Below are 57,671 nucleotides of genomic sequence, written 5' to 3'. Positions count from 1 at the left end.
CTTCATAAGCAGGGTTAGAAGTAGTGCCTGTATTTTGATAGTATTTAAGGGTGCCATAAAACTCACCCACCACCAAATCTAGGTCGCCATCGCCGTCAATATCAGCCAAGTTTGGCGTGGAATAATCTCCCACATCAATGCCATTAAAAGGATTATTGCCTCCAGTTTCTGCTTCATAAGCAGGGCTAGAAGTAGTGCCTGTATTTTGATAGTATTTAAGGGTGCCATTAATCTCACCCACCACCAAATCTAGGTCGCCATCGCCGTCAATATCGGCTAGGGTTGGTTTGGAAAAATCCCCCACATCAATGCTATTAAAAGGATTGTCATCTCCAGTTTTTACTTCATAAGCAGGGTTAGAAGTAGTGCCTGTATTTTGATAGTATTTAAGGGTGCCATCACTCTCACCCACCACCAAATCTAGGTCGCCATCGCCGTCAATATCGGCTAGGGTTGGTCCGGAATAAATCCCCACATTAATGCTATTAAAAGGATTGTCATCTCCAGTTTTTGCTTCATAAGCAGGGTTAGAAGTAGCGCCTGTATTTTGATAGTATTTAAGGGTGCCGTCATCCTTACCCACTACCAAATCTAGGTCGCCATCGCCATCAATATCAGCCAAGGTTGGCACAGAAACAAACCCCTTAACATCAACACCCTCAAAAGGATTATTGCCCAAACCCGTTTTTTCAATATACTTAATCTTAGTCAACATTACTCTATCAGCGGTAAATACTGGTGCATTACCTGCGACATCTGTTATATTATTTAGCGTAATATCGCTTGTTGGATTGTCAATATCAAAGTCTGTAGCGGCAATGCTATCTCCAGCTTGAACACTATATTTAAACACCAGTTTCTTATCACCTGCAGTTGTAGAGGCGGTTTTATCCAAAACAAAGTCTTTGCCTGCAATGACCACTTTAGAGCCTGTGGTGTTATTAAGTTTCAAGGTCTCGCTCATTGTCAGTGTTAGGCTGATAACATCGCCTGTCTTAAAAGCAGATTGTCCTGCTGGAATATCGCTTAAAGTCCATGGATTGGTCGTGATTGGGGTTGGGTTAATGATGTCATAAGTTACTGCTGTGCTAGTGCTAATTGCTGAATTGGTGCCATCACTAAGCGTTACTACAGCCGTGTAGGTTTTTCCATCGGCTAATTCAGATGGCATAGCAGAATGTGCGAGTGTCCAAGTGCCGTCAGCTGCAACAGCTGGTAATCCTGAAGTTATTGCTGTGCCTACTGTATTACTACCTTCAAAAAACTCAATTTTGGTAATCGTTAAAGTACCTATTCCAGTTACTTTGCCTGAGAGTGCGGTTGCGTCTTTTTCACTATCATTAATGTAGTTATCATCGGCACCTATCCAAGCGATTGTGGTAGAAAGTGCTTTGGTTGCAAATACCCATTGGTTAGTATCTTTAGTAATGGCAGCAGCATCGTTACCCGCTATGTCAGTTACTGTGCCTGCATCCATGGTGATATAGTAACTGCCTTGGGTTAATTTATTATCAGTTAAACCTAATGCTGACACATCAATGGTGAGTTTATCGCCAGCAATGCTGAATTTAGTTGTCTCAGTAATATTAATGGTTGCTATTACTCCATCATCACTACCTTTAATAACAATACTACCTGTACTACCTGCTTGAATGTCTTCATTAAAATCAAGCATCAGGTCTGAGGTTTCACCCAATTCGGCCGAAGCTTGTGTTGTTAGAGTTGGGGCTTGTCCATCTACAAAAAAAGATTGTTGATTGTAATAATATTTAAGAGTGCCATTATTCTCACCCACCACCAAATCTAGGTCGCTATCGCCGTCAATATCGGCTAGGGTTGGTTTGGAAAAATTCCCCACATCAATGCCATTAAAAGGATTACTATCTCCAGTTTTTACTTCATAAGCAGGGTTAGAAGTAGTGCCTGTATTTTGATAGTATTTAAGGGTGCCATCACTCCCACCCACCACCAAATCTAGGTCGCCATCGCCGTCAATATCGACTAGGGTTGGTGCGGAAAAATTCCCCACATCAATGCCATTAAAAGGATTACTATCTCCAGTTTTTACTTCATAAGCAGGGTTAGAAGTAGTGCCTGTATTTTGATAGTATTTAAGGGTGCCATCATTCTCACCCACCACCAAATCTAGGTCGCCATCGCCGTCAATATCGACTAGGATTGGTGAGGAATAATTTACCACATCAATGCCATTAAAAGGATTGCTATCTCCAGTTTTTGCTTCATAAGTAGGGTTAGAAGTAGTGCCTGTATTTTGATAGTATTTAAGGGTGCCATCATCCTTACCCACCACCAAATCTAGATCACCATCGCCATCAATATCAGCCAAGTTTGGCGTGGAATAACCTCCCACATCAATGCCATTAAAAGGATTATTGCCTCCAGTTTTTGCTTCATAAGCAGGGCTAGAAGTAGTGCCTGTATTTTGATAGTATTTAAGGGTGCCATCATTCTCACCCACCACCAAATCTAGGTCGCCATCGCCGTCAATATCGGCCAGGGTTGGCGCAGAAGCTTTCCCCACATCAATACCCTCAAAAGGATTATTACCCAAACCTATTTTTTCAATATACTCAAGCTTAGTCTTAGCCAACACTACTCTATCAGCGGTAAATACTGGTGCATTACCTGCGACATTTGTTATATTATTTAGCGTAATATCGCTTGTTGGATTGTCAATATCAAAGTCTGTAGCGGCAATGCTATCTCCAGCTTGAACGCTATATTTAAACACCAGTTTCTTATCACCTGCAGTTGTAGAGGCAGTTTTATCCAAAACAAAGTCTTTGCCTGCAATGACCACTTTAGAGCCTGTGGTGTTATTAAGTTTCAAGGTCTCACTCATTGTCAAAGTTAGGCTGATAACATCCCCTACCTTAAAAGCAGATTGTCCTGCTGGAATATTGCTTAGAGTCCATGAGTTAGTAGCCGTTGGAGTTGGGGCTTGCCCATCTACAGAAGAAGGTTGTTGATTGTAGTAATATTTAAGGGTGCCACCAACCTCACCCACCACCAAATCTAGGTCGCCATCACCGTCAATATCGGCTAGGTTTGGTGCGGAATAACTCCCCACATCAATGCCATTAAAAGGATTGCTATCTCCAGTTTTTACTTCATAAGCAGGGTTAGAAGTAGTGCCTGTATTTTGATAGTATTTAAGGGTGCCATTATCCTTACCCATCACCAAATCTAGGTCGCCATCGCCGTCAATATCGACTAGGATTGGTGAGGAATAATTTACCACATCAATGCCATTAAAAGGATTGCTATCTCCAGTTTTTGCTTCATAAGCAGGGTTAGAAGTAGTACCTGTATTTTGATAGTATTCAAGGGTGCCATAAGTCTCACCCACCACCAAATCTAGGTCGCCATCGCCGTCAATATCGGCTAGGGTTGGTGAGGAAAAATACCCCACATCAATGCCATTAAAAGGATTGTCATCTCCAGTTTTTGCTTCATAAGCAGGGTTAGAAGTAGTACCTGTATTTTGATAGTATTTAAGGGTGCCATAAGCCTCACCCACCACCAAATCCAGGTCGCCATCGCCATCAATATCGGCTAGGATTGGTGCGGAATAATACCCCACATCAATGCCATTAAAAGGATTGTCATCTCCAGTTTTTGCTTCATAAGCAGGGTTAGAAGTAGTACCTGTATTTTGATAGTATTTAAGGGTGCCATTCTCCTCACCCATCACCAAATCCAGGTCGCCATCGCCGTCAATATCGGCTAGGGTTGGTTTGGAATAATCTCCCACATCAATGCCATTAAAAGGATTATTGCCCAAACCTGTTTTTTCAATATACTCAAGCTTAGTCTTGGTCAACACCACTCTATCAGCGGTAAATACTGGTGCATTACCTGCGACATCTGTTATATTATTTAGCGTAATATCGCTTGTTGGATTGTCAATATCAAAGTCTGTGGCGGCAATGCTATCTCCAGCTTGAACACTATATTTAAACACCAGTTTCTTATCACCTGCAGTTGTAGAGGCGGTTTTATCCAAAACAAAGTCTTTGCCTGCAATGACCACTTTAGAGCCTGTGGTGTTATTAAGTTTCAAGGTCTCGCTCATTGTCAGTGTTAGGCTGATAACACCCCCTACCTTAAAAGCAGATTGTCCTGCTGGAATATCGCTTAAAGTCCATGGATTGGTCGTGATTGGGATTGGGTTAATGATGTCATAAGTTACTGCTGTGCTAGTGCTAATTGCTGAATTGGTGCCATCACTAATCGTTACTACAGCCGTGTAGGTTTTTCCATCGGCTAATTCAGATGGCATAGCAGAATGTGCGAGTGCCCAAGTGCCGTCAGCTGCAACAGCTGGTAATCCTGAAGTTATTGCTGTGCCTACTGTATTACTACCTTCAAAAAACTCAATCTTAGTAATAGATAAGGTACCTGCTCCCGCTACTGTGCCTGAGAGTGCGGTTGCGTCTTTTTCACTATCATTAATGTAGTTATCATCGGCACCTATCCAAGCGATTGTGGTAGAAAGTGCTTCGGCTGTAGCGTCTTCATTGTCAGTAATGGTTACAGTTGGTGCAACCGTATCAACTTTAAAATCACCTATTTTCTCTATCGCTGGGTTACCAGCAGTATCTTTTATATTGACTTTATAGCTGTAAGTTTGTCCATGGGTTAATGCTTGTAAATCTGTGGCTGCAACAGTAATGGTTGCACTATTGTTGGTAACAGTACCTGTATAAGTTTTTTGGTTAATAACTAGCGAGACTTCTTGATTATTTTCTACACCAGTTGTAGCAACTGTTACAGTGCCATTGCTGTTGTCTTCAATAGCGTTTAAAATATCTCCCCAGTTTAGTGTAATGTCTCCAATAGTTGGCACTACACCATCAACATTACGGTCTAATTCAACAGGATAAGTGCCTGTGGTGGCAACTATATTGCCTACTGCATCGGTTACCCCTGTCAAGGCAATTGCACTTGCACTGGTAATCTCAAAATCTGCTTTACTAACGCTATCATCGACTTTGACAGTGTAGGTAAAGAATAATTGTTTTAACTCATCTGCTGATGCCCCTGCTTTGGCGGCACCTTTGCCGGTATCTAGTGTAAATTCCTTATTACCAATGGTCACTTTGCTACTGGTAGCATTGCTTAACGAGAGTGCTTCATTGGTTGTCATGGTTAACTCAATAACATCATCCACTTTAAAGCCTGATTGCCCATCTGTTGGTGAGTTGACTGCCCAGCCTGTTATGATTGGGGCAGCAGTGTCAATTAAAACAGGGGTGGTATTGCCACCTGTGCTTGTGCCACCACCTGCTGAAGATAAATTTATCTCAATTGTGTAGGTCTCGCCACTGACTAAAGCCGGTATTTTACTATTGGCTAATGTCCATTCGGTACCATTGGCAGATGCAAAAGTGGGTAGGTTACTGGTATCTACAACTTTGTCATTGGCTGTTCCACTGGCTGCTTTAAATGTAATAGCACTGATAACAACGCCTGCTGCACCGCCAGAATTTGTTAATGTGCCTTGAATGGCAAGTGTGCTAAATTCACTGGCATTGATACCATTGTCGCTAACAGAGTTGCCACTTGCATCTACCCATTGTGCTGTGGTGGTGAATGAAGAAACCAGAAAGCCCCAACCACTATCGCTGTCAATACCCTCGTAATCATTACCTGCAGTATCTTTAAAAGTGCCTGCATCAATTTTGACATAGTAATTCTTGTTGACTGTTAAATCACTACCTGGATTAATAGTGATAATTTTTTTGGTGCTATCAAGACTAACTTGGTTAGCTATATCAATCGTAATAAGAGTGTCAGAGTTGGCTTTATCATAAATGACAATACTGCCTGCTGTGTTTATTGTAACTGCCTCTAAAAAGGTCATCGTTAAGTTTGCATTAGGTGCCATATTGCCACTGAGTGCTGCTACTGGGGCTTTGGTGTCAATTGCTTGCTCGTTATTTGCTGCTGTTGTGCTGTAAGCATTGCCCGCACTGTCTGTAATTGCAGGATTAGCAGACACTGACACTGTTAAGTTAGAACCTACATCTAGGTCACTGCTAGGTACAACGGTCAAGGTATAGACTTTACCTGCATCAGCAGGTGTTGTGCTGGCAATTAAATCAGTACCTGTCTTAATAGCACCATTGCTGATGTTGATAACGCTTTTATCAAAACCTGTTACTGCTTCACTAAAGGTAAAGGTATAGGTGATTGTATCGCCAGTTTTAAGGGTTAAAGCATCAGCCTTGTCATCGCTGATAATCAAAGTTGGGGCTTGAGTATCAAAACTTTGATTATTGCTGGCAGCAACTGATTTTAGTGCTGTGTTAACTTTAGAAGTAGCAGCATCAACGGCTACTGTAAGGCTTATTATGCCTTTGCTGTTTGCAGGAGGGGTTAGTTCTAAAGTATAGACACTTTCACTACCATTAACAGAGGCAAAAGTACCTTTTGTACCGCCTGTAACTGTAATATCATTTATATCAAAATCTGTAACTGCTTCATCAAAAGTAAAGGTATAGGTAATAACTTCACCAACTTTAGCGGTGTCGGACTTGTCATCAGTAATACTTAAACCAATCCCCAAACCTGGAGTTGACTCACTGTTGTCAATATCAGTGGATTCAATTCTCTTAAAAGCGCCTGTATTTAAATTTAATAGCCCGTCATTGCCGGTTATATCAATCTTAACAAAACCATCTGCAAAATAAACCCTATCGCCATTAGAGGCTGTGAAGGAGACTTCTTCTTGGTATTCAGTACCGTTAATATTAACAGTTCTTTTGAAGGTGTAGGTATTGCCATCTAGTGTTTGTTCGTAGTTGTTAAAAGTGCCGGTTAAATAAATTGAATCATTGCCACCTGTTGAAGTAAGCCCTGTTGCATCGACTTTGGTGCCTTGTCCTACATAGACGGCATCGTCTCCACTATTGCCAGATGCTTTTAATGCTTGTCCGTGAGATTCAAGTCCGGTGATATCGGAATACCAGTTGACGAAGAAGCCGTTGGTGTTGCTGATGAAGTATTTTGTTTGTCCTGGCATGGGGTTGTCCTTTGTGTTGTTATAACTGATTATTAATTATACATATTTACTTATTCCTTCAAGTTTAAGTTTTTTATTAGTTTACCTTATACAAGAATAAGATTATCAGTTATAAAGTGCCCTAATGCAACTGTGTCGGGAGTAGAGGAGCCACCAATACCAGAAACCCCTTGTAGATTGATAACCAAATCAGCAACATCATCTGTAACCGTGCCATCAGCATCAATCGTTAGTTTGGCACTACCTGCAGTGCCAGTATCTGACACTGTAATATATTTATCAATATTAGCAAAAAGTGTCGCTTGGTTACCACTAGCGGTAATAAAATCTTTTAAATCTAATTTATCACCACCAGCACCAAATATGAAGCCAGTTATGGTGTCTTCGCCATTATCTGTATTTGCATAAACAAAAATATCACTGCCTGAACCGCCATTTATAGTGTCGTTGCCTGCACCACCATTTATAGTATCGTCACCTGCACTGCCCGTTATAGTATCGGCGTTATCGGTGCCGATATAAAAATTATATGCAAATGCCCAAGTTTTACCTGAGGTATTATCAATACCTGCAAAGTCATTACCCGAGGTGTCAGTTATAACGCCTGATGCCATTTTGATGTAATAAACACCTGAAGTTAAACTATTTGGGTTAAGAGTGAGTGTTGTGTCGCTAATATTAGCATTAGTAATGCTAATAGTTGCAACTTTTTCTGCGCTATTCCAGATTTCAACAATGCCACCATTTGTTTTGATGTTTTCAGAAAACTCAATTACTAGATTTGAAGGCTCGCCTAAGACATTGGTATCGCTGGTTTTTTCTGTAAAGGTTGGAACTTGTCCATCTACAGAAGAAGGTTGTTGATTGTAGTAATATTTAAGTTTACCACTCTGCCCACCCACCACCAAGTCTAGGTCGCCATCACCATCAATATCAGCTAGGACTGGTGCGGAATAACGCCCCACATCAATGCTATTAAAAGGATTGCTACCTCCAGTTTTTACTTCATAAGCAGGGTTAGAAGTAGTGCCTGTATTTTGATAGTGTTTAAGGGTGCCATTAAACTCACCCACCACCAAATCTAGGTCGCCATCGCCGTCAATATCGGCTAGGATTGGTGAGGAAGAATATCCCGCATCAATGCCATTAAAAGGATTACTATCTCCAGTTTTTGCTTCATAAGCAGGGTTAGAAGTAGTGCCTTTGTTTTGATAGTATTTAAGGGTGCCATTATTCTCACCCACCACCAAATCTAGGTCACCATCGCCGTCAATATCGACTAGGATTGGTGAGGAAGAATATCCCGCATCAATGCCATTAAAAGGATTACTATCTCCAGTTTTTGCTTCATAAGCAGGGTTAGAAGTAGTGCCTGTGTTTTGATAGTATTTAAGGGTGCCATCATTCTCACCCACTACCAAATCTAGGTCACCATCGCCGTCAATATCAGCTAGGGTTGGTTTGGGGAAAAACACCACATCAATGCCATTAAAAGGATTGCTACCTACAGTTTTTGCTTCATAAGCAGGGCTAGAAGTAGTGCCTGTATTTTGATAGTATTTAAGGGTGCCATTACCCTCACCCACCACCAAATCTAGGTCGCCATCGCCGTCAATATCAGCCAAGATTGGCACAGAAACATTTCCCACATCAATACCCTCAAAAGGATTATTGCCCGAACCTATTTTTTCAATATACTCAAGCTTAGTCTTAGCCAACACTACTCTATCAGCGGTAAATACTGGTGCATTACCTGCGACATCTGTTATATTATTTAGCGTAATATCGCTTGTTGGATTGTCAATATCAAAGTCTGTAGCGGCAATGCTATCTCCAGCTTGAACACTATATTTAAACACCAGTTTCTTATCACCTGCAGTTGTAGAGGCAGTTTTATCCAAAACAAAGTCTTTGCCTGCAATGACCACTTTAGAGTCTGTGGTGTTATTAAGTTTCAAGGTCTCACTCATTGTCAGTGTTAGGCTGATAACATCGCCTGTCTTAAAAGCAGATTGTCCTGCTGGAATATCGCTTAGAGTCCATGGATTGGTCGTGATTGGGGTTGGGGCTTGAGTATCTACAGAAGAAGGTTGTTGATTGTAGTAATATTTAAGGGTGCCATTCTGCTCACCCACCACCAAGTCTAGGTCGCCATCACCATCAATATCAGCTAGGACTGGTGAGGAATAATCCCCCACTGGTGAGGAATAATCCCCCACATCAATGCCATTAAAAGGATTGTCATCTCCAATTTTTGCTTCATAAGCAGGGTTAGAAGTAGTGCCTGTATTTTGATAGTATTTAAGGGTGCCATAAGCCTCACCCATCACCAAATCTAGGTCGCCATCGCCGTCAATATCGGCTAGGGTTGGTTTGGAAGAATATCCCACATCAATGCCATTAAAAGGATTGTCATCTCCAGTTTTTGCTTCATAAGCAGGGTTAGAAGTAGAGCTTGTATTTTGATAATATTTAAGGGTGCCATAAACCTCACCCACTACCAAATCTAGATCACCATCGCCATCAATATCAGCCAAGTTTGGCGTGGAATAATGTCCCACATCAATGCCATTAAAAGGATTGTCATCTCCAGTTTTTGCTTCATAAGCAGGGTTAGAAGTAGTGCCTGTATTTTGATAGTATTTAAGGGTGCCATCACGCTCACCCACCACCAAATCTAGGTTGCCATCGCCGTCAATATCGGCTAGGGTTGGTGAGGAATAACCTCCCACATCAATGCCATTAAAAGGATTATTGCCTCCAGTTTTTGCTTCATAAGCAGGGCTAGAAGTAGTGCCTGTATTTTGATAGTATTTAAGGGTGCCATTCTTCTCACCCACCACCAAATCTAGGTCGCCATCGCCGTCAATATCAGCCAGGGTTGGCGCAGAAGCATTCCCCACATCAATACCCTCAAAAGGATTATTGCCCGAACCTGTTTTTTCAATATACTCAAGCTTAGTCTTAGCCAACACTACTCTATCAGCGGTAAATACTGGTGCATTACCTGCGACATCTGTTATATTATTTAGCGTAATATCGCTTGTTGGATTGTCAATATCAAAGTCTGTAGCGGCAATGCTATCTCCAGCTTGAACACTATATTTAAACACCAGTTTCTTATCACCTGCAGTTGTAGAGGCGGTTTTATCCAAAACAAAGTCTTTGCCTGCAATGACCACTTTAGAGCCTGTGGTGTTATTAAGTTTCAAGGTCTCGCTCATTGTCAGTGTTAGGCTGATAACATCGCCTGTCTTAAAAGCAGATTGTCCTGCTGGAATATCGCTTAGAGTCCATGGATTGGTCGTGATTGGGGTTGGGGCTTGAGTATCTACAAAGAAAGATTGTTGATTGTAATAATATTTAAGGGTGCCATCATCCTTACCCACCACCAAATCTAGGTCGCCATCGCCATCAATATCAGCCAAGGTTGGTGAGGAAGAATATCCCATTTTAATGCCATTAAAAGGATTATCACCTCCAGTTTTTGCTTCATAAGCAGGGTTAGAAGTAGTGCCTGTGTTTTGATAGTATTTAAGGGTGCCATCATTCTTACCCACCATCAAATCTAGGTCGCCATCGCCATCAATATCGGCTAGGGTTGGTTTGGAATAATCCCCCACATCAATGCCATTAAAAGGATTGTCATCTCCAGTTTTTACTTCATAAGCAGGGCTAGAAGTAGTGCCTGTATTTTGAAAGTATTTAAGGGTGCCATCATTCTCACCCACCACCAAATCTAGGTCGCCATCGCCATCAATATCAGCCAAGTTTGGCACAGAAACATACCCCACATCAATGCCATTAAAAGGATTGTCATCTCCAGTTTTTGCTTCATAAGCAGGGTTAGAAGTAGTGCCTGTATTTTGATAGTATTTAAGGGTGCCATAATTCTCACCCACCACCAAATCTAGGTCGCCATCGCCGTCAATATCGGCTAGGGTTGGTGAGGCAGCATTTCCCACATCAATGCCATTAAAAGGATTGCTGTCTCCAGTTTTTGCTTCATAAGCAGGGTTAGAAGTAGTGCCTGTGTTTTGATAGTATTTAAGGGTGCCATTATTCTCACCCACCACCAAATCCAGGTCGCCATCGCCGTCAATATCGGCTAGGGTTGGTTTGGAGCGATCCCCCACATCAATACCCTCAAAAGGATTATTACCCAAACCTGTTTTTTCAATATACTCAAACTTAGCCAACACTACTCTATCAGCGGTAAATACTGGTGCATTACCTGCGACATCTGTTATATTATTTAGCGTAATATCGCTTGTTGGGTTGTCAATATCAAAGTCTGTAGCGGCAATGCTATCTCCGGCTTGAACGCTATATTTAAACACCAGTTTCTTATCACCTGCAGTTGTAGAGGCAGTTTTATCCAAAACAAAGTCTTTACCTGCAATGACCACTTTAGAGCCTGTGGTGTTATTAAGTTTCAAGGTCTCGCTCATTGTCAGTGTTAGGCTGATAACATCCCCTACCTTAAAAGCAGATTGTCCTGCTGGAATATTGCTTAGAGTCCATGGATTGGTCGTGATTGGGGTTGGGTTAATGATGTCATAAGTTACTGCTGTGCTAGTGCTAATTGTTGAATTGGTGCCATCACTAAGCGTTACTACAGCCGTGTAGGTTTTTCCATCGGCTAATTCAGATGGCATATTGGCATGTGCCAGTGTCCAAGTTTTATCATCCGCAATGGTTGGCAAACTTGAAACTGTGGCTACTGAATTACTGCCTTCAAAAAATTCAATCTTAGTAATAGATAAGGTACCTGCTCCCGCTACTGTGCCTGAGAGTGTGGTTGCATCTTTCTCGTTATTATTAATGTAATTATCATCGGCACCTGCCCAAACAATGTCGGTAGTAAGGACGATGGTTTTAAATGCCCATTGGTTGCTGTTTTTAGCAATACCCAGTGCATCGTTGCCTGACATATCCGTTATAGCACCAGAGTTCATTTCTAAATAGTAACTGCCTACGGTAAGTTTATTATTGGTTAAACCTAATGCTGATACATCAATAGTAAGTTTATCATTGGTAATGCTAAATTTATTTGTATCACTAGCGATATTAATCGTTGCTACTGTTACATCGCTACTATTCTTGATGAGAATACTGCCCGTGCCTGCTTTAATATTTTCACTAAAGTCAAGCACTAGATCTGAGGTTTCACCTAAGGTAACACTGGCTTGTGTTGTTAGAGTTGGAGCTTGTCCATCTACAGAAGAAGGTTGTTGATTGTAATAATATTTAAGGGTGCCATTCTGCTCACCCACCACCAAATCTAGGTCGCCATCGCCGTCAATATCGGCTAGGACTGGTGCGGAATAACGCCCCACATCAATGCCATTAAAAGGATTGTCATCTCCAATTTTTGCTTCATAAGCAGGGTTAGAAGTGGTGCCTGTATTTTGATAGTATTTAAGGGTGCCATCACTCTCACCCACCACCAAATCTAGGTCGCCATCGCCATCAATATCGGCTAGGGTTGGTTTGGAAGAATCCCCCACATCAATACTATTAAAAGGATTGCTACCTCCAGTTTTTACTTCATAAGCAGGGTTAGAAGTAGTGCCTGTATTTTGATAGTATTTAAGGGTGCCATAAGCCTCACCCATCACCAAATCTAGGTCGCCATCGCCGTCAATATCGACTAGGATTGGTGAGGAAGAATATCCCGCATAAATGCCATTAAAAGGATTGTCATCTCCAGTTTTTGCTTCATAGGCAGGGTTAGAGGTAGTGCCTGTATTTTGATAGTATTTAAGGGTGCCATCATTCTCACCCACTACCAAATCTAGGTCACCATCGCCGTCAATATCAGCTAGGGTTGGTTTGGGGAAAAACCCCGCATTAATGCCATTAAAAGGATTGCTACCTCCAGTTTTTGCTTCATAAGCAGGGTTAGAAGTAGTGCCTGTATTTTGATAGTATTTAAGGGTGTGATTCTCCTCACCCACCACTAAATCTAGGTCGCCATCGCCGTCAATATCAGCCAGGGTTGGCGCAGAAGCATTCCCCACATCAATACCATTAAAAGGATTATTACCCAAACCTATTTTTTCAATATACCCAAGCTTAGCCAACACTACTCTATCAGCGGTAAATACTGGTGCATTACCTGCGACATCTGTTATATTATTTAGCGTAATATCTCTTGTTGGGTTGTCAATATCAAAGTCTGTAGCGGCAATGCTATCTCCAGCTTGAACACTATATTTAAACACCAGTTTCTTATCACCTGCAGTTGTAGAGGCAGTTTTATCCAAAACAAAGTCTTTGCCTACAATGACCACTTTAGAGCCTGTGGTGTTATTAAGTTTCAAGGTCTCACTCATTGTCAGTGTTAGGCTGATAACATCGCCTGTCTTAAAAGCAGATTGTCCCGCTGGAATATCGCTTAGAGTCCATGGATTGGTCGTGATTGGGGTTGGGTTAATGGTGTCATAAGTTACTGCTGTGCTAGTGCTAATTGCTGAATTGGTGCCATCACTAAGCGTTACTACAGCCGTGTAGGTTTTTCCATCGGCTAATTCAGATGGCATATTGGCATGTGCCAGTGTCCAAGTTTTATCATCCGCAATGGTTGGCAAACTTGAAACTGTGGCTACTGAATTACTGCCTTCAAAAAATTCAATCTTAGTAATAGATAAGGTACCTGCTCCCGCTACTGTGCCTGAGAGTGTGGTTGCATCTTTCTCGTTATTATTAATGTAATTATCATCGGCACCTGCCCAAACAATGTCGGTAGTAAGGACGATGATTTCAAATGCCCATTGGTTAGTGTCTTTAGCAATACCCAGTGCATCGTTGCCTGACATATCCGTTACAGCACCAGGGTTCATTTCTAAATAGTAACTGCCTACGGTAAGTTTATTATTGGTTAAACCTAATGCTGATACATCAATAGTAAGTTTATCATTGGTAATGCTAAATTTATTTGTATCACTAGCGATATTAATGGTTGCTACTGTTACATCGCTATTATTCTTGATGAGAATACTGCCCGTACCTGCTTTAATATTTTCACTAAAGTCAAGCACTAAATCTGAGGTTTCCTCTAAGATAACGCTGGCTTGTGTTGTTAGAGTTGGCGCTTGTCCATCTACAAAAAAAGATTGTTGATTGTAATAATATTTAAGGGTGCCATTATTCTCACCCACCACCAAATCTAGGTCGCCATCGCCGTCAATATCGGCTAGGGTTGGTTTGGAAAAATCCCCCACATCAATGCTATTAAAAGGATTGCTACCTCCAGTTTTTACTTCATAAGCAGGGTTAGAAGTAGTGCCTGTATTTTGATAGTATTTAAGGGTGCCATAATACTCACCCACCACCAAATCTAGGTCGCCATCGCCGTCAATATCGGCTAGGGTTGGTGTAGCAAAATCCCCCACATCAATGCTATTAAAAGGATTGCTACCTCCAGTTTTTGCTTCATAAGCAGGGTTAGAAGTAGTGCCTGTATTTTGATAGTATTTAAGGGTGCCATACTTCTCACCCACCACCAAATCTAGGTCGCCATCGCCGTCAATATCGGCTAGGGTTGGTTTGGAAAAATCCCCCACATCAATGCTATTAAAAGGATTGCTACCTCCAGTTTTTACTTCATAAGCAGGGTTAGAAGTAGTGCCTGTATTTTGATAGTATTTAAGGGTGCCATAAGCCTCACCCATCACCAAATCTAGGTCGCCATCGCCGTCAATATCGGCTAGGGTTGGTCCGGAATAAATCCCCACATTAATGCTATTAAAAGGATTGTCATCTCCAGTTTTTGCTTCATAAGCAGGGTTAGAAGTAGTGCCTGTATTTTGATAGTATTTAAGGGTGCCATCATTCTCACCCACCACCAAATCTAGGTCGCCATCGCCGTCAATATCAGCCAAGATTGGCACAGAAACATACCCCACATCAATACCCTCAAAAGGATTATTGCCCGAACCTGTTTTTTCAATATACTCAAGCTTAGCCTTAGCCAACACTACTCTATCAGCGGTAAATACTGGTGCATTACCTGCGACATCTGTTATATTATTTAGCGTAATATCGCTTGTTGGGTTGTCAATATCAAAGTCTGTAGCGGCAATGCTATCTCCGGCTTGAACGCTATATTTAAACACCAGTTTCTTATCACCTGCAGTTGTAGAGGCGGTTTTATCCAAAACAAAGTCTTTGCCTGCAATGACCACTTTAGAGCCTGTGGTGTTATTAAGTTTCAAGGTCTCGCTCATTGTCAGTGTTAGGCTGATAACATCGCCTACCTTAAAAGCAGATTGTCCTGCTGGAATATCGCTTAAAGTCCATGGATTGGTCGTGATTGGGGTTGGGTTAATGGTGTCATAAGTTACTGCTGTGCTAGTGCTAATTGCTGAATTGGTGCCATCACTAAGCGTTACTACAGCCGTGTAGGTTTTTCCATCGGCTAATTCAGATGGCATAGCAGAATGTGCGAGTGCCCAAGTGCCGTCAGCTGCAACAACTGGTAATCCTGAAGTTATTGCTGTGCCTACTGTATTACTACCTTCAAAAAACTCAATTTTGGTAATCGTTAAAGTACCTATTCCAGTTGCTTTGCCTGAGAGTGTGGTTGCATCTTTCTCGTTATTATTAATGTAATTATCATCGGCACCTGCCCAAACAATGTCGGTAGTAAGGACGGTGGTTTTAAATGCCCATTGGTTGCTGTTTTTAGCAATACCCAGTGCATCGTTGCCTGACATATCCGTTATAGCACCAGAGTTCATTTCTAAATAGTAACTGCCTACGGTAAGTTTATTATTGGTTAAACCTAATGCTGATACATCAATAGTAAGTTTATCATTGGTAATGCTAAATTTATTTGTATCACTAGCGATATTAATAGTTGCTACTGTTACATCGCTACTATTCTTGATGAGAATACTGCCCGTACCTGCTTTAATATTTTCACTAAAGTCAAGCACTAAATCTGAGGTTTCCTCTAAGATAACGCTGGCTTGTGTTGTTAGAGTTGGCGCTTGTCCATCTACAGAAGAAGGTTGTTGATTGTAATAATATTTAAGGGTGCCATCATTCTTACCCACCACCAAATCCAGGTCGCCATCGCCGTCAATATCGGCTAGGGTTGGTGCGAAAAATTCCCCCACATCAATGCCATTAAAAGGATTACTATCTCCAGTTTTTGCTTCATAAGCAGGGTTAGAAGTAGTACCTGTATTTTGATAGTATTTAAGGGTGCCATAAACCTCACCCACTACCAAATCTAGATCACCATCGCCATCAATATCAGCCAAGGTTGGTGTGGAATAAAGCCCCACATCAATGCCATTAAAAGGATTGTCATCTCCAGTTTTTGCTTCATAAGCAGGGTTAGAAGTAGTGCCTGTATTTTGATAGTATTTAAGGGTGCCATAAACCTCACCCATCACCAAATCTAGGTCACCATCGCCGTCAATATCAGCCAAGGTTGGTGTGGAATAATACCCCACATCAATGCCATTAAAAGGATTGTCATCTCCAGTTTTTGCTTCATAAGCAGGGTTAGAAGTAGTGCCTGTATTTTGATAGTATTTAAGGGTGCCATTCCTCTCACCCACCACCAAATCTAGGTCGCCATCGCCGTCAATATCGACTAGGATTGGTGAGGCAGCATTTCCCACATCAATGCCATTAAAAGGATTGCTACCTCCAGTTTTTACTTCATAAGCAGGGTTAGAAGTAGTGCCTGTATTTTGATAGTATTTAAGGGTGCCATTACCCTCACCCACCACCAAATCTAGGTCGCCATCGCCGTCAATATCAGCCAGGGTTGGCGCAGAAGCATTCCCCACATCAATACCCTCAAAAGGATTATTGCCCGAACCTGTTTTTTCAATATACTCAAGCTTAGTCAACACTACTCTATCAGCGGTAAATACTGGTGCATTACCTGCGACATCTGTTATATTATTTAGCGTAATATCGCTTGTTGGATTGTCAATATCAAAGTCTGTGGCGGCAATGCTATCTCCAGCTTGAACACTATATTTAAACACCAGTTTCTTATCACCTGCAGTTGTAGAGGCGGTTTTATCCAAAACAAAGTCTTTGCCTGCAATGACCACTTTAGAGCCTGTGGTGTTATTAAGTTTCAAGGTCTCGCTCATTGTCAGTGTTAGGCTGATAACATCGCCTACCTTAAAAGCAGATTGTCCTGCTGGAATATCGCTTAAAGTCCATGGATTGGTCGTGATTGGGGTTGGGTTAATGGTGTCATAAGTTACTGCTGTGCTAGTGCTAATTGCTGAATTGGTGCCATCACTAAGCGTTACTACAGCCGTGTAGGTTTTTCCATCGACTAATTCAGATGGCATAGCAGAATGTGCGAGTGCCCAAGTGCCGTCAGCTGCAACAACTGGTAATCCTGAAGTTATTGCTGTGCCTACTGTATTACTACCTTCAAAAAACTCAATTTTGGTAATCGTTAAAGTACCTATTCCAGTTGCTTTGCCTGAGAGTGTGGTTGCATCTTTCTCGTTATTATTAATGTAATTATCATCGGCACCTGCCCAAACAATGTCGGTAGTAAGGACGGTGGTTTTAAATGCCCATTGGTTGCTGTTTTTAGCAATACCCAGTGCATCGTTGCCTGACATATCCGTTATAGCACCAGAGTTCATTTCTAAATAGTAACTGCCTACGGTAAGTTTATTATTGGTTAAACCTAATGCTGATACATCAATAGTAAGTTTATCATTGGTAATGCTAAATTTATTTGTATCACTAGCGATATTAATAGTTGCTACTGTTACATCGCTACTATTCTTGATGAGAATACTGCCCGTACCTGCTTTAATATTTTCACTAAAGTCAAGCACTAAATCTGAGGTTTCCTCTAAGATAACGCTGGCTTGTGTTGTTAGAGTTGGCGCTTGTCCATCTACAGAAGAAGGTTGTTGATTGTAGTAATATTTAAGGGTGCCATCATTCTTACCCACCACCAAATCCAGGTCGCCATCGCCGTCAATATCGGCTAGGGTTGGTGCGAAAAATTCCCCCACATCAATGCCATTAAAAGGATTGCTACCTCCAGTTTTTGCTTCATAAGCAGGGTTAGAAGTAGTACCTGTATTTTGATAGTATTTAAGGGTGCCATAAACCTCACCCACTACCAAATCTAGATCACCATCGCCATCAATATCAGCCAAGGTTGGTGTGGAGTAAAGCCCCACATCAATGCCATTAAAAGGATTGTCATCTCCAGTTTTTGCTTCATAAGCAGGGTTAGAAGTAGTGCCTGTATTTTGATAGTATTTAAGGGTGCCATAAACCTCACCCATCACCAAATCTAGATCACCATCGCCATCAATATCAGCCAAGGTTGGTGTGGAATAATACCCCACATCAATGCCATTAAAAGGATTGTCATCTCCAGTTTTTGCTTCATAAGCAGGGTTAGAAGTAGTGCCTGTATTTTGATAGTATTTAAGGGTGCCATTCTTCTCACCCACCACCAAATCTAGGTCGCCATCGCCGTCAATATCGACTAGGATTGGTGAGGCAGCATTTCCCACATCAATGCCATTAAAAGGATTGCTACCTCCAGTTTTTACTTCATAAGCAGGGTTAGAAGTAGTGCCTGTATTTTGATAGTATTTAAGGGTGCCATTACCCTCACCCACCACCAAATCTAGGTCGCCATCGCCGTCAATATCAGCCAGGGTTGGCACAGAAACATTCCCCACATCAATACCCTCAAAAGGATTATTGCCCGAACCTATTTTTTCAATATACTCAAGCTTAGCCAACACTACTCTATCAGCGGTAAATACTGGTGCATTACCTGCGACATCTGTTATATTATTTAGCGTAATATCGCTTGTTGGATTGTCAATATCAAAGTCTGTAGCGGCAATGCTATCTCCAGCTTGAACACTATATTTAAACACCAGTTTCTTATCACCTGCAGTTGTAGAGGCAGTTTTATCCAAAACAAAGTCTTTGCCTGCAATGACCACTTTAGAGCCTGTGGTGTTATTAAGTTTCAAGGTCTCGCTCATTGTCAGTGTTAGGCTGATAACATCGCCTGCCTTAAAAGCAGATTGTCCTGCTGGAATATCGCTTAAAGTCCATGGATTGGTCGTGATTGGGATTGGGTTAATGGTGTCATAAGTTACTGCTGTGCTAGTGCTAATTGCTGAATTGGTGCCATCACTAAGCGTTACTACAGCCGTGTAGGTTTTTCCATCGGCTAATTCAGATGGCATAGCAGAATGTGCGAGTGCCCAAGTGCCGTCAGCTGCAACAGCTGGTAATCCTGAAGTTATTGCTGTGCCTACTGTATTACTACCTTCAAAAAACTCAATTTTGGTAATCGTTAAAGTACCTATTCCAGTTGCTTTGCCTGAGAGTGTGGTTGCATCTTTCTCGTTATTATTAATGTAATTATCATCGGCACCTGCCCAAACAATGTCGGTAGTAAGGACGGTGGTTTCAAATGCCCATTGGTTGCTGTTTTTAGCAATACCCAGTGCATCGTTGCCTGACATATCCGTTATAGCACCAGAGTTCATTTCTAAATAGTAACTGCCTACGGTAAGTTTATTATTGGTTAAACCTAATGCTGATACATCAATAGTAAGTTTATCATTGGCAATGCTAAATTTATTTGTATCACTAGCGATATTAATAGTTGCTACTGTTACATCGCTATTATTCTTGATGAGAATACTGCCCGTACCTGCTTTAATATTTTCACTAAAGTCAAGCACTAAATCTGAGGTTTCCTCTAAGATAACGCTGGCTTGTGTTGTTAGAGTTGGCGCTTGTCCATCTACAGAAGAAGGTTGTTGATTGTAATAATATTTAAGGGTGCCATTCTGCTCACCCACCACCAAATCTAGGTCGCCATCGCCATCAATATCGGCTAGGACTGGTGCGGAATAACGCCCCACATCAATGCCATTAAAAGGATTGCCATCTCCAATTTTTGCTTCATAAGCAGGGTTAGAAGTGGTGCCTGTATTTTGATAGTATTTAAGGGTGCCATCACTCTCACCCACCACCAAATCTAGGTCGCCATCGCCATCAATATCGGCTAGGGTTGGTTTGGAAGAATCCCCCACATCAATGCCATTAAAAGGATTGTCATCTCCAGTTTTTGCTTCATAAGCAGGGTTAGAAGTAGTGCCTGTATTTTGATAGTATTTAAGGGTGCCATAAGCCTCACCCATCACCAAATCTAGGTCACCATCGCCGTCAATATCAGCCAAGGTTGGTGTGGAATAATACCCCACATCAATGCCATTAAAAGGATTGTCATCTCCAGTTTTTGCTTCATAAGCAGGGTTAGAAGTAGTGCCTGTATTTTGATAGTATTTAAGGGTGCCATCATTCTCACCCACTACCAAATCTAGGTCACCATCGCCGTCAATATCAGCTAGGGTTGGTTTGGGGAAAAACCCCGCATTAATGCCATTAAAAGGATTGCTACCTCCAGTTTTTGCTTCATAAGCAGGGTTAGAAGTAGTGCCTGTATTTTGATAGTATTTAAGGGTGCGATTCTCCTCACCCACCACTAAATCTAGGTCGCCATCGCCGTCAATATCAGCCAGGGTTGGCGCAGAAGCATTCCCCACATCAATACCCTCAAAAGGATTATTGCCCGAACCTATTTTTTCAATATACTCAAGCTTAGTCAACACTACTCTATCAGCGGTAAATACTGGTGCATTACCTGCGACATCTGTTATATTATTTAGCGTAATATCGCTTGTTGGATTGTCAATATCAAAGTCTGTAGCGGCAATGCTATCTCCAGCTTGAACACTATATTTAAACACCAGTTTCTTATCACCTGCAGTTGTAGAGGCAGTTTTATCCAAAACAAAGTCTTTGCCTGCAATGACCACTTTAGAGCCTGTGGTGTTATTAAGTTTCAAGGTCTCACTCATTGTCAAAGTTAGGCTGATAACATCCCCTGCCTTAAAAGCAGATTGTCCTGCTGGAATATTGCTTAGAGTCCATGAGTTAGTAGCCGTTGGAGTTGGGGCTTGTCCATCTACAGAAGAAGGTTGTTGATTGTAGTAGTATTTAAGGGTGCCATCATACTTACCCACCACCAAATCTAGGTCGCCATCGCCATCAATATCGGCTAGGGTTGGTTTGGCAGAATATCCCACATCAATGCCATTAAAAGGATTGCTATCTCCAGTTTTTGCTTCATAAGCAGGGTTAGAAGTAGTACCTGTATTTTGATAGTATTTAAGGGTGCCAGCACTCTCACCCACCACCAAATCTAGGTCGCCATCGCCGTCAATATCGGCCAGGGTTGGTGTGGAATAATACCCCACATCAATGCCATTAAAAGGATTACTATCTCCAGTTTTTACTTCATAAGCAGGGTTAGAAGTAGTGCCTGTATTTTGATAGTATTTAAGGGTGCCATAAAACTCACCCACCACCAAATCTAGGTCGCCATCGCCGTCAATATCAGCCAAGCTTGGTGAGGAAAAATCCCTCACATCAATGCCATCAAAAGGATTGCTATCTCCAGTTTTTGCTTCATAAGTAGGGTTAGAAGTAGTGCCTGTGTTTTGATAGTATTTAAGGGTGCCATCATTCTCACCCACTACCAAATCTAGGTCACCATCGCCGTCAATATCAGCTAGGGTTGGTTTGGGGAAAAACCCCGCATTAATGCCATTAAAAGGATTATTGCCTCCAGTTTTTGCTTCATAAGCAGGGCTAGAAGTAGTGCCTGTATTTTGATAGTATTTAAGGGTGCCATCATTCTCACCCACCACCAAATCTAGGTCGCCATCGCCGTCAATATCGGCCAGGGTTGGCGCAGAAGCTTTCCCCACATCAATACCCTCAAAAGGATTATTACCCAAACCTATTTTTTCAATATACTCAAGCTTAGTCTTAGCCAACACTACTCTATCAGCGGTAAATACTGGTGCATTACCTGCGACATCTGTTATATTATTTAGCGTAATATCGCTTGTTGGATTGTCAATATCAAAGTCTGTGGCGGCAATGCTATCTCCAGCTTGAACGCTATATTTAAACACCAGTTTCTTATCACCTGCAGTTGTAGAGGCAGTTTTATCCAAAACAAAGTCTTTGCCTGCAATGACCACTTTAGAGCCCGTGGTGTTATTAAGTTTCAAGGTCTCACTCATTGTCAGTGTTAGGCTGATAACATCGCCTGTCTTAAAAGCAGATTGTCCTGCTGGAATATCGCTTAAAGTCCATGGATTGGTCGTGATTGGGGTTGGGTTAATGGTGTCATAAGTTACTGCTGTGCTAGTGCTAATTGCTGAATTGGTGCCATCACTAAGCGTTACTACAGCCGTGTAGGTTTTTCCATCGGCTAATTCAGATGGCATAGCAGAATGTGCGAGTGCCCAAGTGCCGTCAGCTGCAACAGCTGGTAATCCTGAAGTTATTGCTGTGCCTACTGTATTACTACCTTCAAAAAACTCAATTTTGGTAATCGTTAAAGTACCTATTCCAGTTACTTTGCCTGAGAGTGCGGTTGCGTCTTTTTCACTATCATTAATGTAGTTATCATCGGCACCTATCCAAGCGATTGTGGTAAAAAGTGCTTTGGTTTCAAATGCCCATTGGTTAGTATCTTTAGTAATGGCAGCAGCATCGTTACCCGCTATGTCAGTTACTGTGCCTGCATCCATGGTGATATAGTAACTGCCTTGGGTTAATTTATTATCAGTTAAACCTAATGCTGACACATCAATGGTGAGTTTATCGCCAGCAATGCTGAATTTAGTTGTCTCAGTAATATTAATGGTTGCTATTACTCCATCATCACTACCTTTAATAACAATACTACCTGTACTACCTGCTTGAATGTCTTCATTAAAATCAAGTATCAGGTCTGAGGTTTCACCCAATTCGGCCGAAGCTTGTGTTGTTAGGATTGGGGCAGTGTTGTCCACTACCACATCATTAGATTCAGCTGAAATAAGTGCTGTTGCAGTGAGTGCATTTGGCGCAAGGGTATCAATAACCTGAATATCATTTGCTGCAACCATATTTCTATTACCAGCAATATCTACAAATTTATCAGCAGCAACGCTAACTTCTAGATTGCCTTGAGTATCTGTATTAGGCACAACAACTAAGGTATAGGCTTTATTGGCATTAACACCTGTGGTAACCAATACTAAATCAGCACCACCTTTAATAGTGCCATTGGTAATAACAATGTCCTCTTTGGTAAACTCTGTTACTACCTCGTTAAAGGTAAAGGTAAAGATGATTTCTTCACCTGCTTTGGCTGTAGCGTCTTCATTATCGGTAATGGTCAAGGTTGGTGCAACCGTATCAACTTTAAAATCACCTATTTTCTCTATCGCTGGGTTACCAGCAGTATCTTTTATATTGACTTTATAGCTGTAAGTTTGTCCATGGGTTAATGCTTGTAAATCTGTGGCTGCAACAGTAATGGTTGCACTATTGCTGGTAACAGTACCTGTATAAGTTTTTTGGTTAATAACTAGTGAGACTTCTTGATTGTTTTCTACACCAGTTGTGGCAACTGTTACAGTGCCATTGCTGTTGTCTTCAATAGCGTTTAAAATATCTCCCCAGTTTAGTGTAATGTCTCCAATAGTTGGCACAACACCATCAACATTACGGTCTAATTCAACAGGATAAGTACCTGTGGTGGCAACTATATTACCTGCTACATCGGTTACCCCTGTCAAGGTAATTGCACTTTCATTGGTAATCTCAAAATCTGCTTTATTGATACTATCATCGACTTTGACAGTGTAAGTAAAGAATAATTGTTTTAACTCATCTACTGATGCCCCTGCTTTGGCGGCACCTTTGCCGGTATCTAGTGTAAATTCCTTATTACCAATGGTCACTTTGCTACTGGTAGCATTGCTTAACGAGAGTGCTTCATTGGTTGTCATGGTTAACTCAATAACATCATCCACTTTAAAGCCTGATTGCCCATCTGTTGGTGAGTTGACTGCCCAGCTTGTTATGATTGGGGCAGCAGTGTCAATTAAAACAGGGGTGGTGTTGCCACCTGTGCTTGTGCCACCACCTGTTGAAGATAAATTTATCTCAATCGTATAGGTCTCACCACTGACTAAAGCCGGTATTTTACTATTGGCTAATGTCCATTCGGTACCATCGGCAGATGCAAAAGTGGGTAGATTACTGGTCTCTACAACTCTGTCATTGGCTGTTGTTCCACTGGCTGCTTTAAATGTAATAGCACTGATAACAACGCCTGCTGCACCGCCAGAATTTGTTAATGTGCCTTGAATGGCAAGTGTGCTAGATTCACTGGCATTGATGCCATTGTCGCTAACAGAGTTACCACTTGCATCTACCCATTGTGCTGTGGTGGTGAATGAATAGACCAGAAAGCCCCAACCACTATTGCTGTCAATACCCTCATAATTATTACCTGCAGTATCTTTAAAGGTGCCTGCATCAATTTTGACATAGTAATTCTTATTGACTATTAAATCACTACCTGGATTAATAGTGATAATTTTGTTAGTGCTATCAAGACTAACTTGGTTAGCTATATCAATCGTAATAAGAGTGTCAGAGTTGGCTTTATCATAAATGACAATACTGCCTGCTGTGTTTATTGTAACTGCCTCTAAAAAGGTCATCGTTAAGTTTTCATTAGGTGCCATATTGCCACTGAGTTCTGCTACTGGGGCTTTGGTGTCAATTGCTTGCTCGTTATTTGCTGCTGTTGTGCTGTAAGCATTGCCCGCACTGTCTGTAATTGCAGGATTAGCAGACACTGACACTGTTAAGTTAGAACCTACATCTAGGTCACTGCTAGGTACAACAGTTAAGGTATAGACTTTACCTGCATCAGCAGGTGTTGTGCTGGCAATTAAATCAGTACCTGTCTTAATAGCACCATTGCTGATGTTGATAACACTTTTATCAAAACCTGTTACTGCTTCACTAAAGGTAAAGGTATAGGTGATTGTATCGCCAGTTTTAAGGGTTAAAGTATCAGCCTTGTCATCGCTGATAATCAAAGTTGGGGCTTGAGTATCAAAACTTTGATTATTGCTGGCAGCAACTGATTTTAGTGCTGTGTTAACTTTAGAAGTAGCAGCATCAACGGCTACTGTAAGGTTTATTATGCCTTTGCTGTTTGCAGGAGGGGTTAGTTCTAAAGTATAGACACTTTCACTACCATTAACAGAGGTAAAAGTACCTTTTGTACCGCCTGTAACTGTAATATCATTTATATCAAAATCTGTAACTGCTTCATCAAAAGTAAAGGTATAGGTAATAACTTCACCAACTTTAGCGGTGTCGGACTTGTCATCAGTAATTCTTAAACCAATCCCCAAACCTGGAGTTGACTCACTGTTGTCAATATCAGTGGATTCAATTCTCTTAAAAGCGCCTGTATTTAAATTTAATAGCCCGTCATTGCCGGTTATATCAATCTTAACAAAACCATCTGCAAAATAAACCCTATCGCCATTAGAGGCTGTGAAGGAGACTTCTTCTTGGTATTCAGTACCGTTAATATTAACAGTTCTTTTGAAGGTGTAGGTATTGCCATCTAGTGTTTGTTCGTAGTTGTTAAAAGTGCCGGTTAAATAAATTGAATCATTGCCACCTGTTGAAGTAAGCCCTGTTGCATCGACTTTGGTGCCTTGTCCTACATAGACGGCATCGTCTCCACTATTGCCAGATGCTTTTAATGCTTGTCCGTGAGATTCAAGTCCGGTGATATCGGAATACCAGTTGACGAAGAAGCCGTTGGTGTTGCTGATGAAGTATTTTGTTTGTCCTGGCATGGGGTTGTCCTTTGTGTTGTTATAACTGATTATTAATTATACATATTTACTTATTCCTCTAAGAGGCCTTTGCATAAATAGGGATGATTAGCAAAATGACAGATTTTATTAAATTGGAAATTTTTTAAATCCACTCCTAGCAGGGCCAAGGGTGTTTTTAAAAAGTTTGTAATTTGATGAAAGATGGCGTTTTGATGATTATTCATATTTATGCAAAGGTCTCTCTAAGTTCAAGTTTTTAAATTTTTAAATTTTTGGTTGATATTTTTCCATAAAAAAAACCCGCTTTAATAAGGCGGGTTTTTGTTTTTATAGGTGTCTTACTTTATACAAGAATAAGATTATCAGTTATAAAGTGCCCTAATGCAACTGTGTCGGGAGTAGAGGAGCCACCAATACCAGAAACCCCTTGTAGATTGATAACCAAATCAGCAACATCATCTGTAACCGTGCCATCAGCATCAATCGTTAGTTTGGCACTACCTGCAGTGCCAGTATCTGACACTGTAATATATTTATCAATATTAGCAAAAAGTGTCGCTTGGTTACCACTAGCAGTAATAAAATCTTTTAAATCTAATTTATCGCCACCAGCACCAAATATGAAGCCAGTTATGGTGTCTTCGCCATTATCTGTACTTGCATAAACAAAAATATCACTGCCTGCACCGCCATTTATAGTGTCGTTGCCTGCACCACCATTTATAGTATCGTCACCTGCACTGCCCGTTATAGTATCGGCGTTATCGGTGCCGATATAAAAATTATATGCAAATGCCCAAGTTTTACCTGAGGTATTATCAATACCTGCAAAGTCATTACCCGAGGTGTCAGTTATAACGCCTGATGCCATTTTGATGTAATAAACACCTGAAGTTAAACTATTTGGGTTAAGAGTGAGTGTTGTGTCGCTAATATTAGCATTAGTAATGCTAATAGTTGCAACTTTTTCTGCGCTATTCCAGATTTCAACAATGCCACCATTTGTTTTGATGTTTTCAGAAAACTCAATTACTAGATTTGAAGGCTCGCCTAAGACATTGGTATCGCTGGTTTTTTCTGTAAAGGTTGGAACTTGTCCATCTACAGAAGAAGGTTGTTGATTGTAGTAGTATTTAAGGGTGCCATCATACTTACCCACCACCAAATCTAGGTCGCCATCGCCGTCAATATCGGCTAGGGTTGGTGAGGAAGAATATCCCACATCAATGCCATTAAAAGGATTGTCATCTCCAGTTTTTGCTTCATAAGCAGGGTTAGAAGTAGTGCCTGTATTTTGATAGTATTTAAGGGTGCCATCACTCCCACCCACCACCAAATCTAGGTCGCCATCGCCGTCAATATCGGCTAGGGTTGGTGCGGAAAGATTCTCCACATCAATGCCATTAAAAGGATTACTATCTCCAGTTTTTACTTCATAAGCAGGGTTAGAAGTAGTGCCTGTATTTTGATAGTATTTAAGGGTGCCATCACGCTCACCCACCACCAAATCTAGGTCGCCATCGCCGTCAATATCGACTAGGATTGGTGAGGAATAATTTACCACATCAATGCCATTAAAAGGATTGCTATCTCCAGTTTTTGCTTCATAAGTAGGGTTAGAAGTAGTGCCTGTATTTTGATAGTATTTAAGGGTGCCATTACCTTCACCCATCACCAAATCTAGATCACCATCGCCGTCAATATCGGCCAGGGTTGGTGCGGAAAAATTCCCCACATCAATGCCATTAAAAGGATTGCTATCTCCAGTTTTTACTTCATAAGCAGGGTTAGAAGTAGTACCTGTATTTTGATAGTATTTAAGGGTGCCATAATTCTCACCCACCACCAAATCTAGGTCGCCATCGCCGTCAATATCAGCCAAGATTGGCACAGAAACATACCCCACATCAATACCCTCAAAAGGATTATTGCCCAAACCTGTTTTTTCAATATACTCAAGCTTAGTCAACACTACTCTATCAGAGGTAAATACTGGTGCATTACCTGCGACATTTGTTATATTATTTAGCGTAATATCTCTTGTTGGATTGTCAATATAAAAGTCTGTAGCGGCAATGCTATCTCCAGCTTGAACGCTATATTTAAACACCAGTTTCTTATCACCTGCAGTTGTAGAGGCAGTTTTATCCAAAACAAAGTCTTTGCCTGCAATGACCACTTTAGAGCCTGTGGTGTTATTAAGTTTCAAGGTCTCACTCATTGTCAAAGTTAGGCTGATAACATCCCCTACCTTAAAAGCAGATTGTCCTGCTGGAATATTGCTTAGAGTCCATGAGTTAGTAGCCGTTGGAGTTGGGGCTTGTCCATCTACAGAAGAAGGTTGTTGATTGTAGTAATATTTAAGGGTGCCATCAGCCTCACCCACTACCAAATCTAAATCACCATCGCCGTCAATATCGGCTAGGGTTGGTTTGGAAGAATATCCCACATCAATGCCATTAAAAGGATTGCCATCTCCAGTTTTTGCTTCATAAGCAGGGTTAGAAGTAGTACCTGTATTTTGATAGTATTTAAGGGTGCCATAAACCTCACCCATCACCAAATCTAGGTCGCCATCGCCGTCAATATCGGCTAGGGTTGGTGAGGAAAAATACCCCACATCAATGCCATTAAAAGGATTGTCATCTCCAGTTTTTGCTTCATAAGCAGGGTTAGAAGTAGTGCCTGTATTTTGATAGTATTTAAGGGTGCCATAAATCTCACCCACTACCAAATCTAGATCACCATCGCCATCAATATCAGCCAAGGTTGGTGTGGAATAATACTCCACATCAATGCCATTAAAAGGATTGTCATCTCCAGTTTTTGCTTCATAAGCAGGGTTAGAAGTAGTGCCTGTATTTTGATAGTATTTAAGGGTGCCATAAAACTCACCCACCACCAAATCCAGGTCGCCATCGCCGTCAATATCGGCTAGGGTTGGTTTGGAAGAATATCCCACATCAATGCCATTAAAAGGATTGCTATCTCCAGTTTTTGCTTCATAAGCAGGGTTAGAAGTAGTGCCTGTATTTTGATAGTATTTAAGGGTGCCATAATTCTCACCCACCACCAAATCCAGGTCGCCATCGTCGTCAATATCAGCCAAGTTTGGCGTGGAATAACCTCCCACATCAATGCCATTAAAAGGATTATTGCCCGAACCTATTTTTTCAATATACCCAAGCTTAGTCAACACTACTCTATCAGCGGTAAATACTGGTGCATTACCTGCGACATCTGTTATATTATTTAGCGTAATATCGCTTGTTGGGTTGTCAATATCAAAGTCTGTAGCGGCAATGTTATCCCCAGCTTGAACGCTATATTTAAACACCAGTTTCTTATCACCTGCAGTTGTAGAGGCAGTTTTATCCAAAACAAAGTCTTTGCCTGCAATGACCACTTTAGAGCCTGTGGTGTTATTAAGTTTCAAGGTCTCACTCATTGTCAAAGTTAGGCTGATAACATCGCCTGTCTTAAAAGCAGATTGTCCTGCTGGAATATTGCTTAGAGTCCATGAGTTAGTAGCCGTTGGAGTTGGGGCTTGTCCATCTACAAAAAAAGATTGTTGATTGTAGTAATATTTAAGGGTGCCATCATTCTTACCCGCCACCAAATCCAGGTCGCCATCGCCGTCAATATCGGCTAGGGTTGGTGAGGCAGCATTTCCCACATCGATGCCATTAAAAGGATTGTCATCTCCAGTTTTTGCTTCATAAGCAGGGTTAGAAGTAGTGCCTGTATTTTGATAGTATTTAAGGGTGCCAGCAGTCTCACCCACCACCAAATCTAGGTCGCCATCGCCGTCAATATCAGCCAAGGTTGGTGTGGAATAATACCCCACATCAATGCCATTAAAAGGATTACTATCTCCAGTTTTTACTTCATAAGCAGGGTTAGAAGTAGTGCCTGTGTTTTGATAGTATTTAAGGGTGCCATAAAACTCACCCACCACCAAATCTAGGTCGCCATCGCCGTCAATATCGACTAGGGTTGGTGAGGCAGCGTTTCCCACATCAATGCCATTAAAAGGATTGCTATCTCCAGTTTTTACTTCATAAGCAGGGTTAGAAGTAGTGCCTGTATTTTGATAGTATTTAAGGGTGCCATAATTCTCACCCACCACCAAATCTAGGTCGCCATCGCCGTCAATATCGGCCAGGGTTGGTGCGGAAAAATTCCCCACATCAATGCCATTAAAAGGATTGCTATCTCCAGTTTTTACTTCATAAGCAGGGTTAGAAGTAGTACCTGTATTTTGATAGTATTTAAGGGTGCCATAATTCTCACCCACCACCAAATCTAGGTCGCCATCGCCGTCAATATCAGCCAAGATTGGCACAGAAACATACCCCACATCAATACCCTCAAAAGGATTATTGCCCAAACCTGTTTTTTCAATATACTCAAGCTTAGTCAACACTACTCTATCAGAGGTAAATACTGGTGCATTACCTGCGACATTTGTTATATTATTTAGCGTAATATCGCTTGTTGGATTGTCAATATCAAAGTCTGTAGCGGCAATGCTATCTCCAGCTTGAACGCTATATTTAAACACCAGTTTCTTATCACCTGCAGTTGTAGAGGCAGTTTTATCCAAAACAAAGTCTTTGCCTGCAATGACCACTTTAGAGCCTGTGGTGTTATTAAGTTTCAAGGTCTCACTCATTGTCAAAGTTAGGCTGATAACATCCCCTACCTTAAAAGCAGATTGTCCTGCTGGAATATTGCTTAGAGTCCATGAGTTAGTAGCCGTTGGAGTTGGGGCTTGTCCATCTACAGAAGAAGGTTGTTGATTGTAGTAATATTTAAGGGTGCCATCAGCCTCACCCACTACCAAATCTAAATCACCATCGCCGTCAATATCGGCTAGGGTTGGTTTGGAAGAATATCCCACATCAATGCCATTAAAAGGATTGTCATCTCCAGTTTTTGCTTCATAAGCAGGGTTAGAAGTAGTGCCTGTATTTTGATAGTATTTAAGGGTGCCATAAGCCTCACCCATCACCAAATCCAGGTCGCCATCGCCGTCAATATCGGCTAGGGTTGGTGCGGAAAGATTCCCCATATCAATGCCATTAAAAGGATTACTATCTCCAGTTTTTACTTCATAAGTAGGGTTAGAAGTAGTGCCTGTATTTTGATAGTATTTAAGGGTGCCATTCCTCTCACCCATCACCAAATCTAGGTCGCCATCGCCGTCAATATCGGCTAGGGTTGGTGAGGCAGCATTTCCCACATCAATGCCATTAAAAGGATTGCTATCTCCAGTTTTTGCTTCATAAGCAGGGTTAGAAGTAGTGCCTGTGTTTTGATAGTATTTAAGGGTGCCATCATTCTCACCCACTACCAAATCTAGATCACCATCGCCATCAATATCAGCTAGGGTTGGTTTGGGAAAAAACCCCGCATTAATGCCATTAAAAGGATTGCCATCTCCAGTTTTTGCTTCATAAGCAGGGTTAGAAGTAGTGCCTGTATTTTGATAGTATTTAAGGGTGCCATAAGCCTCACCCATCACCAAATCCAGGTCGCCATCGCCGTCAATATCGGCCAAGTTTGGCGTGGAATAACCTCCCACATCAATGCCATTAAAAGGATTATTGCCCGAACCTGTTTTTTCAATATACTCAAGCTTAGTCAACACTACTCTATCAGCGGTAAATACTGGTGCATTACCTGCGACATCTGTTATATTATTTAGCGTAATATCGCCTGTTGGGTTGTCAATATCAAAGTCTGTAGAGGCAATGTTATCCCCAGCTTGAACGCTATATTTAAACACCAGTTTCTTATCACCTGCAGTTGTAGAGGCAGTTTTATCCAAAACAAAGTCTTTGCCTGCAATGACCACTTTAGAGCCTGTGGTGTTATTAAGTTTCAAGGTCTCACTCATTGTCAAAGTTAGGCTGATAACATCGCCTGTCTTAAAAGCAGATTGTCCTGCTGGAATATTGCTTAGAGTCCATGGATTGGTCGTGATTGGGGTTGGGTTAATGATGTCATAAGTTACTGCTGTGCTAGTGCTAATTGCTGAATTGGTGCCATCACTAATCGTTACTACAGCCGTGTAGGTTTTTCCATCGGCTAATTCAGATGGCATAGCAGAATGTGCGAGTGCCCAAGTGCCGTCAGCTGCAACAGCTGGTAATCCTGAAGTTATTGCTGTGCCTACTGTATTACTACCTTCAAAAAACTCAATCTTAGTAATAGATAAGGTACCTGCTCCCGCTACTGTGCCTGAGAGTGCGGTTGCGTCTTTTTCACTATCATTAATGTAGTTATCATCGGCACCTATCCAAGCGATTGTGGTAGAAAGTGCTTCGGCTGTAGCGTCTTCATTGTCAGTAATGGTTACAGTTGGTGCAACCGTATCAACTTTAAAATCACCTATTTTCTCTATCGCTGGGTTACCAGCAGTATCTTTTATATTGACTTTATAGCTGTAAGTTTGTCCATGGGTTAATGCTTGTAAATCTGTGGCTGCAACAGTAATGGTTGCACTATTGTTGGTAACAGTACCTGTATAAGTTTTTTGGTTAATAACTAGCGAGACTTCTTGATTATTTTCTACACCAGTTGTAGCAACTGTTACAGTGCCATTGCTGTTGTCTTCAATAGCGTTTAAAATATCTCCCCAGTTTAGTGTAATGTCTCCAATAGTTGGCACTACACCATCAACATTACGGTCTAATTCAACAGGATAAGTGCCTGTGGTGGCAACTATATTGCCTACTGCATCGGTTACCCCTGTCAAGGCAATTGCACTTGCACTGGTAATCTCAAAATCTGCTTTACTAACGCTATCATCGACTTTGACAGTGTAGGTAAAGAATAATTGTTTTAACTCATCTACTGATGCCCCTGCTTTGGCGGCACCTTTGCCGGTATCTAGTGTAAATTCCTTATTACCAATGGTCACTTTGCTACTGGTAGCATTGCTTAACGAGAGTGCTTCATTGGTTGTCATGGTTAACTCAATAACATCATCCACTTTAAAGCCTGATTGCCCATCTGTTGGTGAGTTGACTGCCCAGCCTGTTATGATTGGGGCAGCAGTGTCAATTAAAACAGGGGTGGTATTGCCACCTGTGCTTGTGCCACCACCTGCTGAAGATAAATTTATCTCAATTGTGTAGGTCTCGCCACTGACTAAAGCCGGTATTTTACTATTGGCTAATGTCCATTCGGTACCATTGGCAGATGCAAAAGTGGGTAGGTTACTGGTATCTACAACTTTGTCATTGGCTGTTCCACTGGCTGCTTTAAATGTAATAGCACTGATAACAACGCCTGCTGCACCGCCAGAATTTGTTAATGTGCCTTGAATGGCAAGTGTGCTAAATTCACTGGCATTGATACCATTGTCGCTAACAGAGTTGCCACTTGCATCTACCCATTGTGCTGTGGTGGTGAATGAAGAAACCAGAAAGCCCCAACCACTATCGCTGTCAATACCCTCGTAATCATTACCTGCAGTATCTTTAAAAGTGCCTGCATCAATTTTGACATAGTAATTCTTGTTGACTGTTAAATCACTACCTGGATTAATAGTGATAATTTTTTTGGTGCTATCAAGACTAACTTGGTTAGCTATATCAATCGTAATAAGAGTGTCAGAGTTGGCTTTATCATAAATGACAATACTGCCTGCTGTGTTTATTGTAACTGCCTCTAAAAAGGTCATCGTTAAGTTTGCATTAGGTGCCATATTGCCACTGAGTGCTGCTACTGGGGCTTTGGTGTCAATTGCTTGCTCGTTATTTGCTGCTGTTGTGCTGTAAGCATTGCCCGCACTGTCTGTAATTGCAGGATTAGCAGACACTGACACTGTTAAGTTAGAACCTACATCTAGGTCACTGCTAGGTACAACGGTCAAGGTATAGACTTTACCTGCATCAGCAGGTGTTGTGCTGGCAATTAAATCAGTACCTGTCTTAATAGCACCATTGCTGATGTTGATAACGCTTTTATCAAAACCTGTTACTGCTTCACTAAAGGTAAAGGTATAGGTGATTGTATCGCCAGTTTTAAGGGTTAAAGCATCAGCCTTGTCATCGCTGATAATCAAAGTTGGGGCTTGAGTATCAAAACTTTGATTATTGCTGGCAGCAACTGATTTTAGTGCTGTGTTAACTTTAGAAGTAGCAGCATCAACGGCTACTGTAAGGCTTATTATGCCTTTGCTGTTTGCAGGAGGGGTTAGTTCTAAAGTATAGACACTTTCACTACCATTAACAGAGGCAAAAGTACCTTTTGTACCGCCTGTAACTGTAATATCATTTATATCAAAATCTGTAACTGCTTCATCAAAAGTAAAGGTATAGGTAATAACTTCACCAACTTTAGCGGTGTCGGACTTGTCATCAGTAATACTTAAACCAATCCCCAAACCTGGAGTTGACTCACTGTTGTCAATATCAGTGGATTCAATTCTCTTAAAAGCGCCTGTATTTAAATTTAATAGCCCGTCATTGCCGGTTATATCAATCTTAACAAAACCATCTGCAAAATAAACCCTATCGCCATTAGAGGCTGTGAAGGAGACTTCTTCTTGGTATTCAGTACCGTTAATATTAACAGTTCTTTTGAAGGTGTAGGTATTGCCATCTAGTGTTTGTTCGTAGTTGTTAAAAGTGCCGGTTAAATAAATTGAATCATTGCCACCTGTTGAAGTAAGCCCTGTTGCATCGACTTTGGTGCCTTGTCCTACATAGACGGCATCGTCTCCACTATTGCCAGATGCTTTTAATGCTTGTCCGTGAGATTCAAGTCCGGTGATATCGGAATACCAGTTGACGAAGAAGCCGTTGGTGTTGCTGATGAAGTATTTTGTTTGTCCTGGCATGGGGTTGTCCTTTGTGTTGTTATAACTGATTATTAATTATACATATTTACTTATTCCTCTAAGAGGCCTTTGCATAAATAGGGATGATTAGCAAAATGACAGATTTTATTAAATTGGAAATTTTTTAAATCCACTCCTAGCAGGGCCAAGGGTGTTTTTAAAAAGTTTGTAATTTGATGAAAGATGGCGTTTTGATGATTATTCATATTTATGCAAAGGTCTCTCTAAGTTCAAGTTTTTAAATTTTTAAATTTTTGGTTGATATTTTTCCATAAAAAAAACCCGCTTTAATAAGGCGGGTTTTTGTTTTTATAGGTGTCTTACTTTATACAAGAATAAGATTATCAGTTATAAAGTGCCCTAATGCAACTGTGTCGGGAGTAGAGGAGCCACCAATACCAGAAACCCCTTGTAGATTGATAACCAAATCAGCAACATCATCTGTAACCGTGCCATCAGCATCAATCGTTAGTTTGGCACTACCTGCAGTGCCAGTATCTGACACTGTAATATATTTATCAATATTAGCAAAAAGTGTCGCTTGGTTACCACTAGCAGTAATAAAATCTTTTAAATCTAATTTATCGCCACCAGCACCAAATATGAAGCCAGTTATGGTGTCTTCGCCATTATCTGTACTTGCATAAACAAAAATATCACTGCCTGCACCGCCATTTATAGTGTCGTTGCCTGCACCACCATTTATAGTATCGTCACCTGCACTGCCCGTTATAGTATCGGCGTTATCGGTGCCGATATAAAAATTATATGCAAATGCCCAAGTTTTACCTGAGGTATTATCAATACCTGCAAAGTCATTACCCGAGGTGTCAGTTATAACGCCTGATGCCATTTTGATGTAATAAACACCTGAAGTTAAACTATTTGGGTTAAGAGTGAGTGTTGTGTCGCTAATATTAGCATTAGTAATGCTAATAGTTGCAACTTTTTCTGCGCTATTCCAGATTTCAACAATGCCACCATTTGTTTTGATGTTTTCAGAAAACTCAATTACTAGATTTGAAGGCTCGCCTAAGACATTGGTATCGCTGGTTTTTTCTGTAAAGGTTGGAACTTGTCCATCTACAGAAGAAGGTTGTTGATTGTAGTAATATTTAAGGATGCCATCATTCTTACCCGCTACCAAATCTAGGTCGCCATCGCCGTCAATATCGGCTAGGGTTGGTCTGGAAGAATCCCCCACATCAATGCCATTAAAAGGATTGTCATCTCCAGTTTTTACTTCATAAGCAGGGTTAGAAGTAGTACCTGTATTTTGATAGTATTTAAGGGTGCCATAAAACTCACCCACCACCAAATCCAGGTCGCCATCGCCGTCAATATCGGCTAGGGTTGGTTTGGAAGAATATCCCACATCAATGCCATTAAAAGGATTACTATCTCCAGTTTTTACTTCATAAGCAGGGTTAGAAGTAGTGCCTGTGTTTTGATAGTATTTAAGGGTGCCATTATTCTCACCCACCACCAAATCTAGGTCGCCATCGCCGTCAATATCGGCTAGGGTTGGTGAGGAAGAATATCCCACATCAATGCCATTAAAAGGATTGCTGCCTCCAGTTTTTGCTTCATAAGCAGGGTTAGAAGTAGAGCTTGTATTTTGATAGTATTTAAGGGTGCCATTATTCTCACCCACCACCAAATCTAGGTCGCCATCGCCGTCAATATCGGCTAGGGTTGGTGAGGAATAACCTCCCACATCAATGCCATTAAAAGGATTATTGCCTCCAGTTTTTGCTTTATAAGCAGGGCTAGAAGTAGTGCCTGTATTTTGATAGTATTTAAGGGTGCCATTCCTCTCACCCACCACCAAATCTAGGTCGCCATCGCCGTCAATATCAGCCAAGATTGGCGTGGAATAACCTCCCACATCAATGCCATTAAAAGGATTATTGCCCGAACCTATTTTTTCAATATACTCAAGCTTAGTCTTGGTCAACACCACTCTATCAGCGGTAAATACTGGTACATTACCTGCGACATCTGTTATATTATTTAGCGTAATATCGCTTGTTGGGTTGTCAATATCAAAGTCTGTAGCGGCAATGCTATTTCCGGCTTGAACGCTATATTTAAACACCAGTTTCTTATCACCTGCAGTTGTAGAGGCAGTTTTATCCAAAACAAAGTCTTTGCCTGCAATGACCACTTTAGAGCCTGTGGTGTTATTAAGTTTCAAGGTCTCACTCATTGTCAAAGTTAGGCTGATAACATCCCCTGCCTTAAAAGCAGATTGTCCTGCTGGAATATCGCTTAAAGTCCATGGATTGGTCGTGATTGGGGTTGGGTTAATGATGTCATAAGTTACTGCTGTGCTAGTGCTAATTGCTGAATTGGTGCCATCACTAAGCGTTACTACAGCCGTGTAGGTTTTTCCATCGGCTAATTCAGATGGCATAGCAGAATGTGCGAGTGCCCAAGTGCCGTCAGCTGCAACAGCTGGTAATCCTGAAGTTATTGCTGTGCCTACTGTATTACTACCTTCAAAAAACTCAATTTTGGTAATCGTTAAAGTACCTATTCCAGTTACTTTGCCTGAGAGTGCGGTTGCGTCTTTTTCACTATCATTAATGTAGTTATCATCGGCACCTATCCAAGCGATTGTGGTAGAAAATGCTTTGGTTGCAAATACCCATTGGTTAGTATCTTTAGTAATGGCAGCAGCATCGTTACCCGCTATGTCAGTTACTGTGCCTGCATCCATGGTGATATAGTAACTGCCTTGGGTTAATTTATTATCAGTTAAACCTAATGCTGACACATCAATGGTGAGTTTATCGCCAGCAATGCTAAATTTATTTGTATCACTAGCGATATTAATAGTTGCTACTGTTACATCGCTACTATTCTTGATGAGAATACTGCCCGTACCTGCTTTAATATTTTCACTAAAGTCAAGCACTAAATCTGAGGTTTCCTCTAAGATAACGCTGGCTTGTGTTGTTAGAGTTGGCGCTTGTCCATCTACAAAAAAAGATTGTTGATTGTAATAATATTTAAGGGTGCCATTATTCTCACCCACCACCAAATCTAGGTCGCCATCGCCGTCAATATCGGCTAGGGTTGGTTTGGAAAAATCCCCCACATCAATGCTATTAAAAGGATTGCTACCTCCAGTTTTTACTTCATAAGCAGGGTTAGAAGTAGTGCCTGTATTTTGATAGTATTTAAGGGTGCCATAATACTCACCCACCACCAAATCTAGGTCGCCATCGCCGTCAATATCGGCTAGGGTTGGTGTAGCAAAATCCCCCACATCAATGCTATTAAAAGGATTGCTACCTCCAGTTTTTGCTTCATAAGCAGGGTTAGAAGTAGTGCCTGTATTTTGATAGTATTTAAGGGTGCCATACTTCTCACCCACCACCAAATCTAGGTCGCCATCGCCGTCAATATCGGCTAGGGTTGGTTTGGAAAAATCCCCCACATCAATGCTATTAAAAGGATTGCTACCTCCAGTTTTTGCTTCATAAGCAGGGTTAGAAGTAGTGCCTGTATTTTGATAGTATTTAAGGGTGCCATCACTCTCACCCACCACCAAATCTAGGTCGCCATCGCCGTCAATATCGGCTAGGGTTGGTCCGGAATAAATCCCCACATTAATGCTATTAAAAGGATTGTCATCTCCAGTTTTTGCTTCATAAGCAGGGTTAGAAGTAGTGCCTGTATTTTGATAGTATTTAAGGGTGCCGTCATCCTTACCCACTACCAAATCTAGGTCGCCATCGCCATCAATATCAGCCAAGGTTGGCACAGAAACAAACCCCTTAACATCAACACCCTCAAAAGGATTATTGCCCAAACCCGTTTTTTCAATATACTTAATCTTAGTCAACACTACTCTATCAGCGGTAAATACTGGTGCATTACCTGCGACATCTGTTATATTATTTAGCGTAATATCGCTTGTTGGATTGTCAATATCAAAGTCTGTAGCGGCAATGCTATCTCCAGCTTGAACACTATATTTAAACACCAGTTTCTTATCACCTGCAGTTGTAGAGGCGGTTTTATCCAAAACAAAGTCTTTGCCTGCAATGACCACTTTAGAGCCTGTGGTGTTATTAAGTTTCAAGGTCTCGCTCATTGTCAGTGTTAGGCTGATAACATCGCCTGTCTTAAAAGCAGATTGTCCTGCTGGAATATCGCTTAAAGTCCATGGATTGGTCGTGATTGGGGTTGGGTTAATGATGTCATAAGTTACTGCTGTGCTAGTGCTAATTGCTGAATTGGTGCCATCACTAAGCGTTACTACAGCCGTGTAGGTTTTTCCATCGGCTAATTCAGATGGCATAGCAGAATGTGCGAGTGTCCAGGTGCCGTCAGCTGCAACAGCTGGTAATCCTGAAGTTATTGCTGTGCCTACTGTATTACTACCTTCAAAAAACTCAATCTTAGTAATAGATAAGGTACCTGCTCCCGCTACTGTGCCTGAGAGTGCGGTTGCGTCTTTTTCACTATCATTAATGTAGTTATCATCGGCACCTATCCAAGCGATTGTGGTAAAAAGTGCTTTGGTTGCAAATACCCATTGGTTAGTATCTTTAGTAATGGCAGCAGCATCGTTACCCGCTATGTCAGTTACTGTGCCTGCATCCATGGTGATATAGTAACTGCCTTGGGTTAATTTATTATCAGTTAAACCTAATGCTGACACATCAATGGTGAATTTATCGCCAGCAATGCTGAATTTATTTGTATCACTAGCGATATTAATAGTTGCTACTGTTACATCGCTACTATTCTTGATGAGAATACTACCCGTACCTGCTTTAATATTTTCACTAAAGTCAAGCACTAAATCTGAGGTTTCCTCTAAGATAACGCTGGCTTGTGTTGTTAGAGTTGGAACTTGTCCATCTACAGAAGAAGGTTGTTGATTGTAGTAATATTTAAGTTTACCACTCTGCCCACCCACCACCAAGTCTAGGTCGCCATCACCATCAATATCAGCTAGGACTGGTGCGGAATAACGCCCCACATCAATGCCATTAAAAGGATTGCTATCTCCAGTTTTTACTTCATAAGCAGGGTTAGAAGTAGTGCCTGTATTTTGATAGTATTTAAGGGTGCCATTAAACTCACCCACCACCAAATCTAGGTCGCCATCGCCGTCAATATCGGCTAGGGTTGGTGAGGAAGCACTTCCCGCATCAATGCCATTAAAAGGATTGCTATCTCCAGTTTTTGCTTCATAAGCAGGGTTAGAAGTAGAGCTTGTATTTTGATAGTATTTAAGGGTGCCATTCTGCTCACCCACCACCAAATCTAGGTCGCCATCGCCGTCAATATCGACTAGGGTTGGTGCGGAAAAATTCCCCACATTAATGCCATTAAAAGGATTACTATCTCCAGTTTTTGCTTCATAAGCAGGGTTAGAAGTAGTGCCTGTATTTTGATAGTATTTAAGGGTGCCATCATTCTCACCCACCACCAAATCTAGGTCACCATCGCCGTCAATATCGACTAGGGTTGGTGAGGAAGAATATCCCGCATCAATGCCATTAAAAGGATTGCTATCTCCAGTTTTTGCTTCATAAGCAGGGTTAGAAGTAGTGCCTGTATTTTGATAGTATTTAAGGGTGCCATCATTCTCACCCACCACCAAATCTAGGTCGCCATCGCCGTCAATATCAGCCAAGTTTGGCGTGGAATAACCTCCCACATCAATGCCATTAAAAGGATTATTGCCCGAACCTGTTTTTTCAATATACTCAAGCTTAGCCTTAGCCAACACTACTCTATCAGCGGTAAATACTGGTGCATTACCTGCGACATCTGTTATATTATTTAGCGTAATATCGCTTGTTGGGTTGTCAATATCAAAGTCTGTAGCGGCAATGCTATCTCCGGCTTGAACGCTATATTTAAACACCAGTTTCTTATCACCTGCAGTTGTAGAGGCAGTTTTATCCAAAACAAAGTCTTTGCCTGCAATGACCACTTTAGAGCCTGTGGTGTTATTAAGTTTCAAGGTCTCGCTCATTGTCAGTGTTAGGCTGATAACATCGCCTACCTTAAAAGCAGATTGTCCTGCTGGAATATCGCTTAAAGTCCATGGATTGGTCGTGATTGGGGTTGGGTTAATGATGTCATAAGTTACTGCTGTGCTAGTGCTAATTGCTGAATTGGTGCCATCACTAAGCGTTACTACAGCCGTGTAGGTTTTTCCATCGGCTAATTCAGATGGCATAGCAGAATGTGCGAGTGCCCAAGTGCCGTCAGCTGCAACAGCTGGTAATCCTGAAGTTATTGCTGTGCCTACTGTATTACTACCTTCAAAAAACTCAATTTTGGTAATCGTTAAAGTACCTATTCCAGTTACTTTGCCTGAGAGTGCGGTTGCGTCTTTTTCACTATCATTAATGTAGTTATCATCGGCACCTATCCAAGCGATTGTGGTAGAAAATGCTTTGGTTGCAAATACCCATTGGTTAGTATCTTTAGTAATGGCAGCAGCATCGTTACCCGCTATGTCAGTTACTGTGCCTGCATCCATGGTGATATAGTAACTGCCTTGGGTTAATTTATTATCAGTTAAACCTAATGCTGACACATCAATGGTGAGTTTATCGCCAGCAATGCTGAATTTAGTTGTCTCAGTAATATTAATGGTTGCTATTACTCCATCATCACTACCTTTAATAACAATACTACCTGTACTACCTGCTTGAATGTCTTCATTAAAATCAAGCATCAGGTCTGAGGTTTCACCCAATTCGGCCGAAGCTTGTGTTGTTAGGATTGGGGCAGTGTTGTCCATTACCACATCATTAGATTCAGCTGAAATATTTCCTGCTTGGTCAGCTAAATACCAATTATAAGTACCCTCTATTAAATCATGCGGGTTAAAACTACGAGCATCACCCCCTAATCCCGTTACTTTGTTGACTTTATTGCCAGCTACTAAAGCCTCAAGTTTAGCAACTGTATTAATCGCATCGCCAGACAATGAGTTGTGAACCAAATAACCCACACTAGAATCTGTGCTTGTTACTGTGATATCAGAATCTGTATTTGAAATAAGTGTTGCTGTTGCAGTAAGTGCAACTGGAGCATTCGTATCAATAACCTGAGTATCACTCGCTGCAACCGTATTTCTATTGCCAGCAATATCTACAAATTTATCAGCAGCAACGCTAACTTCTAAATTGCCTTCGGTATCTGTATTAGGCACAACAACTAAGGTATAGGCTTTATCGGCATTAACACCTGTGGTAACCAATACTAAATCAGCACCATTTTTAATAGCGCCATTAGTAATAACAATGTCATCTTTGGTAAACTCTGTTACTGCCTCGTTAAAGGTAAAGGTAAAGATGATTTCTTCACCTGCTTTGGTTGTAGCGTCTTCATTATCGGTAATGGTCAAGGTTGGTGCAACCGTATCAACTTTAAAATCACCTATTTTCTCTATCGCTGGGTTACCAGCAGTATCTTTTATATTGACTTTATAGCTGTAAGTTTGTCCATGGGTTAATGCTTGTAAATCTGTGGCTGTAACAGTAATGGTTGCACTATTGCTGGTAACAGTACCTGTATAAGTTTTTTGGTTAATAACTAGTGAGACTTCTTGATTGTTTTCTACACCAGTTGTGGCAACTGTTACAGTGCCATTGCTGTTGTCTTCAATAGCGTTTAAAATATCTCCCCAGTTTAGTGTAATGTCTCCAATAGTTGGTACAACACCATCAACATTACGGTCTAATTCAACAGGATAAGTGCCTGTGGTGGCAACTATATTACCTGCTACATCGGTTACCCCTGTCAAGGTAATTGCACTTTCATTGGTAATCTCAAAATCTGCTTTATTGATACTATCATCGACTTTGACAGTGTAAGTAAAGAATAATTGTTTTAACTCATCTACTGATGCCCCTGCTTTGGCGGCACCTTTGCCGGTATCTAGTGTAAATTCCTTATTACCAATGGTCACTTTGCTACTGGTAGCATTGCTTAACGAGAGTGCTTCATTGGTTGTCATGGTTAACTCAATAACATCATCCACTTTAAAGCCTGATTGCCCATCTGTTGGTGAGTTGACTGCCCAGCCTGTTATGATTGGGGCAGCAGTGTCAATTAAAACAGGGGTGGTGTTGCCACCTGTGCTTGTGCCACCACCTGTTGAAGATAAATTTATCTCAATCGTATAGGTCTCACCACTGACTAAAGTCGGTATTTTACTATTGGCTAATGTCCATTCGGTACCATTGGCAGATGCAAAAGTGGGTAGGTTACTGGTCTCTACAACTTTGTCATTGGCTGTTGTTCCACTGGTTGCTTTAAATGTAATAGCACTGATAACAACGCCTGTTGCACCGCTAGAATTTGTTAATGTGCCTTGAATGGCAAGTGTGCTAAATTCACTGGCATTGATACCATTGTCGCTAACAGAATTACCACTTGCATCTACCCATTGTGCTGTGGTGGTGAATGAATAGACCAGAAAGCCCCAACCACTATTGCTGTCAATACCCTCATAATTATTACCTGCAGTATCTTTAAAAGTGCCTGCATCAATTTTGACATAGTAATTCTTATTGGCTATTAAATCACTACCTGGATTAATAGTGATAATTTTTTTGGTGCTATCAAGACTAACTTGGTTAGCTATATCAATCGTAATAAGAGTGTCAGAGTTGGCTTTATCATAAATGACAATACTGCCTGCTGTGTTTATTGTAACTGCCTCTAAAAAGGTCATCGTTAAGTTTGCATTAGGTGCCATATTGCCACTGAGTGTTGCTACCGGGGCTTTGGTGTCAATTGCTTGCTCGTTATTTGCTGCTGTTGTGCTGTAAGCATTGCCCACACTGTCTGTAATTGCAGGATTAGCAGACACTGACACTGTTAAGTTAGAACCTACATCTAGGTCACTGCTAGGTACAACAGTTAAGGTATAGACTTTACCTGCATCAGCAGGTGTTGTGCTGGCAATTAAATCAGTACCTGTCTTAATAGCACCATTGCTGATGTTGATAACACTTTTATCAAAACCTGTTACTGCTTCACTAAAGGTAAAGGTATAGGTGATTGTATCGCCAGTTTTAAGGGTTAAAGTATCAGCCTTGTCATCGCTGATAATCAAAGTTGGGGCTTGAGTATCAAAACTTTGATTATTGCTGGCAGCAACTGATTTTAGTGCTGTGTTAACTTTAGAAGTAGCAGCATCAACGGCTACTGTAAGGCTTATTATGCCTTTGCTGTTTGCAGGAGGGGTTAGTTCTAAAGTATAGACACTTTCACTACCATTAACAGAGGTAAAAGTACCTTTTGTACCGCCTGTAACTGTAATATCATTTATATCAAAATCTGTAACTGCTTCATCAAAAGTAAAGGTGTAGGTGATGTCTTCACCATTTTTTACGATGTTACTTTTATCGTCTGTGATTCTTAAACCAATCCCCAAACCTGGAGTTGACTCACTACCGTCAATATCAGTGGATATAATTCTCTTAAAAACACCTGCTTCTGATAGCCCATCATCGCCTGTTATATCAATCTTAACAAAACCATCTGCAAAATAAACCCTATCGCCATTAGAGGCTGTGAAGGAGACTTCTTCTTGGTAATCGGTATCGCCAATAGTAACCGTTCTTTTGAAGGTGTAGGTAATGCCATCTAGTGTTTGTTCGTAGTTGTTAAAAGTGCCGGTTAAATAAACAACATCGTTACCACCTGTTGAGGTGAGTCCTGTTGCATCGACTTTTGTGCCTTTGGCAACATAAACTGTGTCATTGCCACTATTGCCAGATATCTTAAATACTGAGCCTTTGACACCAGGGGTAATGTGCTCACCGTTGTTATCAGAAATAAATACTTTAGTAGCACCACCTTTGTCAATGGCGGGTTGACTGGTTAAAGGGTCGGTGGGTGTGCTTGAACTGGAGTTAATATCAGTGGATTTAATTTTCTGAAAAACGCCTGCATTTGATAGCCCATCATTGCCTGCTATATCAATCTTAAAAAAACCATTTGCAAAATAAACCCTGTCGCCATTAGAGGCTGTGAAGGAGACTTCTTCTTGGTATTCAGTATCGTTAATAGTAACCGTTCTTTTGAAGGTGTAGGTATTGCCATCTAGTGTTTGTTCGTAGTTGTTAAAAGTGCCGGTTAAATAAATTGAATCATTGCCACCTGTTGAAGTAAGCCCTGTTGCATCGACTTTGGTGCCTTGTCCTACATAGACGGCATCGTCTCCACTATTGCCAGATACTTTTAATGCTTGTCCGTGAGATTCAAGTCCGGTGATATCGGAATACCAGTTGACGAAGAAGCCGTTGGTGTTGCTGATGAAGTATTTTGTTTGTCCTGGCATGGGGTTGTCCTTTGGGTGTTGTTAATATTTAATATTTTATATGATACTTTAAAAAAAATGGGGGGGGAGGTAATGTGGGTAGTGTTCATTTCCATTATTCCTAGTGCCTCTATTCACCTTAAAACTTCTATTATCTGTGTTGGCTTTGTCTCTGCTATTGGTGTTTTGCCAATATAGGGTAGTAGGTGTTTGTTCGCACGCTTTAGTATTTCCTTTCTGTAATTATCGCTGTGGTCATCTTTGTGTAGTGCCATCCACTCATTAAAAAAGTGATTAAAGTTTTTCCCTTGCTCGTTGTTTTGCTTCTGTAAGAGACCTTTGCATAAATATGAATAATCATCAAAACGCCATCTTTCATCAAATTACAAACTTTTTAAAAACACCCTTAGCCCTGCTAGGAGTGGATTTAAAAAATTTCCAATTTAATAAAATCTGTCATTTTGCTAATCATCCCTATTTATGCAAAGGTCTCTGTAATATTTTCTGTTCTTTTTTGTGGGTAGTTGGGTTGATGCTATCTAATAATAATGCCTTGTAAAAATCTCGCTCTTTTCGGGCTTGTTGTAGTCTTATGATTGGATATTGCCTCAGCGATATGATTTGTGATTTTTTTGCAAAACGGTACCTATATCGCCAGTGGGCGTTATTTCAATAATCAAGCCGTTACTATCAGCAAATTGATAAATTTTATCTTTTGGCTTTAGGTTTTGTATTTGGGCGTCATTTAACATTATTGAAAAAGCGTATAGAAAAATAGTAATAAAACCTTTTCAGATTTTCTATACGCTTTATGTGTATATAATGTGGTTTCTTATGATATTGCCTGATACTCTGAAAGTCTTATAGTGTGTGCTTTTAAGAGCTGTTTTGAGACTGTGTAATCTCTAATAATGGTGGAGGGATAGGGATTTTAATCATAGTCTTTTAATTCTTTTAGTATAAGGGTTTACAAAATTTAATATCAATTCTATACCCACTCTCATACCCACAATACAAAAAGTGTCTTACTTTTTTTTAACTAAAAAGTGAGGTGGCGAAAATGAGTAATGTAATAAGTTTAACACAATCTAATCAATGGAGACCTTTGCATAAATATGAATAATCATCAAAACGCCATCTTTCATCAAATTACAAACTTTTTAAAAACACCCTTAGCCCTGCTAGGAGTGGATTTAAAAAATTTCCAATTTAATAAAATCTGTCATTTTGCTAATCATCCCTATTTATGCAAAGGTCTCCAATGGTTTTTTTAATATCTTTGTTGTAGTAGTTTGTAGATTTTTTTATCTTCTCGTTTTCCAACTGCTACTACTAAGATTGCCACACGCTCATCTATGACTTGATAGGCTAGTCGGTAGCCTGACGATTGAAGTTTGATTTTATAAACATCTTCATAGCCCTTGAGTTTATCTTTTGGTGCTTTTGGATTGGCAAGTCTTTTTTCCAGTTTCTTTTTAAGTGGTTCTTTGATACTGGTATTTAGTTTTTTCCATTCACTAAGTGCTTTAGGTAGAAACTCTAATTTATAACTCATCAAGCGATACAGTTATTGGTTCAACATTCTGCGATAGTCTTTTATCAATTTCTTTAGACAGAAGGTAATCATCAGCAATATTAAGCAGTTTTTCATAGATGTTTGGCGATACTAAGTAACTACTAACAGTATTGTGATTTAGAATAGCCACTGTGTCGCCCTCTGACTGCTTAAGAATGCTATTTAAAGAAGTCTTTAACTCAGTTGTACTTGCTGTGTAATTTGATAGTATTTGGTTCATTGTCTGTATATTAGTATTTAAATTAGTATTTATTTTAATACTTTTTTAGATAATAAGCAAGATTTAATTATTGTTTGCTGATGCGGTTGTGGTTATTAGTGCGATAAATAGTGGTTTTAGCATATTATCACTGATACCATTTTTTGTAGATTGGTAGAATTGTTATTTTTGGAAACATAAAAAGTGATAATAAAAACATAACCATACCAATGACAATATGTAAAAACAGTAGCACCACTATTGAAACAGAGAGAAACGCTATCCAAAAAACAACTTTAATCAAATAACCGAAATAATATTTTTTTACATATCTACAGTGTGGACAGCATAAAGCCGTTCTAGCAACTTCTTTTTGACATGAATTACAAACACCCATTCTCATTGCGTTCTTTTACCTTTAAAAATATTTAAAAATATTTGGCAAACATTTTAGCATTAACTTGATAAGTCAAAAATTGTATTGTATTTTCTTTGTATTCTGTTGTTAGTATTCATGATGGGTAGTTTTTTAATGCTTGTAGGCTCTGCTCCCACACCCCCCCCTTGAATTTTGACAATAAAAATTCAGCACTTGGGCATGATATAAAAACATAACGATAAAACGCTTATACCTCCCCCACCTGTGATGTTGTAATTCTTCAAACTGTAATTACAACAAAAGGAGTTAAGACAATGAATAAAATGGTTGTTGTGTCTATTGTTATAATAGGTATAGTATCTTAGGCTTCCATATTTACGATTTAAGCCGACTTGTTCCATAATCCTTTGCTTGGGTGTCTCGGTAGCCTTTGCCTCTAATCTTGGCAAAGTATGAAATACGCTTTATTACTTCTGTTCTTTGCTGTGCGTGATTGTTTTTATCAATGTAGTAAAACGGTTTTGAGATTGTAGGCATACCCCCAAAAGGTAACCATTTTTCTTTTAAGACTGGCAGTAGTTTTTTCGGGTGTTGTATCTTGTTACCATCTAAGAATAAGGCTAAGTGGTAATGCTGTGTTTTTGCTCTTTCCATTTCACGCACCCACACAAAACCCATTTTGTGAATATCGTAATTTCTGCTTAGATAGTTTCTTATGTTGTTCATAAAGTTTGATATTCTTTTGTTATCGGGTGTGTAGATATTCAGATGTAAATCAAAACGCAATACTAGAGACCTTTGCATAAATATGAATAATCATCAAAACGCCATCTTTCATCAAATTACAAACTTTTTAAAAACACCCTTAGCCCTGCTAGGAGTGGATTTAAAAAATTTCCAATTTAATAAAATCTGTCATTTTGCTAATCATCCCTATTTATGCAAAGGTCTCTATTAGTATTCTTTTATGGATTTTTATTGAAGCGTCTAACTGTTCAATGGTCTTGATTAAAATCTCTTTGTAAACTCCGTATTCTTCATTAGAAAGGATTTTTACCCACTCGCCATGATAGGGAAAGTATTCGCCAAAATACTGTGTTTTTCTATTGTTTATCTTGGGCATTGTTAGTGCTATATAGATAATAGAAAATACCGCAAGTTATAAGGCGTTTTTTAACTCGCCTTTTATTGTTGCTAGTAAGGGTGTGGGCGTTTTTGTGTATGAAAACCGCTGTATGAAAACCGCTTTTAATATTTTCTAAAAAAAGCACCCAAAATAAGATGCTTTTATTGTTATCTTTAATCTAAAAAACTGTTTCCCTGTGCCAGAGTTTTTCGTCCATTCTCGTGAAACTTCTAACCCCAATTTACCGCATAGGCTATTAGATACAATACTGCGAAAACTAGTATCCTTGTTCCGATTGAAACTGTCAAAGGCTGTGGCTGTTTTATGTTCTTTTTTCATTGCTACACCCTCGCATTTACTTGGTTTTCAATGAATTGGCTTATATCACTTTCAAGCCAACCCACAGAACGCAAACCCAATTTAATTGGTTTAGGTAGTCTGCCACTATCCATCATTCTATATACTGTTGCCCGTGATACTGATAACTGCTCCATTACTGCTGGCAGTCTTAAGATTTTTTCTTTTTGTTTATCCATTTTTATTTACTCCTGTGTTTAGTTAATATTAAAAACTACTTATCGGTATTGCTTGATAAGTTATGAGTAATTATCCTTGCCATATGCATATGGGTATTTACAAGCGAAGTACGATTTACCCAAAGGCACTAAAAACCCTTTAGTGATAGGCTTTTTCGTGGGTAAAAAGTTGGGTAAGGAAAATAGTGGGTAAGTTGCCTGATTTACCCAAAGAAATGAAAGCAGTTATTTGCTAGATTGATTTTGCTTTGTATATTTTGTTGGTCTTGCTCTTTCCACCAATCAGAGTTTATGATTTTTGCAATATCTTTTCTTAGTTGCTCTTCACCAACAGGGATACCATTAAAGCAATGTTGTTTAGCAAGTCCACGTATAGTGAAAGGCTCTGCTTTATGGCTATGGCTAGATAGTTTATCTAGCAGAATACTTTTAATATTTCTTATCCTTTCTTCTTTCTTTTGAGTGGCTTTATTGTTGATTGTATTGATGCTGCTTTGTTCGTCTGTAACTTCTTTGATAAAGCATGCTGTTCCGACCGCCCATTTTATAAATTGGTTGGTATTTTTGTAAGTTTCATTAGCAAAGTAACTTTTGAGCAATGTATATTCATTTGTCTTGATAAAAACGTTTCTAATCTTGAAATCAGGGGGAATAATGCCTTTCCCAAGTTGAAATTTATCATCACAAAGCCACTCATTAAAATCTAGTTTGTCTAAGATATAAACAAAAGGTTTGACTGGTAAATCTAATAGCATAAAAAGGGCTAAGTTAAATGTTATGTTATCGTGTTGTTTGATTATGCCGTTAATTGTTGTATCGTAAGTAATGCCATTTACTTTAATATCTACTCCGTCTATCCCTTTAAATAATTCCAAGTTCTCAATTTTGAGTCTCCATTCATCTACACTTTTCTTAACAGCCCAATCGTATTCTTTATAAACCTCAATTCCATTTTTTACTTTAATATGTTCATAGGTTTTTTCTTTAAAGTTATTTTGTAGTTGTTTTAATTCCCTTTTTAAACTTGTAATTATTTCTCCGCCTTTGTTTTTATCAACTAGTTCATACCTCATCTAACCTACCCCCTCAATCCATCTAAATAATCCGCCCACTTCTGCATCATTTCTGTGCGTTGTTCTAGGTAGGTGGCTTTGTTATATGTGGCTCTGATTTTGTCGTTTCCTTTATGTGATAGTTGCCTTTCTATGAAGTCGCCACCAAAACCAATTTCATTCATTCTTGTTGATGCTGTATGTCTTAGTCCGTGCGTGGTTAATTCGTCATTAGAATAGCCTAAACTTCTTAATGAGACCTTTGCATAAATATGAATAATCATCAAAACGCCATCTTTCATCAAATTACAAACTTTTTAAAAACACCCTTAGCCCTGCTAGGAGTGGATTTAAAAAATTTCCAATTTAATAAAATCTGTCATTTTGCTAATCATCCCTATTTATGCAAAGGTCTCTTAATGCCTTTCTTAGGCTTTCGGGTCTGATGTGTTTACTTTTAGATTTGTTGCTTGGGAAAACATACTCGGTTTTTGGCTCGATACTCTCTAGTATTTTTAACAACTTAATTACTTGGTTGGGCAATGGTGCAAGGTGGGCGTTGTCTTTTTTCATTCTGTCGGCTTTGATGCGTAACATCTTGCTTTCAAAGTCCACTTCTTGCCATCTTAAGCCTGTTAGTTCTGATGGTCTAAGAAATAGGTAGGGTGCGATTTTTAAGGCTGTTGTAACCTCTATTGTGCCTTGTAGGGTATCTAGCCTTTTTAATAGTTCGCCAATCTCTTTAGGCGTTTCAATGTGGGCGTATTGTTTTGATTTCTTATGAAGATTTTTAAATAAATTCTTCTTTAGGTAGTTCATTGGGTTGGGTATAACATGGGCATCTTCAAAAACTTGGTTTGTATAACTTCTAATCTTTTGAAGTGTATTGGTAAGCCCTTTGTTCTTGATTGATAAAAACATTTCATTAAGCGTGTCTCTGTCAATGCTGTGAATTGGCATATTTCCAATGACTGGCAAAATATGGTTATTCATTCTGCCCAATACTTCTTTTCTGTATTTAGGTGTTCCGTCAAAATACTTGAACCAATCATTAAAGGCTTCATTAAAGGTAATGCCTTTCTGTGCTTCTTTCTCTCGTTTTTTCTTTTGTTCTTCCCTGTGGTGTCTTTGGGTCTATGCCTTGTGTTACTAAGTCCCTAAGACGATACAATTCCTGCCTTGCCTTTTGAAGTGATACACCGTTATTTTTATCTTTTGAGTATTCGCCTATGGTGTAGTTGACTTGCTTGGGATTGCCTTGTGAGTTTTTGCTGTATCGGTATCGGTATCTAAATACTTTTTACCTGTGGGTAATATTTCTAAGTATAAGCCGTTGCTATCCGCTACTTTAAATGCTTTGGTTTTTGGTTCACACTCTTTACCATTTATTTTGGTATCGGTTAGCATATTTGTGAGTATGAAAATATTTATGAAACTCTACGCCCACAATTATACCCACACTTTTGTGGGCATATATGAGATTTTAAGAAACTTGACGATATTTAGGGACTACTATATATAATGCTTTAGCGTAAGGCATTTAGAGGTGTTTTGAGTAGTAAAAATATCTTAATATGGTGGAGGGATAGGGATTTGAACCCTAGAAGGAGATTAATCCTTGCTGGTTTTCAAGACCAGTGCATTCAGCCGCTCTGCCATCCCTCCGAAGGTGCATATGATACCGAGAGTTTTATTAATAGTAAATAGCATTTGTTAAATTTAACTTTTAAAGCGGGGTATTTTTAAGTATAATGCTTCATTTTTAGATTTTATAGATAGGTGAATCATGGCAAAAGTATGTCAAGTAACGGGCAAACGCCCAATGAGTGGCAACAATGTTTCTCATGCGAACAACAGAACGCGTCGTCGTTTTTATCCAAACTTGCATACGCATCGTTTTTGGGTAGAGGCTGAGAATCGTTTTGTTAAGTTAAAATTAACAGCAAAAGGTTTGCGTACAGTTGACAAAAAAGGGATTGATGTTGTATTAAAAGAAATTCGCGCTCGTGGCGAGAAGGTTTAAGGAGTAGATATGAGAGAGAAAATTAGATTAGTATCATCAGCAAAGACGGGTCATTTTTACACCACCACCAAAAACAAACGACTACACCCAGAAAAAGTGGAAGTTAAAAAGTTTGATCCAGTTGTGCGTCAGCATGTGATGTATAAGGAAGCTAAGATTAAGTAATGGATACGGCGAGTTTATATCAAAAGATTATTTCTATTATTCAAGAGAAATTTATTAATCCAGCAAACAGGTATGGATTAAAGATTGCTGAGTTAAGAGAGTTAGACCCATCAATTGACGATTTAATATTGCACTTAAATGGATTAAATGGAATATTAACGCTTTTTGCAAAGGATGAACATTCTGAAATGAATATGTCTATTGATGCATCTCAATGCGTTGTTATTATGGGAAGAATAGCACAAGCGATTAGGCAAGAAAATCAAGTGGAAATAGATAAGTTAATGATAGAATTAGAAAAACATGCACACTTTTAAAAAAAAGTATATAATATCATAAAGAAGTTAAAAAAGGAGAGCAACAATGAGCAACAATGAAAAACAAAAATTGATTAAAAAAGCACATATGCATTTAGATGCAATTGAAATAAACCTCAACTTTATTTTTGAAATGATTAAAAAAAATAGAGAGAAGGTTGCATAGTTTTTTTATTTTTTAATAAAAAAGCCACTTTTTACAGTGGCTTTTTTATCGTCTAATGGTTTTTAAATCATTCTTCCAAAATGGTATCCAACGCAATATGTCCGACGGCATTTTGATATTGGGCTATTTGGTCAAAGTTAAGGTATTGATAAACATCCTTGGACATTGGCTGAATGGCTTGCATTTCTGCTTGGTATTCTGCCACGGTTGGGATGTGTCCGAGTTTGGCAGTGATGGCAGCGACCTCGGCTGAAGATAAATACACATCGGCATTATCACCTAGGCGATTTGGGAAATTACGCGTTGAAGTGGATATAACTGTCGTGTTACTGGCAACGCGTGCCTGATTACCCATACATAATGAGCAACCGGGTGTTTCTGTGTGTTGGGTGATTGATTCAAAAGTTTGATAGATGCCTTCTTTTTTGAGTTGCACTTCGTCCATGCGGGTGGGCGGAGCAATCCATAATTCGGTTGGTAGTTCTGATTGGTCTTTTAATAATTGTGCTGAGGCTCTAAAATGTCCAATATTGGTCATACATGAGCCGATAAAAACTTCGTCGATTTTGGTGTTGGCGACTTCTGAGAGTAGTTTTACATCATCAGGGTCATTGGGGCATGCCAAAATGGGTTCTTTGATTTCGTCCAGATTAATCTCAATAATTGCTGCGTATTCGGCATTGTCATCTGCCGCTAGCAATTCGGGTGCGTCTAGCCATTTTTGCATGGCTTGAATGCGGCGAGCGATGGTTTTTTTGTCTTCATAGCCCATTTCTATCATTGAGGATAACAAGGCGACATTAGAGTGTAAATATTCTGCTACAGGGGCTTTGTTGAGTTTGATGGTGCAACCATTTGCCGAGCGTTCAGCTGAGGCGTCGGTGAGTTCAAAGGCTTGTTCAATTTTCAAATCGCCCAATCCTTCAATTTCTAAAATACGACCTGAAAAAATGTTCTTTTTATTGGATTTTTCAACCGTTAATAAACCTTGTTGAATGGCAACATAGGGGATGGCATTGACCAAATCTCTGAGCGTGATACCTGCTTGCATAGTGCCACTAAAACGCACCAAAACGGATTCTGGCATATCCAAAGGTAACACCCCGATTGAAGCACCAAATGCCACTAAGCCAGACCCTGCTGGAAAACTAATACCGATTGGGAAACGCGTATGCGAATCACCGCCTGTGCCAACCGTATCAGGTAGCAACATACGATTGAGCCACGAGTGAATAATACCATCACCCGGTTTGAGTGCCACGCCGCCACGAGATTGCATAAAGTCGGGTAGGCTGTGTTGTAATTCTAAATCAACCGGTTTTGGGTAGGCGGCGGTGTGGCAAAAACTTTGCATCACCAAGTCGGCAGAAAAACCCAAACATGCCAATTCTTTTAGTTCGTCACGGGTCATTGCCCCCGTGGTATCTTGCGAGCCGACTGTGGTCATTCGTGGTTCACAATAAGTACCAGGGCGAATGCCTTCAACGCCACAGGCTTTGCCGACGATTTTTTGTGCCAAAGTGTAACCGGCTTGACTTGGACTGCTGTCTGTTGGGCGTAAAAAAACATCACTCACGCTTAAGCCTAAATCAAAGCGGGTTTTGTCGGTTAGCCCTCGTCCAATAATGAGCGGAATGCGTCCACCTGCCTGCACTTCATCGCTGATGGTGGTGGGTGTGAGCGTGAATTGGCTGATGGTTTCACCATTTTTGGTGATTTTGCCAGCGAATGGATAAATAATAATTTCATCTCCCATTTGCATTTTTGATACATCGCATTCAATCGGCAATGCACCAGAATCTTGTGCCGTGTTGAAGAAAATTGGTGCAATATTACCGCCTAAAATCACGCCACCACTGCGTTTATTTGGCACAAAATCAATGTCGTTGCCCATATGCCATAATACGGAATTAATGGCAGATTTGCGTGAAGAACCCGTGCCGACTACATCGCCAACAAAAACCAGTGGCAGTCCTTTTTCTTTGAGTTTTTCAATGGTTGTGAGTGGGTTGTCCATTTTCTTTGCCAGCATTGATTGTGCGTGCAGTGGAATGTCGGGACGCGACCAAGCTTCAGTGGCAGGTGATAAATCATCGGTATTGATTTCACCATCTACACGAAATACAGTGAGTTTAATCTCTTCTGCTAATGGGGTTTTGTGGTGGAAAAACCATTCGGCATTTGCCCAACTGTCTAGCACTTTTTGTGCATATGGATTGTGCTTGGCTTTGGCGAAAATTGTTTGGTAGGCTTCGTAAATTAAGATGGTATGTGTGCCGAGGAAATGTGCCGCTTTTTCAGCAACGGCTGCCACATCAAGCAAATCAATCAACGCTTCAATATTATAACCACCGAGCATGGTTGCCAATAAAAAAGCAGCTTGTTTTTGACTAACAGCAGTGCAGTTTTGTTCTCCTTTGGCAACGCTGGTTAAAAAACTGGCTTTAACATAGGCTGCTTCATCGACACCGGGCGGCACACGATGGGTTAATAAATCTAAGTAAAAATCATCATCATCTCCGTTAATTAAGTGCTCAACAACAGATTTTGTCTGTTCTGCATTTAATACTAAAGGGGGTAAATTGTTTTTGGCACGCTCATTAATATGCGTTAGGTAGGTTGTTTTCATCTGTTTAATTAGTGAATCGTATAAAGCGTATAATTTTAGCATTTATTTGATTTGACTAATTACATTATGGAACTTAATGCCTTAACTGCTATTTCCCCAATTGACGGACGCTATTTTGACAAAACCAAGGCTTTAGCCCCGATTTTCAGTGAATTTGGACTGATTAAATATCGTGTGCTGATTGAGGTTAAATGGTTGCAAGCGATGTCAGAGATTGATGGGATTGGTGAAGTGCCTGCATTTAGTAAAGAAGCGTCTGATTTTTTGGCGAGTATTGCCACAAATTTTTCAGAGGCAGATGCACAGGCGGTAAAGGACATTGAACGCACTACTAATCACGATGTTAAGGCGGTTGAATATTTCTTAAAAGAAAAAATCAAGGACAATGCTGAGTTGAATGCCGTGAGTGAGTTTTTCCATTTTGCTTGCACTTCGGAAGATATTAATAATTTGTCACATGCACTGATGTTGATTGATGGGCGTGAAGTGATGCTGGAGCAGATGCGCAATATTTTGTCTTTAATGACCAATTTGGCAAAAGACAACGCTACCATTCCTATGCTCTCTCGCACCCACGGTCAAACTGCATCACCCACCACAGTGGGCAAAGAAATGGCAAACTTTGCCTATCGTCTCAAACGCCAAATTGCACAGTTAGAAAGCGTTAAAGTGATGGGTAAATTCAATGGTGCAGTCGGTAATTTTAACGCACACATTTCAGCTTACCCAGAGTTAGATTGGCAGCGTATTTCACAGACATTTATCGAGGATTTGGGCGTGAATTATGCCGTTTATACACCACAGATTGAAACCCACGATTATATGGCAGAATATTTTCATTCTATTAATCGTTTTAACACCATTTTGATTGATTTTTGTCGTGATATTTGGGGCTATATTTCGTTGGGCTATTTCAAGCAAAAAACCATTGCGGGTGAAGTCGGATCCTCCACCATGCCACACAAAGTCAATCCGATTGATTTTGAAAATGGTGAGGGTAATTTGGGCATTGCCAATGCATTAAACACGCATTTAGCAGACAAACTGGCTATTTCTCGTTGGCAACGAGATTTGACCGATTCAACTGTGTTGAGAAATTTAGGCGTGAGTTGCGCCCATTGTTTAGTGGCATATGCGTCGATTGCCAAAGGCATCGGTAAATTGGAAACCAACGAAGCAAAACTATTAGAAGATTTAAACCGTTCGTGGGAAGTGTTGGCAGAACCCATTCAGACAGTGATGCGTCGTTACGGCATTGACGAACCTTATGAAAAACTCAAAGCACTAACACGGGGTCAAACGATTAATGCACAAGTATTAGCGGAATTTGTCAAAGATTTGGATATGCCAGAAGCGGCAAAAAAAGCCTTATCTGAGTTAACCCCGATGAATTACACGGGCGACGCAGAGAAACTAGCAAACGATATTGAAAAACTGATATAATATTGCGTCTTGCATTGTTTTGGTGCAAGTTTATTTATAAAAAAGGAGCAAAAAACCATGGTTAAAATTAGACTAGCCCGAGGTGGAGCCAAGAAAAAACCTTTTTATTCAATTGTAGCAACAGACTCTCGCAAGCGTAGGGACAGTGCATACATTGAGCGTATTGGATATTTTAATCCAGTGGCTCGCGGACAAGAAGTTAGGCTTACTATCGAAGAAGAGAGATTAGAGTATTGGACATCGAAAGGTGCACAAATTACTGATCGTGTTAAGCAACTTATTAAAGAATTTAGAGACCCTTCAATCCGTGAAAAGCGTATTGCAGTGCAACAAGTGCGTGCAGAAGCTGTTGCAGCTAGATTAGCAACAGAGGCAAAAGCGAAAGCAGATGAAGTGGCAGCGGCAGAAGCAGAAGAAGCGGCAGCAAAAGAAGCCGAAATAAAAGCCAAAGCCGCCGCCGAAGCTGAGGCAGCATCAGTTGAAGAAACACCTGCTGAAGAAGTGTCAGAAGAGGAAAAGCCAGCTGAGTAATTCAGTGAGCAATCCAAACACAAAAAGGCTGTTGGTCGGTACGATTAACGGCCTTTTTGGCGTTCAGGGCTGGGTGAAAATATTTTCACATACAGAGCCAAGAAAAAATATCCTTACTTACAAGCCTTGGCATATTGAAATTGGCGGGCAATGGCAGACTTTGGAATTTATTAATGGTCGAGAGCAGGGTAAAACTATTGTTGCGAAAATTAAAGATATTGACAACAGAGAGCAAGCCAGAGCAATGATTGGCATTGATGTCTATATTGAGAAATCTCAACTACCCAAACTCAAAAAAGGTGAGCACTATTGGAAAGATTTAATTGGTTTGGAAGTGGTTAATCAATCAAATTTTGTACTTGGAAAAGTGCAAAATTTGATGGATACGGGTGCTAATCATGTGCTCATTGTACAAGGGGAAAAAGAGCATTGGGTACCGTATATTGAACCATTTTTGTGTGAAGTCAATATCGAAAAACAACAAATTTTGGTTGATTGGGACGAGGATTTTTAATTATCCTATTCATTCAAATATCTTGGTATAA

The 57,671-nt window shown here is 40.3% G+C and carries 26 protein-coding genes, 1 tRNA gene and 3 pseudogenes (1 of these 30 only partly in view); 10 read left to right on the top strand and 20 right to left on the bottom strand.

The features are described 5' to 3' along the window. The 7 genes and pseudogenes from AB8525_RS04730 to AB8525_RS04700 form a co-directional block, all read right to left on the bottom strand. Nucleotides 1-7,048, bottom strand: the 5' portion of a protein-coding gene (locus AB8525_RS04730) for a beta strand repeat-containing protein (protein WP_369178911.1). It extends 2,180 nt beyond the left edge of the window; only the first 7,048 of its 9,228 coding nucleotides appear in the window; its start codon is at nucleotides 7,046-7,048; its stop codon lies beyond the left edge, outside the window. Nucleotides 7,049-7,134: 86 nt separating this feature from the next. Beyond that, nucleotides 7,135-25,833 (bottom strand): FG-GAP-like repeat-containing protein, encoded by an 18,699-nt coding sequence (locus tag AB8525_RS04725; RefSeq protein ID WP_369178909.1) that lies wholly within the window; start codon nucleotides 25,831-25,833, stop codon nucleotides 7,135-7,137. A gap of 50 nt (nucleotides 25,834-25,883) precedes the next feature. Then, on the bottom strand, nucleotides 25,884-26,039 hold the full coding sequence (locus AB8525_RS04720; protein WP_369151063.1) for a hypothetical protein: 156 nt from the start codon (nucleotides 26,037-26,039) through the stop codon (nucleotides 25,884-25,886). A gap of 119 nt (nucleotides 26,040-26,158) precedes the next feature. After that, nucleotides 26,159-34,669, bottom strand: a complete 8,511-nt coding sequence (locus AB8525_RS04715; RefSeq protein ID WP_369178907.1) for an FG-GAP-like repeat-containing protein — start codon at nucleotides 34,667-34,669, stop codon at nucleotides 26,159-26,161. Between the two features lie 50 nt (nucleotides 34,670-34,719). Continuing rightward, nucleotides 34,720-34,875, bottom strand: coding sequence for a hypothetical protein (locus AB8525_RS04710; RefSeq protein ID WP_369151063.1), 156 nt, complete (start codon nucleotides 34,873-34,875; stop codon nucleotides 34,720-34,722). Nucleotides 34,876-34,994: 119 nt separating this feature from the next. Continuing rightward, nucleotides 34,995-45,005: a beta strand repeat-containing protein gene (locus tag AB8525_RS04705; protein ID WP_369178905.1), complete on the bottom strand. Its 10,011-nt coding sequence runs from the start codon at nucleotides 45,003-45,005 to the stop codon at nucleotides 34,995-34,997. A 182-nt stretch (nucleotides 45,006-45,187) separates the two neighbouring features. Then, nucleotides 45,188-45,259, bottom strand: a pseudogene (locus AB8525_RS04700) (hypothetical protein); the annotation flags it as partial. Between the two features lie 74 nt (nucleotides 45,260-45,333). Between AB8525_RS04700 and AB8525_RS04695 the strand changes: the two are divergent. Continuing rightward, entirely contained in the window at nucleotides 45,334-45,543 is a 210-nt protein-coding gene (locus AB8525_RS04695) for a hypothetical protein (RefSeq protein WP_369152926.1), read from the top strand. A gap of 5 nt (nucleotides 45,544-45,548) precedes the next feature. On the opposite strand, the pseudogene AB8525_RS04690 reads toward AB8525_RS04695, so the two are convergent. Together AB8525_RS04690 and AB8525_RS04685 are read right to left on the bottom strand one after the other, a co-directional pair. After that, nucleotides 45,549-45,596 (bottom strand): annotated as a pseudogene (locus tag AB8525_RS04690) (hypothetical protein); the annotation flags it as partial. Further along, nucleotides 45,593-45,736 carry a hypothetical protein gene (locus AB8525_RS04685; protein ID WP_369178903.1) on the bottom strand — a complete coding sequence of 48 codons (144 nt, stop codon included), beginning with the start codon at nucleotides 45,734-45,736 and terminating at the stop codon, nucleotides 45,593-45,595. The pseudogene AB8525_RS04690 and the gene AB8525_RS04685, both read right to left, overlap by 4 nt. A 363-nt stretch (nucleotides 45,737-46,099) precedes the next feature. Here AB8525_RS04685 and AB8525_RS04680 point away from each other — a divergent pair, with 363 nt between their 5' ends. Further along, complete coding sequence (locus AB8525_RS04680; RefSeq protein WP_369178901.1) at nucleotides 46,100-46,258, top strand: hypothetical protein; 159 nt, start codon at nucleotides 46,100-46,102, stop codon at nucleotides 46,256-46,258. Here the strand turns inward: AB8525_RS04680 and AB8525_RS04675 are convergent. From AB8525_RS04675 to AB8525_RS04665, 3 genes are all read right to left on the bottom strand, one after another. Beyond that, entirely contained in the window at nucleotides 46,255-46,539 is a 285-nt protein-coding gene (locus AB8525_RS04675; protein ID WP_369178899.1) for a type II toxin-antitoxin system RelE/ParE family toxin, read from the bottom strand. The two genes, AB8525_RS04680 and AB8525_RS04675, sit on opposite strands and share 4 nt — an antisense overlap. Further along, complete coding sequence (locus tag AB8525_RS04670; RefSeq protein ID WP_369178897.1) at nucleotides 46,529-46,780, bottom strand: antitoxin; 252 nt, start codon at nucleotides 46,778-46,780, stop codon at nucleotides 46,529-46,531. The genes AB8525_RS04675 and AB8525_RS04670 overlap by 11 nt, the downstream gene beginning before the upstream one ends. Before the next feature lie 733 nt (nucleotides 46,781-47,513). Beyond that, on the bottom strand, nucleotides 47,514-47,942 hold the full coding sequence (locus AB8525_RS04665; protein WP_369178895.1) for an inovirus-type Gp2 protein: 429 nt from the start codon (nucleotides 47,940-47,942) through the stop codon (nucleotides 47,514-47,516). Between the two features lie 4 nt (nucleotides 47,943-47,946). Here AB8525_RS04665 and AB8525_RS04660 point away from each other — a divergent pair, with 4 nt between their 5' ends. After that, nucleotides 47,947-48,096 carry a hypothetical protein gene (locus AB8525_RS04660; protein ID WP_369150050.1) on the top strand — a complete coding sequence of 50 codons (150 nt, stop codon included), beginning with the start codon at nucleotides 47,947-47,949 and terminating at the stop codon, nucleotides 48,094-48,096. 509 nt (nucleotides 48,097-48,605) lie between these two features. On the opposite strand, the gene AB8525_RS04655 is transcribed toward AB8525_RS04660, so the two are convergent. From AB8525_RS04655 to AB8525_RS04645, 3 genes are all read right to left on the bottom strand, one after another. Beyond that, on the bottom strand, nucleotides 48,606-48,800 hold the full coding sequence (locus tag AB8525_RS04655; RefSeq protein ID WP_369178892.1) for a helix-turn-helix transcriptional regulator: 195 nt from the start codon (nucleotides 48,798-48,800) through the stop codon (nucleotides 48,606-48,608). A gap of 203 nt (nucleotides 48,801-49,003) precedes the next feature. Then, nucleotides 49,004-49,873 carry a hypothetical protein gene (locus tag AB8525_RS04650; RefSeq protein WP_369178890.1) on the bottom strand — a complete coding sequence of 290 codons (870 nt, stop codon included), beginning with the start codon at nucleotides 49,871-49,873 and terminating at the stop codon, nucleotides 49,004-49,006. A gap of 5 nt (nucleotides 49,874-49,878) precedes the next feature. Continuing rightward, on the bottom strand, nucleotides 49,879-50,136 hold the full coding sequence (locus tag AB8525_RS04645) for a tyrosine-type recombinase/integrase (protein ID WP_369178888.1): 258 nt from the start codon (nucleotides 50,134-50,136) through the stop codon (nucleotides 49,879-49,881). Between AB8525_RS04645 and AB8525_RS04640 the strand changes: the two genes are divergently transcribed. Continuing rightward, nucleotides 50,125-50,298: a hypothetical protein gene (locus tag AB8525_RS04640; RefSeq protein ID WP_369178886.1), complete on the top strand. Its 174-nt coding sequence runs from the start codon at nucleotides 50,125-50,127 to the stop codon at nucleotides 50,296-50,298. The genes AB8525_RS04645 and AB8525_RS04640 overlap by 12 nt on opposite strands. Here the strand turns inward: AB8525_RS04640 and AB8525_RS04635 are convergent. From AB8525_RS04635 to AB8525_RS04620, 4 genes and pseudogenes are all read right to left on the bottom strand, one after another. Beyond that, complete coding sequence (locus tag AB8525_RS04635) at nucleotides 50,240-50,845, bottom strand: tyrosine-type recombinase/integrase (RefSeq protein ID WP_369178885.1); 606 nt, start codon at nucleotides 50,843-50,845, stop codon at nucleotides 50,240-50,242. The two genes, AB8525_RS04640 and AB8525_RS04635, sit on opposite strands and share 59 nt — an antisense overlap. Before the next feature lie 70 nt (nucleotides 50,846-50,915). Continuing rightward, nucleotides 50,916-51,092: pseudogene (locus tag AB8525_RS04630) on the bottom strand (hypothetical protein); the annotation flags it as partial. Further along, a complete protein-coding gene (locus AB8525_RS04625) occupies nucleotides 51,080-51,259 on the bottom strand; it encodes an Arm DNA-binding domain-containing protein (RefSeq protein WP_369178883.1) in 180 nt (59 codons plus the stop codon). The pseudogene AB8525_RS04630 and the gene AB8525_RS04625, both read right to left, overlap by 13 nt. A 168-nt stretch (nucleotides 51,260-51,427) precedes the next feature. Further along, nucleotides 51,428-51,517: transfer RNA gene (locus AB8525_RS04620), tRNA-Ser, on the bottom strand. Between the two features lie 121 nt (nucleotides 51,518-51,638). Between AB8525_RS04620 and rpmB the strand changes: the two genes are divergently transcribed. The 3 genes from rpmB to AB8525_RS04605 are packed head-to-tail and all read left to right on the top strand — an operon-like array spanning nucleotide 51,639 to nucleotide 52,357. Beyond that, the gene (gene rpmB / locus AB8525_RS04615; RefSeq protein WP_369152925.1) at nucleotides 51,639-51,875 is read left to right on the top strand and encodes a 50S ribosomal protein L28; all 237 of its coding nucleotides are present in this window, start codon (nucleotides 51,639-51,641) and stop codon (nucleotides 51,873-51,875) included. Between the two features lie 9 nt (nucleotides 51,876-51,884). Then, nucleotides 51,885-52,040: a 50S ribosomal protein L33 gene (rpmG, locus tag AB8525_RS04610; RefSeq protein ID WP_066045648.1), complete on the top strand. Its 156-nt coding sequence runs from the start codon at nucleotides 51,885-51,887 to the stop codon at nucleotides 52,038-52,040. Beyond that, a complete protein-coding gene (locus AB8525_RS04605) occupies nucleotides 52,040-52,357 on the top strand; it encodes a hypothetical protein (protein ID WP_369152923.1) in 318 nt (105 codons plus the stop codon). Before rpmG ends, AB8525_RS04605 begins: the two co-directional genes overlap by 1 nt. Before the next feature lie 233 nt (nucleotides 52,358-52,590). Here AB8525_RS04605 and AB8525_RS04600 read toward each other — a convergent pair whose 3' ends face one another. Beyond that, nucleotides 52,591-55,152, bottom strand: a complete 2,562-nt coding sequence (locus AB8525_RS04600; protein WP_369178880.1) for a bifunctional aconitate hydratase 2/2-methylisocitrate dehydratase — start codon at nucleotides 55,150-55,152, stop codon at nucleotides 52,591-52,593. 66 nt (nucleotides 55,153-55,218) lie between these two features. On the opposite strand from AB8525_RS04600, the gene purB reads away from it, so the two are divergent. Genes purB through rimM form a run of 3 tightly spaced genes read left to right on the top strand, consistent with a single transcriptional unit; the run spans nucleotide 55,219 to nucleotide 57,640 of the window. Beyond that, nucleotides 55,219-56,595 (top strand): adenylosuccinate lyase, encoded by a 1,377-nt coding sequence (gene purB, locus AB8525_RS04595; protein WP_369178878.1) that lies wholly within the window; start codon nucleotides 55,219-55,221, stop codon nucleotides 56,593-56,595. Nucleotides 56,596-56,652: 57 nt separating this feature from the next. Next, nucleotides 56,653-57,126 (top strand): 30S ribosomal protein S16, encoded by a 474-nt coding sequence (rpsP, locus tag AB8525_RS04590; RefSeq protein WP_369178876.1) that lies wholly within the window; start codon nucleotides 56,653-56,655, stop codon nucleotides 57,124-57,126. 4 nt (nucleotides 57,127-57,130) lie between these two features. Then, a complete protein-coding gene (gene rimM / locus AB8525_RS04585; protein ID WP_369152919.1) occupies nucleotides 57,131-57,640 on the top strand; it encodes a ribosome maturation factor RimM in 510 nt (169 codons plus the stop codon). The last annotated feature ends 31 nt before the right edge of the window (nucleotides 57,641-57,671 follow it).

This window comes from Candidatus Thiodubiliella endoseptemdiera, from assembly GCF_964212635.1.
In the GTDB taxonomy this organism is placed as follows: domain Bacteria; phylum Pseudomonadota; class Gammaproteobacteria; order PS1; family Pseudothioglobaceae; genus Thiodubiliella; species Thiodubiliella endoseptemdiera.
The sequence above is the reverse complement of the archived record's forward strand: the minus strand, read 5'-3'. Positions and strand labels throughout refer to the sequence as shown.

Coding starts and splice junctions, on each gene's coding strand:
- AB8525_RS04725 (WP_369178909.1), bottom strand. CDS start 25,833: ATGCCAGGACAAACAAAATACTTCATCAGCAACACCAACGGCTTCTTC.
- AB8525_RS04655 (WP_369178892.1), bottom strand. CDS start 48,800: ATGGATAAACAAAAAGAAAAAATCTTAAGACTGCCAGCAGTAATGGAG.
- AB8525_RS04710 (WP_369151063.1), bottom strand. CDS start 34,875: ATGAATAATCATCAAAACGCCATCTTTCATCAAATTACAAACTTTTTA.
- AB8525_RS04640 (WP_369178886.1), top strand. CDS start 50,125: ATGAATAATCATCAAAACGCCATCTTTCATCAAATTACAAACTTTTTA.
- AB8525_RS04650 (WP_369178890.1), bottom strand. CDS start 49,873: ATGAGGTATGAACTAGTTGATAAAAACAAAGGCGGAGAAATAATTACA.
- AB8525_RS04645 (WP_369178888.1), bottom strand. CDS start 50,136: ATGATTATTCATATTTATGCAAAGGTCTCATTAAGAAGTTTAGGCTAT.
- AB8525_RS04685 (WP_369178903.1), bottom strand. CDS start 45,736: ATGTTAAATGACGCCCAAATACAAAACCTAAAGCCAAAAGATAAAATT.
- rpmB (WP_369152925.1), top strand. CDS start 51,639: ATGGCAAAAGTATGTCAAGTAACGGGCAAACGCCCAATGAGTGGCAAC.
- AB8525_RS04665 (WP_369178895.1), bottom strand. CDS start 47,942: ATGCAAAGGTCTCTAGTATTGCGTTTTGATTTACATCTGAATATCTAC.
- AB8525_RS04670 (WP_369178897.1), bottom strand. CDS start 46,780: ATGAACCAAATACTATCAAATTACACAGCAAGTACAACTGAGTTAAAG.
- AB8525_RS04635 (WP_369178885.1), bottom strand. CDS start 50,845: ATGAATAACCATATTTTGCCAGTCATTGGAAATATGCCAATTCACAGC.
- AB8525_RS04715 (WP_369178907.1), bottom strand. CDS start 34,669: ATGCCAGGACAAACAAAATACTTCATCAGCAACACCAACGGCTTCTTC.
- AB8525_RS04675 (WP_369178899.1), bottom strand. CDS start 46,539: ATGAGTTATAAATTAGAGTTTCTACCTAAAGCACTTAGTGAATGGAAA.
- AB8525_RS04695 (WP_369152926.1), top strand. CDS start 45,334: ATGAATAATCATCAAAACGCCATCTTTCATCAAATTACAAACTTTTTA.
- AB8525_RS04600 (WP_369178880.1), bottom strand. CDS start 55,152: ATGAAAACAACCTACCTAACGCATATTAATGAGCGTGCCAAAAACAAT.
- AB8525_RS04660 (WP_369150050.1), top strand. CDS start 47,947: ATGAATAATCATCAAAACGCCATCTTTCATCAAATTACAAACTTTTTA.
- AB8525_RS04705 (WP_369178905.1), bottom strand. CDS start 45,005: ATGCCAGGACAAACAAAATACTTCATCAGCAACACCAACGGCTTCTTC.
- rpmG (WP_066045648.1), top strand. CDS start 51,885: ATGAGAGAGAAAATTAGATTAGTATCATCAGCAAAGACGGGTCATTTT.
- AB8525_RS04625 (WP_369178883.1), bottom strand. CDS start 51,259: ATGCTAACCGATACCAAAATAAATGGTAAAGAGTGTGAACCAAAAACC.
- rpsP (WP_369178876.1), top strand. CDS start 56,653: ATGGTTAAAATTAGACTAGCCCGAGGTGGAGCCAAGAAAAAACCTTTT.
- AB8525_RS04605 (WP_369152923.1), top strand. CDS start 52,040: ATGGATACGGCGAGTTTATATCAAAAGATTATTTCTATTATTCAAGAG.
- AB8525_RS04720 (WP_369151063.1), bottom strand. CDS start 26,039: ATGAATAATCATCAAAACGCCATCTTTCATCAAATTACAAACTTTTTA.
- AB8525_RS04680 (WP_369178901.1), top strand. CDS start 46,100: ATGAATAATCATCAAAACGCCATCTTTCATCAAATTACAAACTTTTTA.
- purB (WP_369178878.1), top strand. CDS start 55,219: ATGGAACTTAATGCCTTAACTGCTATTTCCCCAATTGACGGACGCTAT.